The 54,450-nt window shown below is 63.4% G+C and carries 58 protein-coding genes and 4 pseudogenes (2 of these 62 only partly in view); 20 read left to right on the top strand and 42 right to left on the bottom strand.

Translation table 11 applies throughout. The features are described from left to right. A protein-coding gene (locus NKJ80_RS04655; protein ID WP_352497159.1) for a DMP19 family protein crosses the window boundary here: on the bottom strand, nt 1–7 show its start. The gene continues 662 nt to the left of window position 1, outside the view; 7 of the gene's 669 nt are visible here — the first part of the coding sequence; the start codon lies at nt 5–7; its stop codon lies off the left edge, out of view. 223 nt (nt 8–230) lie between these two features. On the opposite strand from NKJ80_RS04655, the gene NKJ80_RS04650 reads away from it, so the two are divergent. Continuing rightward, nucleotides 231–1,121 (top strand): SMP-30/gluconolactonase/LRE family protein, encoded by an 891-nt coding sequence (locus NKJ80_RS04650; protein ID WP_352497158.1) that lies wholly within the window; start codon nt 231–233, stop codon nt 1,119–1,121. Here the strand turns inward: NKJ80_RS04650 and NKJ80_RS04645 are convergent. The 4 genes from NKJ80_RS04645 to NKJ80_RS04630 all read right to left on the bottom strand — a co-directional run bounded on the left by NKJ80_RS04645 (nt 1,100) and on the right by NKJ80_RS04630 (nt 5,878). After that, on the bottom strand, nt 1,100–1,435 hold the full coding sequence (locus NKJ80_RS04645; RefSeq protein WP_352497157.1) for an antibiotic biosynthesis monooxygenase: 336 nt from the start codon (nt 1,433–1,435) through the stop codon (nt 1,100–1,102). The two genes, NKJ80_RS04650 and NKJ80_RS04645, sit on opposite strands and share 22 nt — an antisense overlap. 286 nt (nt 1,436–1,721) lie before the next feature. Further along, a complete protein-coding gene (locus tag NKJ80_RS04640; protein ID WP_352497156.1) occupies nt 1,722–3,602 on the bottom strand; it encodes an ABCB family ABC transporter ATP-binding protein/permease in 1,881 nt (626 codons plus the stop codon). A gap of 24 nt (nt 3,603–3,626) precedes the next feature. Further along, the gene (locus NKJ80_RS04635; protein WP_023826913.1) at nt 3,627–3,962 is read right to left on the bottom strand and encodes an ArsR/SmtB family transcription factor; all 336 of its coding nucleotides are present in this window, start codon (nt 3,960–3,962) and stop codon (nt 3,627–3,629) included. Nucleotides 3,963–4,192: 230 nt separating this feature from the next. Then, a complete protein-coding gene (locus NKJ80_RS04630) occupies nt 4,193–5,878 on the bottom strand; it encodes a LysM peptidoglycan-binding domain-containing protein (RefSeq protein WP_352497155.1) in 1,686 nt (561 codons plus the stop codon). Between the two features lie 125 nt (nt 5,879–6,003). Between NKJ80_RS04630 and NKJ80_RS04625 the strand changes: the two genes are divergently transcribed. The 4 genes from NKJ80_RS04625 (at nt 6,004) to NKJ80_RS04610 (ending at nt 9,453) form a co-directional block, all read left to right on the top strand. Then, a complete protein-coding gene (locus tag NKJ80_RS04625; RefSeq protein WP_023673582.1) occupies nt 6,004–6,615 on the top strand; it encodes an LOG family protein in 612 nt (203 codons plus the stop codon). Further along, the gene (locus NKJ80_RS04620) at nt 6,602–6,877 is read left to right on the top strand and encodes a hypothetical protein (RefSeq protein ID WP_023727585.1); all 276 of its coding nucleotides are present in this window, start codon (nt 6,602–6,604) and stop codon (nt 6,875–6,877) included. Before NKJ80_RS04625 ends, NKJ80_RS04620 begins: the two co-directional genes overlap by 14 nt. A gap of 120 nt (nt 6,878–6,997) precedes the next feature. Beyond that, the gene (locus tag NKJ80_RS04615; protein ID WP_352497154.1) at nt 6,998–8,302 is read left to right on the top strand and encodes a sulfotransferase family protein; all 1,305 of its coding nucleotides are present in this window, start codon (nt 6,998–7,000) and stop codon (nt 8,300–8,302) included. 158 nt (nt 8,303–8,460) lie between these two features. Further along, the gene (locus NKJ80_RS04610; protein ID WP_023684466.1) at nt 8,461–9,453 is read left to right on the top strand and encodes a transporter; all 993 of its coding nucleotides are present in this window, start codon (nt 8,461–8,463) and stop codon (nt 9,451–9,453) included. A 66-nt stretch (nt 9,454–9,519) separates the two neighbouring features. Here NKJ80_RS04610 and NKJ80_RS04605 read toward each other — a convergent pair whose 3' ends face one another. The 9 genes from NKJ80_RS04605 to cysS form a co-directional block, all read right to left on the bottom strand. Further along, nucleotides 9,520–10,206 (bottom strand): glutathione S-transferase family protein, encoded by a 687-nt coding sequence (locus NKJ80_RS04605; RefSeq protein ID WP_023673578.1) that lies wholly within the window; start codon nt 10,204–10,206, stop codon nt 9,520–9,522. A gap of 11 nt (nt 10,207–10,217) precedes the next feature. Next, nucleotides 10,218–11,174: an EamA family transporter RarD gene (gene rarD, locus NKJ80_RS04600; protein ID WP_460221953.1), complete on the bottom strand. Its 957-nt coding sequence runs from the start codon at nt 11,172–11,174 to the stop codon at nt 10,218–10,220. Between the two features lie 111 nt (nt 11,175–11,285). Beyond that, nucleotides 11,286–12,902, bottom strand: a complete 1,617-nt coding sequence (gene cimA, locus NKJ80_RS04595) for a citramalate synthase (protein WP_023684468.1) — start codon at nt 12,900–12,902, stop codon at nt 11,286–11,288. A 187-nt stretch (nt 12,903–13,089) separates the two neighbouring features. After that, the gene (gene pip / locus NKJ80_RS04590; protein WP_023684469.1) at nt 13,090–14,046 is read right to left on the bottom strand and encodes a prolyl aminopeptidase; all 957 of its coding nucleotides are present in this window, start codon (nt 14,044–14,046) and stop codon (nt 13,090–13,092) included. Between the two features lie 8 nt (nt 14,047–14,054). Continuing rightward, nucleotides 14,055–14,531 carry a GFA family protein gene (locus NKJ80_RS04585; protein WP_352497153.1) on the bottom strand — a complete coding sequence of 159 codons (477 nt, stop codon included), beginning with the start codon at nt 14,529–14,531 and terminating at the stop codon, nt 14,055–14,057. Beyond that, a complete protein-coding gene (locus NKJ80_RS04580; protein ID WP_023684471.1) occupies nt 14,528–15,019 on the bottom strand; it encodes a GFA family protein in 492 nt (163 codons plus the stop codon). The genes NKJ80_RS04585 and NKJ80_RS04580 overlap by 4 nt, the downstream gene beginning before the upstream one ends. 22 nt (nt 15,020–15,041) lie before the next feature. Then, nucleotides 15,042–15,428 (bottom strand): VOC family protein, encoded by a 387-nt coding sequence (locus tag NKJ80_RS04575; protein ID WP_023684472.1) that lies wholly within the window; start codon nt 15,426–15,428, stop codon nt 15,042–15,044. Continuing rightward, nucleotides 15,425–15,829 carry an endonuclease domain-containing protein gene (locus NKJ80_RS04570; protein ID WP_023684473.1) on the bottom strand — a complete coding sequence of 135 codons (405 nt, stop codon included), beginning with the start codon at nt 15,827–15,829 and terminating at the stop codon, nt 15,425–15,427. Before NKJ80_RS04570 ends, NKJ80_RS04575 begins: the two co-directional genes overlap by 4 nt. 283 nt (nt 15,830–16,112) lie before the next feature. After that, complete coding sequence (gene cysS / locus NKJ80_RS04565) at nt 16,113–17,546, bottom strand: cysteine--tRNA ligase (RefSeq protein WP_352497152.1); 1,434 nt, start codon at nt 17,544–17,546, stop codon at nt 16,113–16,115. A gap of 390 nt (nt 17,547–17,936) precedes the next feature. Between cysS and NKJ80_RS04560 the strand changes: the two genes are divergently transcribed. Beyond that, entirely contained in the window at nt 17,937–18,092 is a 156-nt protein-coding gene (locus NKJ80_RS04560) for a hypothetical protein (RefSeq protein WP_023673568.1), read from the top strand. A 138-nt stretch (nt 18,093–18,230) separates the two neighbouring features. Here NKJ80_RS04560 and NKJ80_RS04555 read toward each other — a convergent pair. After that, a pseudogene (locus tag NKJ80_RS04555) lies at nt 18,231–18,990 on the bottom strand (SOS response-associated peptidase). Nucleotides 18,991–19,115: 125 nt separating this feature from the next. On the opposite strand from NKJ80_RS04555, the gene NKJ80_RS04550 reads away from it, so the two are divergent. The 4 genes from NKJ80_RS04550 to NKJ80_RS04535 all read left to right on the top strand — a co-directional run bounded on the left by NKJ80_RS04550 (nt 19,116) and on the right by NKJ80_RS04535 (nt 21,465). Then, entirely contained in the window at nt 19,116–19,523 is a 408-nt protein-coding gene (locus NKJ80_RS04550; RefSeq protein WP_023753097.1) for an NUDIX hydrolase, read from the top strand. Nucleotides 19,524–19,591: 68 nt separating this feature from the next. Continuing rightward, nucleotides 19,592–19,969, top strand: coding sequence for a TIGR02301 family protein (locus NKJ80_RS04545; RefSeq protein WP_023705383.1), 378 nt, complete (start codon nt 19,592–19,594; stop codon nt 19,967–19,969). 328 nt (nt 19,970–20,297) lie between these two features. Beyond that, complete coding sequence (locus NKJ80_RS04540; RefSeq protein WP_023673564.1) at nt 20,298–20,555, top strand: hypothetical protein; 258 nt, start codon at nt 20,298–20,300, stop codon at nt 20,553–20,555. Nucleotides 20,556–20,661: 106 nt separating this feature from the next. Continuing rightward, nucleotides 20,662–21,465: a hypothetical protein gene (locus tag NKJ80_RS04535; RefSeq protein ID WP_023824157.1), complete on the top strand. Its 804-nt coding sequence runs from the start codon at nt 20,662–20,664 to the stop codon at nt 21,463–21,465. A 41-nt stretch (nt 21,466–21,506) separates the two neighbouring features. On the opposite strand, the gene NKJ80_RS04530 is transcribed toward NKJ80_RS04535, so the two are convergent. Together NKJ80_RS04530 and NKJ80_RS04525 are read right to left on the bottom strand one after the other, a co-directional pair. Continuing rightward, nucleotides 21,507–21,884, bottom strand: a complete 378-nt coding sequence (locus tag NKJ80_RS04530; protein WP_023816816.1) for a hypothetical protein — start codon at nt 21,882–21,884, stop codon at nt 21,507–21,509. Nucleotides 21,885–22,123: 239 nt separating this feature from the next. Next, entirely contained in the window at nt 22,124–23,455 is a 1,332-nt protein-coding gene (locus tag NKJ80_RS04525) for a dihydroorotase (protein WP_023816815.1), read from the bottom strand. Nucleotides 23,456–23,537: 82 nt separating this feature from the next. Between NKJ80_RS04525 and ygfZ the strand changes: the two genes are divergently transcribed. The 3 genes from ygfZ to NKJ80_RS04510 all read left to right on the top strand — a co-directional run bounded on the left by ygfZ (nt 23,538) and on the right by NKJ80_RS04510 (nt 27,236). Next, a complete protein-coding gene (ygfZ, locus tag NKJ80_RS04520; protein ID WP_023832482.1) occupies nt 23,538–24,398 on the top strand; it encodes a CAF17-like 4Fe-4S cluster assembly/insertion protein YgfZ in 861 nt (286 codons plus the stop codon). Further along, nucleotides 24,398–25,036, top strand: a complete 639-nt coding sequence (locus tag NKJ80_RS04515; protein ID WP_023670260.1) for an HD domain-containing protein — start codon at nt 24,398–24,400, stop codon at nt 25,034–25,036. Before ygfZ ends, NKJ80_RS04515 begins: the two co-directional genes overlap by 1 nt. Before the next feature lie 67 nt (nt 25,037–25,103). After that, a complete protein-coding gene (locus NKJ80_RS04510; RefSeq protein ID WP_023670259.1) occupies nt 25,104–27,236 on the top strand; it encodes a putative bifunctional diguanylate cyclase/phosphodiesterase in 2,133 nt (710 codons plus the stop codon). On the opposite strand, the gene NKJ80_RS04505 is transcribed toward NKJ80_RS04510, so the two are convergent. Further along, on the bottom strand, nt 27,205–28,053 hold the full coding sequence (locus NKJ80_RS04505; protein ID WP_352497151.1) for an AraC family transcriptional regulator: 849 nt from the start codon (nt 28,051–28,053) through the stop codon (nt 27,205–27,207). The genes NKJ80_RS04510 and NKJ80_RS04505 overlap by 32 nt on opposite strands. A gap of 87 nt (nt 28,054–28,140) precedes the next feature. On the opposite strand from NKJ80_RS04505, the gene NKJ80_RS04500 reads away from it, so the two are divergent. Beyond that, on the top strand, nt 28,141–29,307 hold the full coding sequence (locus NKJ80_RS04500; protein WP_352497150.1) for an amidohydrolase: 1,167 nt from the start codon (nt 28,141–28,143) through the stop codon (nt 29,305–29,307). A 12-nt stretch (nt 29,308–29,319) separates the two neighbouring features. On the opposite strand, the gene NKJ80_RS04495 is transcribed toward NKJ80_RS04500, so the two are convergent. After that, nucleotides 29,320–30,237 (bottom strand): fatty acid desaturase family protein, encoded by a 918-nt coding sequence (locus NKJ80_RS04495; RefSeq protein ID WP_352497149.1) that lies wholly within the window; start codon nt 30,235–30,237, stop codon nt 29,320–29,322. A gap of 87 nt (nt 30,238–30,324) precedes the next feature. Between NKJ80_RS04495 and NKJ80_RS04490 the strand changes: the two genes are divergently transcribed. Beyond that, entirely contained in the window at nt 30,325–31,224 is a 900-nt protein-coding gene (locus tag NKJ80_RS04490; protein WP_023731426.1) for a LysR substrate-binding domain-containing protein, read from the top strand. Nucleotides 31,225–31,237: 13 nt separating this feature from the next. Here the strand turns inward: NKJ80_RS04490 and NKJ80_RS04485 are convergent, their stop codons facing one another. The 8 genes from NKJ80_RS04485 to NKJ80_RS04450 form a co-directional block, all read right to left on the bottom strand. After that, entirely contained in the window at nt 31,238–31,510 is a 273-nt protein-coding gene (locus tag NKJ80_RS04485) for a DUF3303 domain-containing protein (protein ID WP_023670254.1), read from the bottom strand. Between the two features lie 38 nt (nt 31,511–31,548). After that, nucleotides 31,549–33,012 carry a RimK family ATP-grasp domain-containing protein gene (locus NKJ80_RS04480; RefSeq protein WP_023692866.1) on the bottom strand — a complete coding sequence of 488 codons (1,464 nt, stop codon included), beginning with the start codon at nt 33,010–33,012 and terminating at the stop codon, nt 31,549–31,551. Between the two features lie 5 nt (nt 33,013–33,017). Further along, on the bottom strand, nt 33,018–34,115 hold the full coding sequence (locus NKJ80_RS04475; protein WP_023820178.1) for a peptidase C39 family protein: 1,098 nt from the start codon (nt 34,113–34,115) through the stop codon (nt 33,018–33,020). Nucleotides 34,116–34,274: 159 nt separating this feature from the next. After that, the gene (locus NKJ80_RS04470; RefSeq protein WP_023709777.1) at nt 34,275–35,066 is read right to left on the bottom strand and encodes an anti-sigma factor family protein; all 792 of its coding nucleotides are present in this window, start codon (nt 35,064–35,066) and stop codon (nt 34,275–34,277) included. Next, on the bottom strand, nt 35,063–35,581 hold the full coding sequence (locus tag NKJ80_RS04465; RefSeq protein WP_023670250.1) for an RNA polymerase sigma factor: 519 nt from the start codon (nt 35,579–35,581) through the stop codon (nt 35,063–35,065). The genes NKJ80_RS04470 and NKJ80_RS04465 overlap by 4 nt, the downstream gene beginning before the upstream one ends. A gap of 162 nt (nt 35,582–35,743) precedes the next feature. Further along, on the bottom strand, nt 35,744–36,160 hold the full coding sequence (locus NKJ80_RS04460) for a type II toxin-antitoxin system VapC family toxin (protein ID WP_352497148.1): 417 nt from the start codon (nt 36,158–36,160) through the stop codon (nt 35,744–35,746). Further along, complete coding sequence (locus NKJ80_RS04455; protein ID WP_023687289.1) at nt 36,160–36,402, bottom strand: type II toxin-antitoxin system VapB family antitoxin; 243 nt, start codon at nt 36,400–36,402, stop codon at nt 36,160–36,162. Before NKJ80_RS04455 ends, NKJ80_RS04460 begins: the two co-directional genes overlap by 1 nt. Before the next feature lie 47 nt (nt 36,403–36,449). After that, on the bottom strand, nt 36,450–39,203 hold the full coding sequence (locus tag NKJ80_RS04450; RefSeq protein ID WP_352497147.1) for a DUF2339 domain-containing protein: 2,754 nt from the start codon (nt 39,201–39,203) through the stop codon (nt 36,450–36,452). 247 nt (nt 39,204–39,450) lie between these two features. Between NKJ80_RS04450 and NKJ80_RS04445 the strand changes: the two genes are divergently transcribed. After that, complete coding sequence (locus tag NKJ80_RS04445) at nt 39,451–39,915, top strand: NUDIX hydrolase (protein WP_023687287.1); 465 nt, start codon at nt 39,451–39,453, stop codon at nt 39,913–39,915. A 99-nt stretch (nt 39,916–40,014) separates the two neighbouring features. Here NKJ80_RS04445 and recO read toward each other — a convergent pair whose 3' ends face one another. The 11 genes from recO to rpoZ form a co-directional block, all read right to left on the bottom strand. Next, nucleotides 40,015–40,806 carry a DNA repair protein RecO gene (recO, locus tag NKJ80_RS04440; protein ID WP_023692858.1) on the bottom strand — a complete coding sequence of 264 codons (792 nt, stop codon included), beginning with the start codon at nt 40,804–40,806 and terminating at the stop codon, nt 40,015–40,017. Nucleotides 40,807–40,908: 102 nt separating this feature from the next. Further along, nucleotides 40,909–41,802 carry an aminoglycoside phosphotransferase family protein gene (locus NKJ80_RS04435; RefSeq protein ID WP_352497146.1) on the bottom strand — a complete coding sequence of 298 codons (894 nt, stop codon included), beginning with the start codon at nt 41,800–41,802 and terminating at the stop codon, nt 40,909–40,911. 44 nt (nt 41,803–41,846) lie between these two features. Continuing rightward, nucleotides 41,847–42,773: a GTPase Era gene (gene era / locus NKJ80_RS04430; RefSeq protein WP_352497145.1), complete on the bottom strand. Its 927-nt coding sequence runs from the start codon at nt 42,771–42,773 to the stop codon at nt 41,847–41,849. Continuing rightward, entirely contained in the window at nt 42,770–43,486 is a 717-nt protein-coding gene (rnc, locus tag NKJ80_RS04425) for a ribonuclease III (protein WP_023754775.1), read from the bottom strand. The genes era and rnc overlap by 4 nt, the downstream gene beginning before the upstream one ends. Further along, nucleotides 43,486–44,235 carry a signal peptidase I gene (gene lepB / locus NKJ80_RS04420; protein ID WP_023670241.1) on the bottom strand — a complete coding sequence of 250 codons (750 nt, stop codon included), beginning with the start codon at nt 44,233–44,235 and terminating at the stop codon, nt 43,486–43,488. The genes rnc and lepB overlap by 1 nt, the downstream gene beginning before the upstream one ends. 90 nt (nt 44,236–44,325) lie before the next feature. After that, nucleotides 44,326–44,739, bottom strand: a complete 414-nt coding sequence (gene acpS / locus NKJ80_RS04415) for a holo-ACP synthase (RefSeq protein WP_023670240.1) — start codon at nt 44,737–44,739, stop codon at nt 44,326–44,328. After that, nucleotides 44,736–45,320, bottom strand: coding sequence for a DUF2062 domain-containing protein (locus NKJ80_RS04410; RefSeq protein WP_023743765.1), 585 nt, complete (start codon nt 45,318–45,320; stop codon nt 44,736–44,738). Before NKJ80_RS04410 ends, acpS begins: the two co-directional genes overlap by 4 nt. 263 nt (nt 45,321–45,583) lie before the next feature. Continuing rightward, nucleotides 45,584–45,964: a VOC family protein gene (locus tag NKJ80_RS04405; RefSeq protein WP_023747464.1), complete on the bottom strand. Its 381-nt coding sequence runs from the start codon at nt 45,962–45,964 to the stop codon at nt 45,584–45,586. A gap of 11 nt (nt 45,965–45,975) precedes the next feature. Continuing rightward, nucleotides 45,976–46,554 carry an orotate phosphoribosyltransferase gene (pyrE, locus tag NKJ80_RS04400; RefSeq protein WP_352497144.1) on the bottom strand — a complete coding sequence of 193 codons (579 nt, stop codon included), beginning with the start codon at nt 46,552–46,554 and terminating at the stop codon, nt 45,976–45,978. Nucleotides 46,555–46,670: 116 nt separating this feature from the next. Beyond that, on the bottom strand, nt 46,671–48,902 hold the full coding sequence (locus tag NKJ80_RS04395; RefSeq protein ID WP_023670236.1) for a RelA/SpoT family protein: 2,232 nt from the start codon (nt 48,900–48,902) through the stop codon (nt 46,671–46,673). Nucleotides 48,903–49,029: 127 nt separating this feature from the next. Next, nucleotides 49,030–49,431, bottom strand: a complete 402-nt coding sequence (gene rpoZ, locus NKJ80_RS04390; protein WP_023670235.1) for a DNA-directed RNA polymerase subunit omega — start codon at nt 49,429–49,431, stop codon at nt 49,030–49,032. Between the two features lie 332 nt (nt 49,432–49,763). On the opposite strand from rpoZ, the gene NKJ80_RS04385 reads away from it, so the two are divergent. Both NKJ80_RS04385 and NKJ80_RS04380 read left to right on the top strand, forming a co-directional pair. Next, entirely contained in the window at nt 49,764–50,345 is a 582-nt protein-coding gene (locus tag NKJ80_RS04385; RefSeq protein ID WP_023670234.1) for a LabA-like NYN domain-containing protein, read from the top strand. Further along, nucleotides 50,342–51,007 (top strand): uracil-DNA glycosylase, encoded by a 666-nt coding sequence (locus tag NKJ80_RS04380; RefSeq protein ID WP_352497143.1) that lies wholly within the window; start codon nt 50,342–50,344, stop codon nt 51,005–51,007. The genes NKJ80_RS04385 and NKJ80_RS04380 overlap by 4 nt, the downstream gene beginning before the upstream one ends. Nucleotides 51,008–51,017: 10 nt before the next feature. On the opposite strand, the pseudogene NKJ80_RS04375 reads toward NKJ80_RS04380, so the two are convergent. Continuing rightward, nucleotides 51,018–51,481 (bottom strand): annotated as a pseudogene (locus NKJ80_RS04375) (zinc-binding dehydrogenase); the annotation flags it as partial. An 8-nt stretch (nt 51,482–51,489) separates the two neighbouring features. Here NKJ80_RS04375 and NKJ80_RS04370 point away from each other — a divergent pair. Next, nucleotides 51,490–51,645: pseudogene (locus NKJ80_RS04370) on the top strand (winged helix-turn-helix transcriptional regulator); the annotation flags it as partial. Nucleotides 51,646–51,682: 37 nt separating this feature from the next. Here the strand turns inward: NKJ80_RS04370 and NKJ80_RS04365 are convergent. Beyond that, nucleotides 51,683–52,161 (bottom strand): annotated as a pseudogene (locus NKJ80_RS04365) (Lrp/AsnC ligand binding domain-containing protein). Nucleotides 52,162–52,307: 146 nt separating this feature from the next. Between NKJ80_RS04365 and NKJ80_RS04360 the strand changes: the two are divergent. After that, the gene (locus NKJ80_RS04360; protein WP_245271472.1) at nt 52,308–53,207 is read left to right on the top strand and encodes a DMT family transporter; all 900 of its coding nucleotides are present in this window, start codon (nt 52,308–52,310) and stop codon (nt 53,205–53,207) included. A gap of 36 nt (nt 53,208–53,243) precedes the next feature. Here NKJ80_RS04360 and NKJ80_RS04355 read toward each other — a convergent pair whose 3' ends face one another. Then, entirely contained in the window at nt 53,244–53,984 is a 741-nt protein-coding gene (locus NKJ80_RS04355) for a glycoside hydrolase family 25 protein (protein WP_023716220.1), read from the bottom strand. A gap of 72 nt (nt 53,985–54,056) precedes the next feature. Next, nucleotides 54,057–54,450, bottom strand: partial view of an SsrA-binding protein SmpB gene (smpB, locus tag NKJ80_RS04350; RefSeq protein ID WP_023687280.1) — the 3' portion only. Its footprint extends 86 nt past the window's final position; 394 of the gene's 480 nt are visible here — the last part of the coding sequence; its start codon lies beyond the right edge, outside the window — the gene reads right to left on this strand; it ends in the stop codon at nt 54,057–54,059.

The raw sequence follows: 54,450 nt of genomic DNA, 5'->3' as shown, positions 1-54,450 counted from the left end.
CGAACATCGAAAATACTCTCTTGGTCGCAAAACTTGCGCGAACGGGTTATTTCCGACGCGACAATATCAGCTGCCCTCAAGGATTAAAGGCACTCTGATCCAGAGGCATCCGCACGATGGTTTGCCGAAATTGTCGACGGTGTCGGGGCGCCACAGATTCATACGTCCTTGGCAGGAAAGCGCTTCGCGACAATGCCGAATTGCGGCGAGTCGACAAACCAGGGTCAGAGATGCCATCCTCGAAATCAGTCGCCCTGAACGCCAAGGTCATTACAGAAGGCCTCGCTTTCGGAGAGTCTCCCCGCTGGCACGACGGACGCCTGTGGCTCTGCAACTGGGGAACCGGAGAGATCGTCGCGGTGGATGAGGACGGCGGGAACCAGGTGATGCTCACCGTGCCGGCCATCCTGCCCTATTCGATCGACTGGTTGCCGGATGGCCGATTGCTGATCGTCTCGGGTCGGGATGGCTTGTTGCTGCGGCAGGAGGCGGATGGAACGCTGGCCACCCACGCCGATCTTCGGTCGCTGTCAAACAGCCCGTGGAACGAGATCGTCGTCGACGGGCGCGGCAACATCTATGTCAATGGCGGCGGGTCGGCGCCTGCACCGGGCGAGCATTTCGGGCCCGGCACCATCGTGCTGATCACGCCGGACGGCTCGGTTCGACAAGTGGCCGAGAACATCGCTTTCGCCAACGGCATGGCGGTGACGCCGGACAACAGGACACTGATCGTGGCGGAGTCGCATGCCAACCGGCTGACCGCCTTCGATATCGCGGAGGATGGCGGGCTTTCCAACCGCCGGGTCTGGGCCGATCTCGATGGCTTTCCCGACGGCGTCTGCCTCGATGCCGAAGGAACTGCCTGGTATGCGGATGTTCCCAACAAACGCTGTGTGCGGGTGCGCGAAGGTGGCGAGGTGTTGCAGACAGTCGATGCCGATCGCGGCTGCTTTGCCTGCATGCTGGGCGGGCCGGATGGCACGACACTGTTCATCGTCGCCGCCGAATGGCGTGGTTTGGAGAACATGATCAGCGATGCCCGCACCGGCCAGGTGCTGAGCGTCGAGGCGCCAGCACCTGGCACGGGCTGGCCCTCCTACATCTCAGGCAGACGCTGATAGTTGGCGATATCGGCCTTCACACCCAGCCGGGCAATGGTCTCCTGCGGGTTGAAGCCCGCCCGCTCGTGGGCCGCCTTGACGATCGGCACGACATTGTCGACGGCCGCCTGGTTTTCCCATTCGACAATGGTGACCAGGTTGAACTCACCCGGACCCGAAAATTGCTCGAGCACGAAATCCTGGACGAAGCCTTGCTGCAGGCGCAGCAGTTCATGCGTTGCCCTGACCTTGCGAAGGATTTCTTCACGGGCCTCGGCAGGAACGACGAATTTGTCGACCCTGAACACGGCTGCCTCGGCAAATTTATCCATTTGAATCTGTCTCCGTTCTTGAACGACTTGGGTTCGGTGGCTCAGGAACGGGTTTGCGATCTCAACTTAGGTTGAGGTCAAGGGGAAATTTTCGGTGGTGATGATGGCGACGACGCTGCATATCTCCCCCCTTGAGGGGGAGATGGCCGGCAGGCCAGAGGGGATCGGTTCGACTGGATGCGCCCCCCTTGCGACCGATGAAGGTTAGCGCTCCACGCGCGGCGACCCCCTCTGTCGCCTTCGGCGCCGATCTCCCCCTCAAGGGGGGAGATCGGCGCTCCGCCGCCTAGCTCACCTCCGAAGTCCGCCTGCGCACAACCACACCCAGCTCATCGCTCTCGCGTGCAACTCGAAGCCTCTCTTCGGCTTCTGTCGCTTCGCGCTGGCGGTCCCACATCGACGCGTAGAGGCCATGCTTTTGCATCAGCTCGGCATGGGTGCCGCGTTCGGCGATCTCGCCTTCCTTGAGTACGATGATCTCGTCGGCCGTGATCACCGTCGATAGGCGATGGGCAATGACGATGGTGGTGCGGCCCTTGCTGACCAGGTCGAGGGCGGCCTGGATCTCCTGTTCGGTGTGGCTGTCCAGCGCCGAGGTCGCCTCGTCGAGCATCAGGATCGGCGGCGCCTTCAGGATGGTGCGGGCGATCGCCACGCGCTGCTTTTCGCCGCCCGACAGTTTTAGCCCGCGCTCGCCGACCATCGAGCGGTAGCCTTCGGGCAGTCGTTCGATGAACGGGCCGATCTGGGCAAGCTCGGCGGCTTTCTGCATGTCTTCCTCGCTGGCGCCGATGCGGCCGTAACGGATGTTATAGGCGATGGTGTCGTTGAACAGCACGGTGTCCTGCGGCACCATGCCGATGGCGCCGCGCAGGCTCGCCTGCGTCACATCACGGACATCTTGGCCGTCGATCAGCACCTGACCGCCCTGGACGTCGTAGAAGCGGAACAAGAGCCGCGAAATCGTCGACTTGCCGGCGCCGGACGGGCCCACGATGGCCACCGTCTTGCCGGCCGGAACCTCGAAGGAGACGCCCTTCAGAATCTTGCGGCTGGGGTCGTAGGCGAAGTGCACGTCGCGGAACTCGACCTTGCCGGCTGTAACAGTGAGCGGCTTGGCATCCGGCTTGTCGGTGATTTCCTGCGGCACATCGAGCAGGTCGAACATCTGCTCGATGTCGGTCAGCCCCTGGCGGATTTCGCGGTAGATGAAGCCGATGAAATTGAGCGGCACCGAAAGCTGCATCAGCATGGCGTTGATGAAGACGAAATCGCCGACCGTCTGCGTGCCGGCCTGCACCTCCAGGGCCGACATGCACATGACGATGACGGTGCCGAGACCGAAGATGATGCCCTGGCCGAAATTCAGCCAACCGAGCGAGGTCCATATCCTGGTCGCCGCCATTTCATAGCGCGCCATCGAACGGTCGAAGCGCTCAGCCTCCATACCCTCGTTGTTGAAGTATTTGACGGTCTCGTAGTTGAGCAGCGAGTCGATCGCCTTGGTATTGGCGTCGGTGTCGCTGTCATTCATGTCGCGGCGGATCGAGATGCGCCAGTCGCTGGCGCGCACCGTGAACCAGACGTAGAGCCACACCGTGGCCGCCACCACGACCACATATTTCCAGCCATAAGTGTAGGCGAAGATGCCGGTGGTCAGCGCGAATTCGAGGATAGTCGGCGCCGTGTTCAGCATGATGAAGCGCACGATCGTCTCGATGCCCTTGGTGCCGCGCTCGATGATGCGCGACAGGCCGCCGGTGCGGCGCTCGAGGTGAAAGCGCAGCGACAGCTGGTGCATGTGAACGAAGGTGCGGAACGCGAGCTGGCGCACCGCATATTGGCCAACGCGGGCAAACAGCGCGTCGCGCAGCTGGTTGAAGCCAAGCTGCACCAGCCGCACGACATTGTAGGCGACGACCAGCATCACTGGCGCCAGCAGGAAAGATGGCAGCGGCGGCGGCGATTTGGCGTCGCCGGCCAGGGCATCCGTCGCCCATTTGAAGAAATAGGGCCCGGCAACCAGCGTCAGCTTGGCAACGACCAGAAGCAGCGTCGCCCAGGTGACGCGTGCCCTGAGATCGGGGCGGTCGGCCGGCCACATATAGGGCCACAGATTGCGCAAGGTGCCGAAGGTCGAGCTATCGGAAACGGTTTTTTCTGCCACTTGTCTTGCCTTTGGGGTGAGAGGTCAGCGGCCGGAGCAGCAGGAGTTGACGAGTGCGGTCAGCGATGCGGAAACGTCGGCGAGCGCGGCGCGGTCGACTTCGTAGCGCGAGCGCTGACGGTCGGATTGGAAGCGGACCAGCCCGGCTTCGACCAGGATCTTCAGATGCTGGGACACGGTGGACTGCGCCAGATCGAGATGATCGACCACCTCGCGGCAGCAGCAGGAATTGCTGGCCGAGAGATGTCTAAGGATCTCGATGCGCGCCGGGTGCGAGAGTGCGGCGAAGCGAGCGGCAACGGCGCGGCTTTGGGGCGGTGCGCAGTTTGCGTGGTCTGGTTCAGTGAGCGAGTCTGCCATCGTTCATCGGCGATAGACGATGAACGGGTGCGTGGCAAGCGAACCCGATGGGTAGAGCGACCTAATCTCCCCCCTCGAGGGGGAGATGTCGCCGAAGGCGACAGAGGGGGTCGGTACGTCCTGACGCAACGTCGTTTGCAGCAAAGAGAAGGTCGGCGTTCTATGCGCGGCGACCCTCTCTGGCCTGCCGGCCATCTCCCCCTCAAGGGAGGAGATCAAGCGCTCGGCCGCTACTGCGTCTTCACCGGCGCCGTTGTCACCTGCTCGCCCATCGCCTTGAGGTCGGCGGCTTCGCCTTCCTTGGACTTTTCCGGAACCTTGAACACCTGCCCCGGCCAGATGCGGTCGGGATCGCTGATCTGGTCCTGGTTGGCGAGATAAATGGTCGAGAAGCGCACACCGTGACCGTAGACGCGCCGTGAGATCCGCCACAGCGTGTCGTGCCTGCGGATGATGACCGCGCCGTCTGCATGTTCGAGCTTTGGCGCCACCGTCTCGGGCACGTCGGGCGTTGCCGCCGCGACGACGGCTGGAGCCTCAGCGGCGGGCGCTGCCGGTGCCGCAGGTGCCCCGGCAACCGCCGGGGCAGCCGGAGCCGGCGCTTCAGCCGCCGGTGCGGCTGGTGCGGATGCGGCAGCAGCCGGTGCGGGCTTCGCAGGGGCAGCCGCGATAGTGGCTGGCGCCGCAGGCTTCGGAGCGGCCGGTGCTTCGGCAGCAGCCGGTGCGGCCGGCTCAGCAGGCTTTGCTTCGGCGGGCTTGGTCTCGGTGGGCTTGGCCTCCGCGGGCGCCACGGCGGCGATCGCTTCGCCGGGTTCGCGCTCGAACGGCACGGCGGCGCGGGCCACGACCTTCACGCCGTCGGCGTCGAGACCGTCGACATGGATGGTGTAGCTGCCGACCGGGATGTCGCGCGTCGCCTCGACCAGGAAATGACCGTCGGGCGAGGTCACCGCATCGCCAAGCAGGATATCATTGGCATAGGCGCGCACCTTGCGGCCGGCGTCAGCCAGACCGGCGACGAAGATCTTGTTGCCGTCGATCTCGACCGCCTCGACGACGATCTTGGGTGCAGCCACGCCTGCCGCCGGCGGCGCTGCAGGTACTGCTGGCGCTGCAGGGGCAGTTGCGGCTTCCACAGCCGGAGCAGCAGGTGCTGTTTCAGCGGCCACGGCAGGCGCAGCCGTAGCAGGCGCCTCAGCGGCTGGGGCAGCGGCCTGATCGCCGGCGGCCGGTGCCGCGGGCTTGGTCTCAGGCGCCGGGACGCTAAGCAGCTCGGCCGGCTTGCCGGGTTCCTCGACCATCGCCAGCACCTGGCCGGCGGCGTCCTTGGGAACCGAAACGACGGCGGTCTGCACGGAAGGGGTAACCACATCGCCGGCCGTCGCGCGCAACCCAATCGTATAGTCGCCGGGCTTCAGCGGATCGTCGAGAACGATGACGAAGGCGCCGTCCGGACCGGCGACAGTCGAGCCAAGTACCGAGGAGCCGTTGAGGATCTCGACCTTCGAATTGGGCGCAGCATTGCCGGCAACGACGATCGAGCCGTTGCTTTCGACGCGCACGACGTCGAAGCTCGGCGCAACCGGGCCGGCCGCGGCCGGCGCTGGGGTTGTTGGGGCAGCAGCGGGCGCGGCAGGTGCCGCCGGAGCCGCAGCTTCGGTCGCGGGAGCCGTTGCGTCGGCAGGCGCGGGTGCTGCGGGAGCCTTGGCATCGGTGGGCGCGGCGGGCGCCGGCGGCAGCCTTCCCTCGGTCCCCGGATCGGCCGGCTTTTCAGCCGGCGGCGTCAGCGATGCAATCGCCGCAGGCGGCGTGGGATTCAGATACGGGTCGAGTGCGCCCGATACATAGGCGGTTCCGACGACCGCGACGGTCCCACCGGCCGCGAACAGAAACGCCTTCAATGGATTAACAGCCATATTTCCCCTACCCCTTAGCCACCTGAAGCCGGTCTAGCGTGTTTTGCCGGCACCGACAAGAAAAAGCCCGGGCTTGTCAGCCCTTGGGGCTTGACCCCGCATTCAGACCCAATCACCAATCACGAATGAACACGATTCGATCCGTCTGCGTCTATTGCGGCTCGTCTCCGGGCCGCGATGAAATCTATGCCAAGGCCGGGCACCTGCTTGGCCGCTCGCTCGCCAAAGCCGGCCTGCGGCTGGTCTATGGCGGCGGCACCAAAGGCATTATGGGCGCAGTCGCCGAAGGCGCGCTCAAGGCCGGCGGCAAGGTAACGGGCATCATTCCGCGCTTCCTCATCAACAAGGAGGCGACCGAAACCGCGCTTGACCGGCTCGACGAGTTGCTGATCACCGACAACATGCACGAGCGCAAGCACAAGATGTTCGAGAAATCCGACGCCTTTGTGGCGCTGCCCGGCGGCATCGGCACGGTCGAGGAAATCGTCGAGATCATGACCTGGGGCCAGCTCGGCCATCACCGCAAGCCGATCGTCTTCGCCAACGTTCAAGGATTCTGGGATCCGATGCTGGCGCTGCTCGACCATATGGCCAGCGAAGGCTTCATCCACACCGCGCAACGGGTCAAGCCGCTGGTGGTCGAAGACCCCGAGGCCATCGTCGCCGCCATCATGGTGGCGGGGTCGTCGGTCGATGCGCCGACGGAAGGCGTGCAGTCTGTAATTGACAAGATGTGAGGACGAAGCCGGCCTTGGCGCAGGCGGCCAGGAATTGAGCCCGGTTGGTGTCGTCGGCCTGGCGCACCAACTGCGCCGCGTCGTGCTGGCGCTCAAGGCTGCCGGCTACGAAACACTGGGCAACACCTGGATCGGCGACAGCAACAAGGCCAGCCTGGCCCAGAAGCAGAAGTCCAATGCGAAGCCACTGATCGACTGCATCTGCTTGGCAAGGATCTGTAGCGTTGGGGCAGCTGACTTCGATCTGTCCAGCTTTTCTTGAGCTCCGTCTTGTGCGCAATGTAAGCACGTTGGCGACGATTTCCATTTGCAGCCCGCTTCGCAGTTGGTTAACGGAGAACATTGGGCGGGAACGGAAATTTGGAGAGCGAGACAAAGGGAGATGAATCCGCGCGAGCGATTGAAGGCCGCGAAGGGCGAGATCGCGTCGGAACCAAGGACGGCGATCCTGGTCCTCGGAATGCACCGCAGCGGCACCTCGGCGCTCGGCGCCCTCATCGCCGCGCATGGAGCCACGCCGCCGAAACATCTGCTGCCCGGGAGCCTCCACAATCCCAAGGGACATTGGGAAAGTACCCCACTCACCATCGCCGACGACCACCTGCTCACGGCGGCCGCCTCCTCCTGGCAAGATTGGCTGCCGCTAGATCGGCAGTGGCTGCAGTCGCCGGCAGCCGAGCGATTTCGGCCCATGATGACGGCGATCATTGCCAGCGAGTTCGGCGATGCCCCCCTGTTTTTCGTCAAGGATCCGCGGATCTGCCGGTTCCTCCCCTTCATAGCCTCGATCCTGGCCGATCTCAGGATTGACCCGATCGCATTTCTGCCTGTCCGCAACCCGCTCGAAGTCGCCTGTTCGCTGCAGGAACGGGATCAAATGGAACTGCCGACAGCGTTCATGCTGTGGCTCAGGCACGTGCTCGAAGCGGAGCATCATTCGCGACACATGCCGCGCTGTATCCTGCGCCACGAAGACCTGTTGAGCGACTGGCGACATCAGATGGACCGCGCGGCCAGGGAGACCGGAATCGTCTGGCCTGTCACGTCCGATCACGCCGACGCCGCAATCGCCGAGTTCCTGGACAAGGATCTGCATCATCAGCGGGCCTCGGTCGCTGATCTGCAAAACCATCCGGATGCCACGCCATTAGTCCGCAGTGCCTATGCCATTTTGCGCAGTATGGCGTCTGAAGGCGACAGCCAGGACTTGCGCGACCAGCTCGACAGGGTGCGGGCGACGTTCGATGAGAGCTGCGATGTGGTTGGCAAGGCCGTTGCCGCAGGGAACCTGGCCGCTAAACGGCTACACGGCGAACTGGGAAAGGGCATCGTCGCGCGTGACGCCCTCGCTGACGCCCAACAGGCCATCATCCGAGACCGAGACAGCTTCATGGCGGAGCGTGACGCGCTTGCTCACGCCCAGCAGGACCTCATCCAAGCCCGAGACAGCTTCATGGCGGAGCGTGATGCGCTTGCTCACGCCCAGCAGGACCTCATCCAAGCCCGAGACAGCTTCATGGCGGAGCGTGACGCGCTCGCCCTGGCCCAAGACGGCCTCGTAGCCGAGCGTAGCGCGCTGGCCAGGATCCGAGACGACCTGGTGGCGGAGCGCGATGCGGCGCTTGCGTCACGCAGCTGGCGATTGACCGGACCGTTGCGATGGGTGAGCTCCATTCGTCGGCGATAGCAGCAAACACTCTAAACGCTGCTCGACAAACTGTGATCGCCTGTCAAGAAACCGTCACACGGAACCCGCCTCACTCGTGTTACGAAGGACGGGTCGGCATCCGCGCGTCGGCATAGTCGAAATCTGAACCTGGTCGAAATTTCTTGGCGAGGCGAGCCGTGAACATTGCTCTCAACGCGGAAGGCCTGTCGCCTTACCTGCCCGACGAGCACGGGCTGTTCTTCATCTACCATTTCACCGCCGAGGGCCTGCGCACCAAGGACGCGGCCGAGGTTGCATGGACATGGCGCAGCTACCAGCTGTCCGACCTGCGCGCCCGTCATGAGATCGCCGCCGAGCAGGCTCTGCCCGGGCCGGTGCGCGAAGCTTTCCTCGGCGCCAGCCAGGGTTGCCACATCGATCTCGAGGATGCCTGGCTTTATGGCGACCTGCCGGATCTGCGCCACGACTATTCGGCGGAAGCGCGCGGGCTCGGCCATTTCCGTTTTGCGCTCAACGACAAGACGCTGATCGGCGCGCGCAAGCAGCCACTGGAATCGGTCGATCTCATCCGCAAGGCGGTGGAGAGCGGCTCGCGCAAATTCCGCTCCCCCGCCGACCTGGTCGAAGCGGTCATGGGCCAGTCGCTCGACGGCATGGCGGCCGAGCTCCACGGTCTTGGCGATACGCTGGACGGCATCGAGGACCGTATCGTGCGCGATGCCTGGCACGGCGAGCGGCAGTCGCTGGTCGAGGCGCGCCGTCAACTGGTGGTCATCCACCGGCAGATGGCGACGCTCACAAACCTTTTTCGCCATCTCGACCATTCGCATCGCAATGAGCTGCCCGATCGGATCAATGACATGGCGACAAGGCTCTCGCACCGGGCACACACGCTCTATCACGACGGCGAGCAGTTGCAGGCACGCGCAAGGTTGCTGCAGGACGAGTTGATGGCCAAGCTGACAATGCAGTCCAACCAGCTGCTCTATGTGCTGTCGGTGATGACGGCGGTGCTGTTGCCGATGACCATCATATCAGGCCTGTTCGGCATGAATGTCGGTGGTCTGCCCATGGTCAATACGCCGATGGGCTTCTGGGTGGTCTCGGCGGTTTCGATCGTGATCGCCGCGGCGACCTACATGTTCGTAAGGCGGCTCGGGCGGACGTAACGCCCCGATCCCTTTGTTTTCACGCAATTCCCAAGGGAACGCGACGCGCTTTTCCTGGAATGCCCATCACGCCGTAGCGCGAAGATCCTCGACGATGGTGCCGGCGGCAGCGACCTCCGCCTCATGGTCCGGCTCCCGCCAGGTCTCGGCGAGACCCGCCGCATACCATTCCTGCATGGCCGGCAGGCCAAGCAATTGCGGGGGATAGGCTGCAGCTGCCCCTTCGAAAGACAGCCCATAGGATAGCACACGGAACGCCACCGGAGCAAAGAAGGCGTCGACGGCGGTAAAATGGCCGCCGGCAAGGAACGGCCCGCCGAACAGGGCAAGGCCATCGTTCCAGAGATCGCCCAAACGGAACAGATCCTGCTTCAGCGCGTCCGACATCGGCAACGGTTTCACCCGCAAGCCGCAATTCATCGGGCATGCGCCGCGCAAGGCCGTGAAACCAGAATGCATTTCGGCGGCGGCCGAGCGCGCCCAGGCTCGCGCCTTGGCCTCGGCAGGCCACACACCATGGTGGCGCTCGGCGAGATACTCGGCAATAGCCAGCGAATCCCAGACAGCCCAGCCGTCATCCACCAGGCAAGGCACGCGCCCGCTGGGCGAGAACGCCCGGTAGAGATCGAAACTGGGCCCGGTCGGAAACGGCGTCAATTGCTCCTCGAACGGAATGTCGAGGGTGCGCATCAGCACCCATGGCCGCAGCGACCATGACGAATAGTTCTTGTTGGCGATATGCAGCACGTACATCGAAAGGCTCCCTACTTCGGGGCCAACGCCACCGGGCGGATTTCACGGCCACGAAACATCGACCAGGAATACATCGCCAATGCCGCCCAGATCAGCGCGAAGGCAATTGCTTGCGTGGTGCCGAACGGCTCGTCGAAAATCAGCACGGCGATCAGGAACACCATGGTCGGTGCGATGTACTGCATGATGCCGATGGTGGAGAGGCGCAGAAGCTTGGCGCCGAAGGCGAACAGAAGCAGCGGCACCGAGGTGACTGGGCCGCAGCCGATGAGCAAAGCCATATCGGTGCCGTTGCTGGAGATGAAATGGTCCTGGCCGTTGACGACCAGGAAGACGATGTAGGCAAGCGCCGGCACCGACAGCAAAAGCACTTCGAGCAGAAAGCCCTGGCTCGGGCCGATCGGCAGCGTCTTGCGGAAGAACCCATAGGCAGCGAAGGAAAACGCCAGCGCCAACGACACCCAAGGCAATTTGCCGGCATCGACGGTCAGAACGGCAACTGCGACCGCCGCCAGCAACACGGCCACGATCTGCAGCCGGTCGAGCTTCTCGCCGAGCAACAACGCGCCGACGACGATGCTAACTAATGGGTTGATGTAGTATCCGAGCGCGGTCTCGACGGTGCGGTCGACCGAGATCGCCCAGACATAGATGGCCCAGTTGACGGAGATCAGGGTCGCCGTCAGCGCCGCCATGGCGATGCTGCGCGGCGAGCGGATCGCCGCCTTGAAATCGGCTGTGCGGCCGGCCCAGACCAGCACTGCAGCAGCAATCGGCACCGACCAGACGATGCGGTGGGCGATCACCTCGATCAGCGGCAGATGCGCAACCGCCTTCATGTAGAAGGGCAACAGGCCCCATAGCAGATAAGCGCCGAGCGCGAGGAGAAAGCCGCTGCGGGCTTTGGAGTCGGCGTCGGGCTGGATCGTGTCGCTGGCCATGGCAAACGCTATGGCCCAGTGGGCCATCCAAAACCATCGCAAAATTATGATGGATCAATGGACTTCCGCTGATGGTTCAAGGGGCGCCGCCAGTTCCTCGCCCCACTTCGAGGGGCGAGGAACCCAAGTCCTGCAAGCTTACTCCGCCGCCACCAATCCCGCCATGTCGCGGTTCTTCATCAGCTTGTAGACGATCGAATCCATCAGCGCCTGGAAGGACGCATCGATGATGTTTTCCGACACGCCGACCGTCCACCAGCGTGCGCCGGTGCCGTCATGCGATTCGATCAGGACGCGGGTGATCGCCTCGGTGCCGCCATTGAGGATACGCACCTTGAAATCGGCGAGCTCCATGTCGGCGATCTCGCTCTGGAATTTGCCGAGGTCCTTGCGCAACGCGATGTCGAGCGCGTTGACCGGGCCGTGGCCTTCGGCCACCGACATCTTCTCCTCGCCCTCGACCATCACCTTGACGATGGCTTCGGAGACCGTCTTCAACTGGCCGTTGGCATCGAAGCGGCGCTCGACCATGCAGCGGAACGAAGTGACGTTGAAGAACTCCGGCAGGCCGTGCAGCATTTTGCGCGCCAACAGCTCGAAGGAGGCATCGGCGCCCTCATAGGCGTAGCCCTCGGCCTCGCGCTCCTTGACCACCGAGATCAGCGCATCGAGACGATGGTCGTCTCTGGGCACATCGATGCCGCGCCGCTTCAGCTCGGCGAGGAAATTGGCCTTGCCGCCCTGGTCCGAAACCATAACGCGGCGGCGGTTGCCTACTGCCTCGGGCGGCACATGTTCATAGGTCGCCGGCTCCTTGGCCAGTGCGGAGGCATGGATGCCGGCCTTGGTGGCGAAGGCCGAGGCGCCGACATAGGGCGCCTGCGCTTCCGGAGCACGGTTCAGCAATTCGTCGAAGGCGCGGGAAAGCCGGGATATCCCGGTCAGCGCCTCGGCCGAGATGCCGGTTTCAAACCGATCGGCGAAGGCCGGCTTCAGCGCCAGCGTCGGTACGATCGAGACCAGATTGGCGTTGCCGCAGCGCTCGCCGATGCCGTTCAGCGTGCCTTGGATCTGGCGCACGCCGGCCTCGACGGCGGCGAGCGAATTGGCCACCGCTTGGCCGGTGTCGTCATGGGCATGGATGCCGAGATGGCCGCCCGGAATACCTGAAACAATGACCTTGTCGACGATGGCGCGCACTTCCGAGGGCTGCGTGCCACCATTGGTGTCGCACAACACCACCCAGCGCGCGCCGGCATCATAGGCGGTCCTGGCGCAGGCCAGTGCGTAGTCCGGATTGGCCTTGAAGCCGTCGAAGAAATGCTCGCAATCGACCATCGCTTCCTTGCCGGCGGCAACAGCTGCTTCGACCGACGCGTTGATCGAGTCGAGGTTTTCCTCATTGGTGCAGCCGAGCGCGACGCGGACATGATAGTCCCAGCTCTTGGCGACGAAGCAGATGGCGTCGGACTTGGACTGCACGAGCGCTGCCAGGCCCGGGTCGTTGGATGCCGACACGCCTGCCCGCTTGGTCATGCCGAAGGCGACGAACTTTGCCTTCGCCGTGCGCTTCTGCTGGAAGAAGGCGGTGTCGGTCGGATTGGCGCCGGGATAGCCGCCTTCGACATAGTCCATGCCGAACTCATCGAGCAGCTTGGCAATCGCGATCTTGTCCTCGACGGAAAAGTCGATGCCCGGCGTCTGCTGGCCATCGCGGAGGGTTGTGTCGAAGAGATAGAGGCGTTGTTTGGTCATTGTTCTGTTGGCGCGCGAGCACCCCCCTCTGGCCTGCCGGCCATCTCCCCCTCAAGGGGGAAGATCGGCAGCTTTAGCGTCGGATCGTTTCCTGCAGCGATGAAGATTTGCGAAAGCGCCGATGACAGCCAATCTCCCCCCTTGAGGGGGAGATGTCCGGCAGGACAGAGGGGGGTGCCACGCGCTGTCATTTCCCCGCAAACCCATCCGTCGCGCGTATCAGCCGATCCAGAATCCCCGGCTCCGAATAGGAATGGCCGGCGCCTTCGATGAGGTGGAAATCCGCCTTCGGCCAGGCCTTGTGCAGGGCCCAGGCATAGCGCGCCGGGCACGGCATGTCGTAGCGGCCGTGGACGATTGTGCCGGGAATATCCGCGAGCTTATGGGCATCGCGCAGAAGCTGCCCCTCCTCCAGCCAGCCGGCGTGGACGAAATAGTGGTTCTCGATGCGGGCAAAGGCGATGGCGAAGTGGTCCTCGCCGAACTTGTCGCTGGTCTCCGGCTCCGGTAGCAGCGTGATCGTCTCACCTTCCCACAGGCTCCAGGCAAGGGCGGCTTCCAGCTGCGCCTTGCCATCGGCGCCGACCAACCGCCTGCGGTAAGCGGCCATCATGTCGCCGCGCTCGGCTTCAGGAATTGGCGCCAGGAAACGCTCCCATTTGTCGGGGAACATCTCGGAGACGCCGAACTGATAGTACCATTCGAGTTCGGCGCGGGTCAGCGTGTAGATGCCGCGCACGACAAGCTCGCTGACGCGATTAGGATGCGTCTCGGCATAGGCCAGCGCCAGCGTCGAGCCCCACGAGCCGCCGAACACCAGCCATTTTTCGAAGCCGCACATCTCACGCAGCCGCTCGATGTCGGCAACCAGGTGCCAGGTGGTGTTGGCCTCGAGCGAGGCGTTGGGTGTCGATTTCCCGCAGCCGCGCTGGTCGAACAGGATGACGTCGTAAAGCTTCGGGTCGAACAATTGCCGATGTTTTGGCGAGAAGCCGCCGCCGGGACCGCCATGCAGGAAAACGGCCGGCTTGGCGCCCCTGGTTCCGGAGCGCTCCCAGTAGATATGATGGCCGTCGCCGACATCGAGCATGCCGGACTCGAACGCCTCGATCTCTGGATAAAGAGTACGAAGTTCACTGTTCATTTCATTGCTCATATCTTCAGGCCGTGCGCGGGCCAGTCCGTGGTTTCGTGGTCGGGATGCTGGAAGGAGATGATCTGCTCCTGGCGGGAGTAGAAATCCGGATCCTGATGCACGGGCTGGTCAAAGATCGTTTCCACCCAAGGCAATCGGACCGCGTAGTTGACCTGGATCTGCGGCGCCAGATCGGAGCGGTCGTCGAAGGCGCCGATGGCGATCTCCAGTGCGCCAGGTTGGCGATAGGTCAGCGGTGTACCGCAGCGGGCACAGAAGCCGCGATCGATGTTGACCGACGACTGGAAATAGGTGGGCTCATCGCGCACCCATTCGACGCCATCCTTGGGCACTGTCACCAGGGCGCCGAAAAACGACCCGAACTGTTTCTGGCACATGCGGCAATGGCAGATGGACGCCCGGCCAAGCTTGCCCTTGATGCGGAAACGGACGGCGCCGCACTGGCAGCCGCCGGTTCGAACTTCATCGGTCATAACTTTTCCTCTGGCGGCCATTGTTCGGTGTCATGATCGGGATGCTGGTAGGAGACAAGCTCGGCAAGATAAGGCGCCGACGACATGTCGGCCATCGTGTCCTCGCCCGGCAATTGCGGAAGGGTGTCGACATAGGGAAGTTTTGCCTCCGTGCCCCACTGGATCAGCGGCACGATATCAGCCGGATTGTCGAAGGCGCCGATGGCGAGGCCGATGCCGTCGGGCGCGGTAAAGGTCAGCGGCGTGCCGCAATTGCCGCAAAAGCCACGATCGACGTGGCTGGACGAGGCGAAATATTTCGGTTCGCCGCGCGTCCAGTCGAGTTTGGCGCCACGCACCGAGACCAGGGGCGCGTAAAATGAGCCGAACGCCTTCTGGCACATGCGGCAATGGCAGATCGAGGCGTCACCTAGCGCACCCTCGACGCGAAAGCGCACCGCGCCGCACTGGCAGCCGCCGGTGTAGATCGGCCGGTTGTCGAGGCTCATGGCGTTTCACTCCGTTTCATAGTCATTCGGGCGCATGGCAGACGGCCTCGACATTGTTGCCGTCGGGATCCAAGACGAAGGCGCCGTAATAGTCCGGGTGATAATGCGGGCGCAGCCCCGGCCCGCCATTGTCCTTGCCGCCGGCGGCGAGCGCCGCGGCATGGAAGGCGTCGACCTCGGCGCGGCTGCGCGCGGTGAAGGCGACGTGCTGATGGGTCCTCGGCTTGTCATCGCTGGCCTGCAGCCAGAACACCGGCCGGTCGCGGCCATAACCGCCGACCTTGGCGCCGCCGGTATATTCCAGTGGCACCATGTAAATCAGCGAGGCGCCAAGCGGCGCCATCGCCTGGTCATAAAAGGCTTTCGACGCGCCGAAATCGGCGACATTGATGCCGAGATGGTCGATCATGAAACAAGCTCCTCCCTTGCTGGCGCCGGCACGTCGGCGCCGGCCAAGCCGGCCTCGATCACGATGTGCTGGCAGACATTGTCGATATCGCGGATGACGTCGTCGTTCCAGAAGCGCAGGATGGTCCAGCCACTGGCACTCAATTGAGCGCTGCGTGCCTTGTCGCGTTCTGCATCTTCTACGTCGGCATGCTGACTGCCATCAACCTCGACTACGAGGTGGTGGGCCGAACAGGCGAAGTCGACAATGTAGGGCCTAATCGGTACCTGTCGGCGAAAGCTCATCCCCATCAGCCGGTGAGCCCGCAACTCATTCCACAGTTTCAGCTCGGCATCGGTCATGACGCGACGCATGGACTTTGCATTCTTGCGCTGACGCGATGGAACGAGGTCGTGACCCATGCTCAGGCCACTCCGCGCTGGCGATTAGCGAAAACCGAGGCGAGGGCTGATCTCCCCCCTTGCGGGGGAGATGTCCGGCAGGACAGAGGGGGGTGCTGTCCCGCCAGCGTCTCAACCGGCAGCCATTGCGTTCTCAGAAAGTGGCCGAAATGAAAGTGGGCAAGAAGGAACGCTGGCGTTCCTTCGCACCCCCCTCTGTCCTGCCGGACATCTCCCCCGCAAGGGGGGAGATTGGCTGTCGCTGCCGCCTTCGCCAATCTTACAACGGTGTCTCGCGCCACCCTCACCGCTTTACCTCCCACGTCGTCACGCGTTCGCCCGTGACAGGATCCTTGCCGTCTTTCAGCTGCACGCCTTGCGTCAGCAACTCGTCGCGGATGCGGTCGGCCTCGGCCCAGTTTTTCGCTGCGATCAGTTCCAAGCGCTTGGCGATCGCCTTGGCGATCGCTGCCTCGTCGACCTTGGCCGCGCCGATATCGAAGCCGAGGAACAACAGCGATGCCTTCAGCGATGCGGCCGCTTCGTTGCCCTCCGCGGCCTCACCGGCAAGCTGCGTGAGTTGCTGGAAGGCGGCGTAGGTGGCGAGGTCGTCCGACAGTGCCGCCACAATCTCCGCCGGGACTTGCCCTGCCGACGGCGCCAGGTCAGCCGCGCGTTTCCATTTGCGCAGCGTGTTCTCGGCTTCCTCCAGCTTGCGCACGGAGAAATCGATCGGCTCGCGGTAATGCGTCATCAGCATCGCCAGACGCAGCACCTCGCCCGGCCATTTGCGGCCGCCGAAGGTCTCGGTCTCCAGCAGTTCGGCGATCGCGTAGAAATTGCCGACGCTCTTCGACATTTTCTGGCCCTCGACCTGCAGGAAGCCGTTGTGCATCCAGACATTGGCCATGACGTCGGTGCCGTGGGCGCAACGCGACTGGGCGATCTCGTTCTCATGGTGCGGGAAGATCAAATCGAGGCCGCCGCCATGAATGTCGAAGACATCGCCGAGATAGGCGGCCGACATGGCCGAGCATTCGATGTGCCAGCCCGGACGGCCCCTGCCCCACGGGCTGTCCCAGCCGGGCTCTTCCGGTGACGACAATTTCCACAGCACGAAATCGCCCGGGTTCTTCTTGTGAGCGTCGACGGCAATTCGCGCACCGGCCTGCTGTTCGTCGAGATTGCGCTTCGACAGCTCGCCATAATCCGGCATCGAGGCGGTGTCGAACAGCACTTCGCCGGCGGCGACATAGGCGTGGCCGCGTTCGATCAAACGTTCGATGAGGGTGATCATGTCAACCTTGCCGTCGGCGCGGCGCGCAACGAACTCGGTGGCGCGCGGCTCGACCGTAGGCGGCAAGCAACCGAGTGCGGCGACATCCTTGTGGTACTGGTCGGCGGTCTTTTCGGTGACGCGGCGGATCGCCTCGTTGAGCGTCAGGTTTCCCGACGCGATCTCGGCGCCGAAATCGCGCAGCGCGCGGGCGTTAATCTTGTCGTCGACATCTGTGATGTTGCGCACATACGTGACACCAGCCTCGCCGTAGAGGTGACGCAGCAAACGGAACAGCACGTCGAAGACGATCGCCGGACGCGCATTGCCGATATGGGCAAAGTCGTAGACGGTCGGACCGCAGACATACATGCGCACATTCGACGGGTCGATCGGGACGAACACGTCCTTCGTCCGCGTTAGCGTGTTGTAGAGGCTGAGACCCTTCGATGCGTCAGACATGCGTGCCCTTCCGGTCCGTTAAGTTCTGGATGGAGCCTACCTGTGCCAAGGCACAAATCGGGCTCCAGCCTGCTGGCCGGGGCGTTTGTCCACTCTGGGGAAAGATGAGGCGAAAACGTCCGGACCAGCGCGAAGCTAGCCAATAATGCAAATGCCACAAATGGCGAAAAACGTTTTCATCGGCGGCTTTATCGCCTTGGCCGGTGTTGCCGTCAAGTCGCAACTTCCGGCAAAAGCGTCGCTGGATCATAGGTCAGGAGCCGCTGAAACATTTTATTAAACATGTCGGCACAGTCATGAAACATTCGCCGGCTAGTCCACCATAGGTCACGATTCGGTCAGATTCGGCCGGCAAACGCAGACACGGAAATGTTACCAGGGAAGAGATCGATGTCACGAACCAAGCAGGAATCGAGCCGCGCCAAGCAACCGGCGCTCGCCAACCACTACCGTGCGATCGGCCCGGCCGCGATCGTCGCCGCCCTTCTCCATACCGCGAAGAATAAAAAGCCGGCGCCGAAAATCACTTCGCCCCGCGCTGCCTGAACAGGCATCGTGCCGGCCGCCGACAAGGCGTGCGCCGGAACGGAAGGCTGAGGCGCCCATAGCGCGCCTGAAAACAACAGCTCTTCCTATTGAGCAGGTTCTTCCCGAAGACCGGACCTGGCTTCTTGGGAGCGCGCTCTAAAACAGCGTCATCTGACTGTCGTCCGCGCCGGGCTTCTGGCGCCTGACCTTGCCGGGCTCGACGATGCCCATGTCCTGTATCTCCGGCCCGATGTTGGCGACCTTGTTGACGAGGTCGGAGACCGGAATTGCCTCGAAGAAATCGGGCAGCGCGGGCTTGAGCAGGTCGGCCACATCGCGCGGTTCGAGCGTGCGGCAGTCCAGCCAGCCGGGCAAAATCTTCAGGCGCGATCACCACCGGCATCCGGTCATGGATATGGGCGATGCCGGCATTGGCGTTGACGGTAAGAATAGCGCCGGTGTCCATTTCCGAACCGCCCGGCTCGGCATAGGTTTCGATCAGCCCGGCAAAGGCGATCAACCCGCCATGCCTCGGCCGTATCCAGTAGGGCTGGCCCTTCTTGCCGCTGCCGGATTGCTGCCACTCATAGAAGCCGGAGGCCGGCACCAAGGCACGGCGATGGCGCATGGCGGCTTTGAACGAGGCTTTTTCAATAGCGCCTTCCGAACGCGCGTTGATGAGCAGCGGAAATTTCCTGGTGTCCTTGACCCAGGTGGGGACCAGCCCCCAGCGCACCAGCATCGCCTGGCGATCCGGGAAATTCGAGCCCGGCATGCGCGGCGGCCCCGACAGCGCCATTAGCACCGGCTGCGTCGGCGCGATGTTGTAGCGGGCCGGAAAATCCTCCAGCTCCGCCAGGCCGAACAAGGCGGCGGTCTGGTCCGGCGTGGCCGTCAGGGCAAAGCGTCCGCACATGGGAAAGCTCGATGAATTGATCCGATCGCGAACGTGGCGATGGAACCGGCGCTGCGCAACCGCTAAAGCTGCTCGCTGCCAGCCGGTCCACAAGGGTTTGGCCTCACATAGGCGAAACGAGATCGATGAACGAGCAGCGCAAGACACTTCCCGCAGTCTCGGTCGCCGTCGTGCGCGGCAGGACGGTGCTGCTGGTCAAACGGGCGCGGCCGCCGTCGCAGGGGCTTTATGCCTTTCCCGGCGGCAAGGTCGAGCCCGGCGAGACGCTGCAAGAAGCAGCGTCGCGCGAATTGCTGGAGGAAACCGGGCTGCGGGCGCAGGACTATCGTCCGCTTCGCGACATCCACATCGACGGCAGCGGCGAGAATCACCCGGTCGACTATCTGCTGACCGTGTTCGGCGCCGTTTATGCCGGCGGCGAAGCGACGGCCAGCGACGATGCCGAGACCGCCGCCTTCTATAGTCTTGATGAAATGGCGACGCTGCCGCTCGCGGGTGACGTCATGGAGGTGGCTGAAGAGCTTTTGGCCTGAAGCAGGCCCATATCTGCCCGCTCCGAGAATCGCCTTGCAGGCGACAAAATGTTTCGTCAGATAGACTTATGACCCGCACCTCGCTGTTCCTTGCCGCATGCATCGCCGCCGCCACGGCTTTTGCCGTGCAGCCGGCGCTGGCCGCCGAGTCGCCGTTCGAGCCCGGGCTGATGCGACTGGCCGAGGTGCTGGGGTCGCTGCATTTCCTGCGCAATCTGTGCGGCGAAAAGGGCGACCAGTGGCGCACCGAGATGGAAAAGCTGATCGATTCGGAAAATCCCGATCCGGAGCGGCGTGCCCGCTTCATCGCCAGCTTCAACCGCGGTTACCGTTCCTTCGGCGGCACCTATACCCAATGCACGCCGTCAGCGACCGAAGCCATCAGCCGCTACATGAAGGAAGGCGAGACGCTGTCGCGCGACATCGCCTCGCGTTACGGCAACTGACGAGCGCCAGACGGCGTTTAGCCAACGCCTTTTCGAGCACCCGCCTTGTATCCACGGCACGTTGATGCAATCTTGGTGTTGCACTTGCGCAACAGTATTAACGAAACGTTAGCGCGCGAATGCGGAATTAACTCAAACTGAAGGTTTTCATCCCGCTCACCGGTCTAATCGGCTAAGTTTGAATCGGACCGAACGCAGGCGACGAAGTTTGTAAAGACGATCAAAAAAATGTCGTATTTACAGATACTTACTTAGCCTGCGTGAGATAGGGGCAGCCCAAGCCGGATCCGACCCGTCGGACCGCCGCTTGAAAAGGTGGACATCGCAAATGGAACATGGCGTCAACGACATCGACGCGCTTGTCAGGGAAGAAAAGCGCCTGACCGCGGTGGAAAGCCATAGCGAGGCCTGGGCGGAAGGTCTGTCGGCCGGCATAGAACCTGAAATCATCGCCGAGGCAGCGCTTGAAACCGCGTTCGGCGAGATGCTGCGAGCCAATGGCGAGACCTCGGCCCTTGCCCTGCTCGACCGCATGCGTGAAAAGGTGATCGCCGGCGCCTTCGAGCCGGAGCGGTTTCGGCACTAGGCGGCGCGCGTCTCAGAGGGTGCATCGCCAGCTTACCGGTTCTTTGACGACGGCGCGCCGTTTGGGCATCATGCCTGAAGAGCCTAGGCCCGAGGAGAGGCAAGCGGTGAATTTTTCGATGTCAGGCCGGCCTCGCGGCGTGGCCCTCAGCATCTGGCTTGCCGCTTCCTGCGCCGCGGGTCCGCTGGCGTTTGTCCTGACCAGCAACCCTGCCTACGCGTTGAGCGAGATCAAGCGCGAGGAGCTTCCAGTTCCTGCCGGGCCACCAGCCAATGGTGAGACGGCGCCGTCTGAAAATTCAGTGCCAATGCCCGATCTGCCCGGCACGGCGCCACCGGCCGCCAGCCAGCCGAAATCGCCCACGGAGCCCGGACAAAGCCAACCGGAAGCCCCCGCCAACGATGGCGGCGTGGCCAACCCGCGTGCCGATCCAGAAGCGCCGGTGCCCGAAGTCGTCTATGACCTTTCCAAATTGCCCGAGCCCGTCAGGCGCATGCGCGATCTGATGGTCGAGGCCTGCGTCAGCGGCGACATCGAGAAGCTGCGGCCGCTGATCGGCAAGGGCGACACCATGACCCAATTGTCGCTGGGCGAAATCGAGGGCGACCCGATCGCCTTCCTGAAAGGGCTATCGGGCGACAAGGAAGGTCAGGAAATCCTCGCCATCCTGGAAGAGGTGCTCAATGCCGGCTATGTCCATGTAGACGTCGGCACACCGCAGGAACTCTATGTCTGGCCGTATTTCTTCGCCCTGCCGCTGGACAAGCTCAACGCCAGGCAGCGGGTCGAACTGTTCAAGATCGTCACCGCCGGCGACTATGACGACATGAAGCAGTTCGGAGCCTACATCTTCTACCGCGTCGGCATTACGCCCACCGGGCAGTGGACGTTTTTCGTCGCCGGGGATTGAACGGCCGGCGAATAGCTGTCTCTCCTGCGCGGTTGAGGCGCTTATTTACAACTGTATTCCCAAGTGAAAATTTGAGGATGCTCAGCGTCGGGATCCTCGTCTTGTTCAGGATCCCTGCTTACGGCTATACTCCCCAGGGCGCTGACGCCATTTTGGCAACTACCCTTGATCAATCTCGCCACCATTCCAAAAACTTGCAGATGCCGATCTCGGAACGACATCTCCGCCAGCGGCCCATCATACTTTTCTCTGTTATGAATGACCTCTATGCGTCTCTTGTTCGAACCCAGGTCGATTATAGAGTAGTTGAATTCCGATCCGCTCAATTCAGACACACCCTGCTTCGGGGTATCCAGGGCATTTGCCGAAACTTCAGTCATACCCAGAATGATCAAGATAGCGGACATATATCTGAGCATAATTCCCCCCAATAAACGAGAATTAGAGTCTGTCTTGCCGGATGCTTTCCAGAGTAATTCCAGGAAAAGTGTGAAACGGCTTTCCGTCTGAATTGCGTCCAAACAAAGAGAGTGACGGATTTGGCAGAACAATGCACCGCTTTGGTTAGTAAATACGCCGCGGTATTGGCCTGTCCCGCCTGGCGGTCGAACGGGGATCCGTAGCCGAGGACACGTATGGTGGTTCGTTATCCGGCCGCCTAAGCCGGCAGCGCCTCGGAAAACTCCACCGGCCTGCCCTGTCCTGGCGTGACGATCTCGCCTTCCCACATCACGCGACGGCCGCGCACGATGGTGCCGATCGGCCAGCCGGTGACTTCCTTGCCGTCATAGGGCGTCCAGCCGGCCCTGGAGCCGGCTTGCGCATTGGTGATGGTCTCGCGCCGCTGGAGGTCGACAATGGTGAAATCGGCATCGTAGCCGGCGGCGATGCGGCCTTTCCTGGCCATGCCGAAGATGCGCTGCGGGCCGTGGCTGGAGAGGTCGACGAAGCGCTGCAGGGTCAGCAGGCCTGAATTGACATGGTCGAGCATGATCGGCACCAGCGTCTGCACCCCGGTCATGCCAGACGGCGAGGCCGGATAGGGCTTTGCCTTCTCGGCCGGCGTGTGCGGGGCGTGATCGGAGCCGAGCACGTCAATGATGCCTTGCGCAATGCCGTGCCAGACGCCGTCGCGATGGCGGGCCGCGCGAACCGGGGGATTCATCTGGATCAGCGTGCCCAGCCGCGCATAGTCGTCGGAGGCGAGTGTCAAATGGTGCGGCGTCGCCTCGCAGGTGGCGACATCCTTGTGCTGTTGGAGGAAGATGATTTCCTCGGCAGTGGAGATATGCAGCACATGGATGCGGGCGCGGGTGTTTCGCGCGATGCGCACCAGCCGCTCGGTACAGCGAAGCGCCGCGATCTCGTCGCGCCAGACGGGATGCGATGACGGGTCGCCCTCGACGCGCAGGCCCAGGCGCTCGCGCAGCCGGAACTCGTCCTCCGAGTGAAAGGCGGCACGGCGGCGGGTGTTGCGCAGGATCGATGCGACACCCTCGTCGTCCTCGACCAGCAGGTCGCCGGTGGACGAGCCCATGAACACCTTTATCCCGGCAGCACCCGGCAGCCGCTCGAGCTCACCGACATCATCGGCATTCTCGCGCGTGCCGCCAACCCAGAAGGCGAAGTCGCAATGCATCCGGCTGGTGGCGCGGCGCACCTTGTCGGCAAGCGCCGCCTCGCTGGTGGTCAGCGGATTGGTGTTGGGCATTTCGAAGACGGCGGTGACCCCGCCCAGCACAGCCGCGCGCGAGCCCGTCTCCAGATCTTCCTTGTGCTCCAGCCCCGGCTCGCGAAAATGCACCTGACTGTCGACGACGCCTGGCAGGACGTGCAGCCCGCGACAGTCGATCGCTTCGCCGGCCGAAGCTTGGCGAAGATCGCCCATTGCGACGATGCGACCACCCTTGACGCCGACATCGCGCGCGCCCTCGCCATCATGGTTGACCACCGTGCCGCCTGTCAGGATGAGGTCGTAGGTGGTGGCCATGGGCGTTCGGTCTCTTGCGGGGGGAGTATCGTCGGCTTACGTAAAGGCCGACCGTTTTGCAAGATCAGGTTCTTTGCCGCCCATGCCTTTTGCCCTGCTCAAAGACCGCGCTCTCATTTCTGTGTCAGGCCCGGATGCCGAGCATTTTTTGCAGAACATCCTCACCACCGACCTCGACACGCTGGGCGCCGGTGCGGCAAAACCCGGTGCGCTGCTTTCGCCGCAAGGCAAGATCCTGTTTGATTTCCTGATCTCGCGTAGCGGCGAGGACGGATTCCGGCTGGATTGCCGTGCCGACGTCGCAGACGACTTCCTGCGCCGGCTGATGCTTTACAAGCTGCGCGCCAAGGCCGAGATCGCGAAGCAGGATCAAGTGCTTGTGACGGTTGCGTGGGGCGATGATTCAAGCGCCTCACCTTCTGATTCAACGACACTTGCCGATGCCCGCTTCCGCGATGTGGTTGTGAGCCGTTCCTATGGCGGCGCATCCCTAGGTGGCGATCCGGCTGCATGGCAGACGCTCCGCATCGCCAACGGCATTGCCGAAAGCGGTCCCGATTATCAGCTCGGCGATGCCTTCCCTCACGACGTGCTGCTCGACGAGACCGGCGGCGTCGGCTTCAAGAAAGGCTGCTATGTCGGCCAGGAAGTGGTCTCGCGCATGCAGCATCGCGGCACCGCCAGGCGGCGCGTGCTGATCGTTTCGGCCGACCATGCCTTGCCCGCGCCGGGCTCGGAGCTGACGGTTGCGGGGCGGCCGGTCGGCACGCTCGGCTCGACCGCGGGCACGGCCGGCCTCACCATTGCCCGCATCGACCGGGTCAAGGCGGCGCTCGACGCTGGCCAGCCGGTACTGGCCGGTGATGTCACCGTCTCGCTCGCCATCCCGGCCTGGGCGCAGTTCAGCTTTCCCAGGGAAGCCATCGGCGCGGAGGATGCCTGATGGCTGCCGATCGCGTCGGAGCGCCACCGCGCGCGTGGCAGCGCATGCTGTCGGGACGGCGGCTCGACCTGCTCGACCCCTCGCCGCTCGACATCGAAATCTCCGACATCGCCCACGGGCTTGCCCGCGTCGCCCGCTGGAACGGCCAGACCCGCGGCGATCACGCCTTTTCGGTTGCCCAGCATTCGCTGCTGGTCGAGGCGCTGTTCAGCGAGTTGCAGCCGGACGCCTCGGCCAACGCTCAGTTGGCAGCACTGCTGCATGACGCGCCGGAATATGTCATCGGCGACATGATCTCGCCGTTCAAATCGGTAATGGGCGGCTCCTACAAGGAGTGTGAGCTGCGTCTCCAGCGCGCCATCCATCAGCGCTTTTCGCTGCCGCCCGAACTCGGCGTCGGCTTGCGCAAGGAGATCAAGCGCGCCGACCAGATCGCCGCCTATTACGAGGCGACGCTGCTTGCCGGTTTCTCGACCGCGGAAGCAACCGAGTTCTTCGGCCGGCCGCGCGGGTTCAATGCCGACCGCTTCGACTTTAAGCCGCACTCGGTGACCTCGGCGCAAGCTGCCTTCCTCAAACGCTACGCAACGCTTGAAAAGCAACGCCAGGCAACGGTTGCCGTGCATTCGGCGCAGTGAACATACGCTAAATTAACCAGCGGTAACCACAGTACCGGGTTTCGATCACGGTCAGCAGGCACGCCTCATGTCCGTTGCGCACGTCAAGGGTGGTTCGCCCGTCCGCAGACGGGGAGCCGGAGGCGTCGCCGCGCCACGGCAGATCGCCGACGAACTGCGCCACCAGAACGAGCGCTTTTCGGCGGCCGTCGAGAATATGTCGCACGGGCTGTGCATGTTCGACGCCGACGAGCGGATGATCATCTGCAACGGCAACTATATCAGCATCTTCTCCCTCGACGCGAAGATCGTGCGGCCCGGCATCGCGTTCCTGGACATTCTAAAGCACAGCGTCGACATCGGTGTCGCCTCACAGAGCGCCGAAGACCTGTATGCCATCCGCAAGCCCTATATCGAGCGCGCGCAAGCCTCGACCTACGAGGAAATACTGTCGGACGGACGTATCGTTTCCATCACGCACCGGCCGCTGGCCTCAGGCGGCTGGGTGTCGATCTATGAGGACATTACGGAGCAAAGGCGGGCCGAGCAGGAACTGAAGGAGCAGCACCGCCGCTTCGATGCGGCGCTCGCCAACATGTCGCAAGGCCTGTTGATGTACGACGCCGAAGGCACGCTGATCGTGCGCAACCAGCGCTTCCTCGACCTCTACAAGGTCACGCCTGACGACTTCCCGCTCGGCATGAGCCAGCGCGCCCTGCTCGAACAGATGGTGCGACTGCGCATCTATCCGTCGATGGACATTGACGGCGAGATCGCCAACACCAGAGCCAGCCTGCAGGCCGGTGAGGAGCGTTCGACAGACCGCAGCCTTGCCGATGGCCGAACGCTGCTGGTTGCGCGCCGGCCGCTTGCCGGTGGCGGCTGGGTGGCGACCTTCGAAGACATCACCGAGCGCCGGCGCGCCGAAGAGCGCATGAGCCACCTTGCCCATTACGACACGCTGACCGACCTGCCCAACCGCTCGATGTTTCGCGAACGGCTCGACCAGGCGATGGCCGGCGATACACCGTTGGCGATCTTCTCGCTCGACCTCGATCGCTTCAAGGCCGTTAACGACACCTGGGGACACCCGGCCGGTGACTGGCTGCTGAAATGCGTGGCGGAGCGGTTGCGGCACAGCCTGCGCAGCGACACCGATGTGGTCGCCCGCCTCGGTGGCGACGAGTTCGCCATCCTGCAGTTCAATCCCAAAGGCGCCACCGATGCGGAACAACTGGCAAAACGCATCGTCGCTGTCGTCAGCCAGCCGTTTCGCGACAAGGGCCGCGACATGCATGTCGGCATCAGCCTTGGCATCGCGCTGTATCCCGGTGACGGCAAGGACGCCGACACGCTTTTGAAGAACGCCGACATGGCGCTTTACAGCGGCAAGAGCGAAGGCCGCAACGTCTACCGCTTTTTCGAGCCCGGCATGGATGCCTTGGTGCGGGCGCGCCTGGCGCTCGAAACCGATCTCGAGACGGCACTGAAACGGCGGGAGTTCGTGCTGGAGTTCCAGCCGATCACCAACATCGCGTCGGGCAAGATCGTCGGCGCCGAAGCGTTGATGCGGTGGAATTCACCGACGCGCGGCCTGGTGGCGCCCGACGATTTCATCGCGGCCGCCGAAGACAGCGGGCTGATCGTTCCGCTGGGCGAATGGGCGCTGAAACAGGCCTGCAGCGTGGCCGCCGGCTGGCCGCCTGGAATGCGCATCGCCGTCAATGTCTCGGCAGTGCAGATCAGAAGCGCCGACTTTGCCCGCAGCGTGATTTCGGCGCTGGCCGTTTCCGGTGTGCCGGCCAGCCGGCTCGAACTGGAAATCACCGAGACCGTGCTGATGGATGAGAGCGAGACGGTGCTGAAGACGCTGAGGCAGCTGCGCGAACTCGGTATCCGCATCGCGCTCGACGATTTCGGCACCGGCTATTCGTCGCTCGGCTATCTCAGGCGTTTTCCCGTCGACAAGATCAAGATCGACCGCTCCTTCATCCACGATATCGACAACAAGGACACGGCGGCGATCGTGCGCACGATCATCGGGCTTGGTGCCGAACTTGGCATCACCGTCACCGCCGAAGGCGTCGAGACCGAAGCGCAGCTCGACATATTGCGCAAGGCTGGCTGCGTCGAGGCGCAGGGCTTTCTGATCGGCATGCCGTCAAAGGCCGCCGACATGGCTCGACTTCTCAAGACGAGGGCAGCGTCCCGGCGCGCCTGAACATCCCCGGCGTCATTCCATGCGCGGCGCGGAAGGTGCGCGAGAGATGGCTTTGGTCGGAGAAGCCGGCCGCAAAGGCGGCACCGGCGAGATCTGAACCTTGCCGGATCAGCAGATCGGCACGGCGCAGCCTGCGGTCACGGATGAAGGCAGCAGGGGTGAGACCCAGCACTTTCCTGAAATCGCGGATAACTTGAAAGCGCGTCACGCCTGCGGCTTCAGCGAGCCGCTGCAAATCGAGGTCCGAGTTCAGATCGTCTTCGATGACCTGTTCATAGACCCGGAGCCGGCTTTTCGATCCGAAGCTTTCGACCGCCTCGCGCCGCCGGCCGCCCCAATCGCCATGGCGCAGGATGAGCTTGCGCAAGGCGATCAGCATGGATGTTTCGGCGCTCGTGGCATCACCCGATGTCGAAGCCAAGTGCGCGACGCCTACTGCCTGGACGAGATCGGCATCATCGACGGTCGCTTGTGAAAACAGCGGCGCGCGATCCTGCCCGAGTTCGTCCGCGATCGCACCCACGAGCGAGGCCGAGGGATAGAAGGTGCGGTAAGCCCAGCCCTGGTCGGCGCCCGCCTCGCCGTCATGCCATATCTCCGGATTGACGAGCAGAACCGTGCCCGACGGCGCAAGGACAGTCTCGTTGCCGATGCGGACACGCTCGCACCCTTGCGTGATCAGGGCGACGACATAGGTGGGGTGCGTGTGCAGCTGGTAGCGATGCCGCGTGAAGCGCGCCTTGAGCATGCCAAGATCGCGAAAGCGCGGATGACGCCAGAACTGCGTCGTCTCCTGAGGCTGTTGAATTCCAGACACGGTCAATCCTGTTCAAGACGCTGCCGGCGCAAAACCTTTACGTGCTGGCACAAGGCCGAATTTACGACGGTCGGCAAGGAGAGCGCAATGCTGCACAACGACCCCATCGCCGCCCTCACCCCGCAGGTGGTGGAATGGCGGCATCACATCCACGCCAACCCCGAACTCGGTTTCCAAGAGTATGAGACCGCGCGCTTCGTCGCCGACAAGCTGCGCACCTTCGGGCTCGACGCGGTTCATGAAGGCATAGGCGGCACCGGCGTGGTTGGCGTCCTCAGAGGACGACCAGGCGTGCGCGCCATCGGGCTTCGGGCCGAACTCGATGCCTTGCCCGTGCTGGAGAAGACCGGACTGCCCCACGCGTCGAAAAAAGACGGCGTGATGCATGCCTGCGGCCACGACGGGCACATCGCGATGCTGCTCGGCGCCGCCAAGCTGCTCGCCGACAACAGAGCCTTCGACGGCACCGTCTGTTTCATCTTCCAGCCGGCGGAAGAAAATGAAGGCGGCAGCATGCGGATGATCGAGGACGGACTGTTCGAGCGCTTCCCCGTGGAAGCCGTCTACGCCGTCCACAACTGGCCGGGGCTGCCGCTCGGAAAGATCGCGGCCCGTGCCGGGTCGATGATGGCGGCCGTCGACACTTTCGAACTGACCTTCGAAGGGACCGGCGCACATGCCGCCATGCCGCAGCTTGGCGACGATCCCGTGCTTGCGGCCGGCGCCTTCGTTCAAGCCGTTCAGCGCATCGTCAGCCGTTCGGTCGACCCGCAGGGGGCGCTGGTCGTCTCGATCACGCAGATCCATGGCGGCAATGTCGGCAACATCGTGCCGGGCAAGGTCTGGCTGCAGGGAACCTGCCGCTTCTTCGAGCCCGCTTTGTCGGACCATTGCGAAAGGCTGATCGGCGATATCGCGCAAGGCATTGCGTCGGCGCATGCCCTCACCCCCAAGCTCGCCTACAAGAAAGGCTACCCGCCGCTGGTCAACACGTCAGCCGCGACGGCCCAAGCCGTCCAGGCGGCAACCGCGGTTGTCGGCCGCGAGCAAGTCGAGACCGCATTCAACCCGAGCCTCGGCTGCGAGGATTTTGCCTACATGGTCCGCGAAGCCGGCGGCTGCTATGCCTGGGTCGGCGCAGGAGCGGTCAGACCGGGCGAAGGGCTGCACGGCGATCGCTATGTCTTCAACGACGCCATCGTCCCCACCGTGCTCCGCTATTTCGTCACGCTCGTTGAGCAGACGCTACGCTGACGGCCGAGCGCCTCAGCGCAAGGTCTCGACGTATTTCTCGTGGAAGCTGACATAGCCGGGTTCGACGACTTTGAGATGGCGCTCGATCAGCTGGTGGAAGGCCGGCAGCTGATGGAAGGGCACGCCGGGATAGGCGTGGTGCTCGGCGTGATACGGCATGTTCCAGGCGACTTTGCGCACCAGCCAGTTGGTCAGCGTGGTGCGGGTGTTTTCCAGCATGTTGGCGACAAGCGGGCAGCGGCCATGCTCAGCCAGCAGATAGAGCCTGAGGAAAGGCTGGCCGAGCAGCGCCGGCACGATCCAGACATAGAGCAGTACACTTGCCTCGAACCACAGGGCTAGCGCGGCGACCACGACATAGAAAGCGATCATGGCGCGGGCTTCAGTGCGCACCTTGGGCAGGCCTTTCGGCGGCACGTAGCTGTCGTGGCAGCCGCCAATCGCGTTGGTGTAGAGTGTCTGCAAATGCCCCCACCACACCGGCAGGCCCGAGACGTGGACAATGTATTGCCGCATCGTCTCCGGTTTCGGGAAGGCGAGTTCCGGATCGTTCTCGGGATCCTGGGTGAAACGGTGATGGGCGAAGTGGAAATAGCGAAACCAGTCGGCGGGCAGCGCGATCGCCAGGCTGCAGACCCTTGCGGCGGCATCGTTGAGCCACTGCGTCTCGAACGCCGTCCTGTGCACCGTCTCATGCAGCAGCGTGAACAGGAAGACGATAAGAATGCCTTGCGGCAACATCAACAGCGGCCAGTACGACACCTTGGCCGCAATCAGCCCGCCGATAGCCACAATCGCGCCGAGATGGAAGGCGAGTTGGACCAGACCCGGCTCGTCCGACTTGCCGGTCAGGCGGCTGCGCTGCTCATTGGTCAGGAACGCGATGACGTCGCGATGGTCTCTGGGTTCATACTGGGCCGATACGGTCATGGCACCAAGCTACTCGAATAAGAAAGCTTTCGAAAGACGAGGATTTCTGCGACACAGATAAGCTGACCTTACCTATCGGATCACCCAATGACCGCGCTCCCTTCCCTGAGAGGACTTCAAGCCTTCGAGGCGGCGGCGCGCTCGGGGAGTTTCGCCGCAGCGGCGGATGAGCTCTCGATCTCGGCGGCTGCGGTCAGCCAGCTCATTCGCACCGTCGAGGAGCAGATGGGTCGAAAACTGTTCCATCGCGTCAACCGCCGCGTGGTGCTGACGGAAGCCGGCGTCGAGATGCTGCCCCGGCTGACCCTGGCTTTTCGGGAGATCGGCAGCATCGCGCGTGGCAGCGATGCCTTCCGCCCGCGGCTTGTCATATCGGTGCCGCCGTCCATGGCGATGGGCTGGCTTTCCGAACGTCTCGCCGGCTTTGTGGCCAGCCACGGCGCCGTCGACATATCCCTGCGCGGCGATGACGATCCGGTGCCGTTCGACCGCGAACTGATCGACATCCGGCTGTCCTTCGGCCCGCACTATCGTGAACACCCGACCGAAGACATTGTCAGGGACGCCGTCTACCCCGTCTGCGCGCCAGAACTCACCGCCAAAACCGACAGCCTCGCCGGCCTGCCACTGATTCACACCGACTGGGGACCGACCGGCGCGTCGTTTCCGTCTTGGCGCACCTGGTTCGAGGCGGCGGGCATAGAACCCGGCCGCGCAGTGCAGCGCGGCCTGTCGGCGAACTCGTCGCGGGCAGCGCTCGACCTTGCCATTTCAGGGCTGGGCGTGGCGCTGGCGCAAGGCATTTATTGCGCCGGGGCGCTGGAAGAGGGCCGTTTGGTCCGGGCTAATGCCCTATCGATCGCGCTGCGTCAGCCATATTGCCTGACGATCCCGGAACGCAGTGCAAGGCGCGACCTGGTGGCGGCGTTTCGCAATTGGCTGATTGAGGAATGCCGGCGGTCGGTGGGTTCGCCGGTGCTCGGCTGATGGACCGAACTGCTCAGAGATGGCCGGCCAGTGCGGCGACCATGTCCTTGTTCGTCGCCACGGGAATGATCTCGAACTCCACCAGGTCAGACCATTCGATGACCCAGCGCTGCAGCAGCGTGACGTCATCGGCCTCGACCAGCAGGAAGCAGCGGCTCATATCAGCCGCGATCCAGGAGTGGTGCACGACAAGCGCGTCCGGCTTCAATCTGCCGCGCTCGCCGAAACGGCGGTAGATCTCCTTGCGGTCGCAGCCGGTGAAATCCTCGATGACGATGAACTGCATTTTTCCCGCTCGGTTGAATTACCGCCCGGGACGGCAAACTAACGCCCGGGACGGTCCAGCCGCTCCAGGAACCATTGCGTCAGCCGCACCCAGACTTCGTCCTTTTCGCCGGAATCCTCCCAGCCATGGTCGAGGTTCGGATTGTCGTTGACCTCGATGACGAAGACGCCATCCTTGGTTTCCTTGAGATCGACGCCGTAAAGCCCGTCGCCGATGCAGCGCGCCGCCTTCACCGCGGTGTCGACGACATGCGGCGGCGTCTCTTTCAGCGTGAAGGTCTTGATGCCGCCCTGGTCGGGCTTGCCGCTGGCCTTGTGGTTGACGATCTGCCAGTGTTTTTTCGCCATCAGATAATGCACGGCAAACAGCGGCTGCCCGCCGAGCACGCCGACGCGCCAGTCATATTCGGTCGGGATGAATTTCTGCGCGATCAGGAGATCGGAATCCTCCAGCCACTCGGTGGCGAGCGTCTTCAGTTCTTCGAAGTTGCCGCATTTCTTGACGCCGCGCGAGAACGATGAATCCGGGATCTTCAGCACCAGCGGAAAGCCCAGCGTCTGCGCCGCCAGTTCGAGGTCCGAGGTGCCGGCTATCATCACCGTCGGCGGCACCGGCACCTTGTTGTAGGCCATCAGTTCGTTGAGATAGACCTTGTTGGTGCAGCGGATCATCGACAGCGGGTCGTCGATCACCGGCATGCCTTCCTGCTGGGCGCGGCGCGCGAAGCGGTAGGTGTGGTTTGAGATCGAGGTGGTCTCGCGGATGAACAGCGCGTCGTAATTGGCGAGCTTGGCCAGGTCCTTCCTGGTGATCGGCTCGATTTCGACGCCCATCTTTTCGGCGATCTTGGCCCAGTAACGCAGCGAGGAAATCTCCGACGGCGGCAGTTCCTCATGCGGATCGACCAGCGTGGCGAAGGTGTAGCGTGCCGGCGTGCGGCCCTTGGTGTCGCGCCACTCGCGGTTGGTGTACGTCTCGAGCGCCTGCACGAATAAGGCTTCTTCCTCCTCGGCCATCCTGGCCAGCGGCAGGAAGCCGATCTTGCGGATCGAAGCCCATTCGGCGCTGTCCTTGATGTGAACCTCAAGCGCCGGAGCGCGGAACCAGTCGAACAACAGCTTGGCGAAGCGGTCCCAGACCTTCGACGGTCCGATGCCGAAGAAGATGCAGATTTTTTGCGGGAAAACGCCTCCGAGATCCTTGCGGCACTTGTTGAGCGCCAGCTCCAGTTCCGGCAGCGCGTGCTCGTAGAGCTTGCGCTCGGACAGGTCGATCATCGTCTCGACCGTCGGGATGACCTTGTGGCCGCGCGAACCGGCGAGCAGAGAGGCATAATAGCCGCGGCTCTGGTAGGCGTAATTGTTCGACAGGTTGATGACCTTCGGCTGCTGGCCGCGAAACAGCGCCGGATGCGCAAGATAGTCACGGTTGGTGATGATCTTGTGCGGCGTCGCCGCCGGGTCGAGATCGTTCTGACGGCCGGTGAGGATGACCCAGGTCATTGTTATCAGCGTTTCCCAAGAGTGATGGCAGCACGCAGTCCGTCGCGGCCGAATTGCGCCATGTTCATGAAGATGCCGTGCGGCACGGGAATGTTGGCGGCATCGAGGATGGTCTCCTGTCTTTCGTCCTCGACCCAGGGATCGTGGATCAGGATGTGGTCGCCATCGTCGCCGATAGCCAGCACCCAATGCGGCACCTTCTTGCCGAACATCAGGAAGCCGCTGATCAGCACCAGCACCAGTTTTCCCTGAGCCAGGGCGCCGCGGATATCGTCGATGGTGAATGGACGGAAATTCACCGGGATGCCGTAAAGTTCCGCGCGGCGGCGAAAGTCCACCTGGGCAAGTTCCATCACCCGGCGCTTGTCGTCGCTGCGCACCGATTGCAAGAACAGCGCGCCATAGAAGGACACGAAGATTTCCGCCGCAAGCCCGCTTTCGTAGCCGGAAACCGCAAGGCCGAAGGGCTCGCAGCCGCCTGGGCCGGACATCATGAACACGGTCGTTGCCTCGCGCCATAGGCGGATTTCCATGACCGGATCGGGCACGAAGCCGGAATCGAAATTGGCCATCGCCATCATCAGGCAGCATGGACCGCAGGTGAACTCGCAGGTCTGCTGGTAGAATGGGACCTTGGTGGCGACCGGAATATCGCCGCGCAAGGTCTTTTCGTAGCGCAGCGCGGTGGCGCCATCCTCGTAATAGTGAGGCTCGCGACCGATCTTGCGGTAGCCGCTCTGCTCATAGATGCCAATGGCGCGAAGATTGTCCTCGCGCACTTCGAGACGCAACATCATGCGGTCGTGCTCGAAGGCAGCTTCTTCGGCCGCTGCAAGCAGCATGCGGCCAAAGCCGCGGCCGCTGAAAAACGGGCTGGTGGCAAGCGAATAGAGCCGGGCGACGCCGCTGCCCTTGCGAAACAGCACGATGGCGTAGCCGGCGACACGACCATCGCTTTCGGCGACCAGCATCTCGGCTGTCTCGCGTTCGATCAACAAGCGGAAGGAGCGCCGGGAAATGCGGTCACTGGAAAAGACCGCCTTCTCGATGGCGGCGAGGTCATCGACGTCGGACGCGCGGGCCTTGCGAATCTCGGCAGGCATGCGGGTTTGGAAAACCTCGATTGGGTGGAGGAAAAGACCGCAGTCAAAAACGTCGCAAACATCAGCCGAAACGCCGATATCCATCAAGCGCTATCGCACTTCGAATAGGGCCGAATTGTGACACTTTCTACCCCGGCGCATTCCCGAAACGGAATGCGCTTAACTGGCGATACCAGCCAGAAGCTGACCGTAGGCCCGCTTGGCGACCGCAGCCAGTTGCTCGCGCGGCAGCGAGCCGACGACGGCGCAGGCATAGCCCTTGTCCAGCCAGTAGACCGCCTCGGGGCCGTCGGCCTCGGCCATGTAGGTGCCCTTGGACTTGGCTGAGGAATCAGCGGTAACGAACAAGGAGATGCGCTGACCCTTGGCGTCCTCGTAAAGCAGCATCGCTGCCTTGCCCTGGCCGGCGGGCAGCAGCCGGCCGCCAACCAGCTGGAAGCCTTCCGCCACCAGATCCGGCGCCACCAGTTTCAGGCCGACGCGGTTGGACAGCCAGGTCTGCAGGTGATCCTTGTCGCTTGCCGGCACTTCCACCGCATGGCGCTGTTCGGCGGCATAGATGACATGGGCGGCGATCGCCTCTTCGGCCAGTTGGTCATCGGCGCCATCTTCCCTGCCGATGCCGTCGATGCCGGCAAAATAGCCGCCAAGACCGCCGATGACGAGCACTGCGGCCGCCGCGGGCGCAAGCCACCAGCGCGACTGCCGCGCCGCCGCTTTGGTCGCGCCTTCACCGCTAACGATCTGCTTGAACAGCACCGGCACGGGCTCGTCGAGCACACCGGCAAAGGCGGCGCGCAACGCGGTGCGGTCGGCGGTGTAGCGGGCGCTTTTGGCCTTCATTTCGGGATTGGCGTCGATCCAGGCGTCGTAGGCGGCGCGCTCGTCGCCCGGCAGCTCGCCGTCGAGAGCCATGTGGATATCGCGTTCGGAAAAATCGCGGCGGGTCATTTCTCGACGATCCTTATCGAGCGGCGGCGCGCCGTGTCATCGAGCAGGCTGCGCAGCTCCTCGCGTCCGCGCGCTATGCGCGACATCAGCGTGCCGGCGGGCACGCCGAGAATGTTGGCGGCTTCGGCATAGGAGAATCCTTCGATGGCGACCATGACGAGAGCGGCGCGACGGTCGGGGCTGATCGCCTGCAATGCGTCGATGATCTCGCGCGAGGCGGCGTTCTCCGCCTGCTCGGCGGGGACTGCCTGCGCCTCGTTTGCGTCAAGCGGCAGGATCGCCGCCTCACCGCGCCGGTTCACCTTGCGCATCTGATCGATGAACAAATGATGCATGATCGTAAACAGCCACCTCCGGGGGCTTTCTCCTGTCTGCCAGCTTTCAAGCCGCAAGAGCGCTCGTTCGAGGCAATCCTGGACGAGATCGTCGGCGGATTCGCGGTCGCGCAGAAGCGAGCGTGCGTAGCGGCGCAAGCGCGGTATTTCGCCAAGGATTGCTGCCTTCTTTTCGTCCATGACCGCTGGTTCTGAGGTCGCCCTTGTTTAACCCGATTGAACGCGCCTTCCCGGCGCGGCGCAAGCGGCCAGCGCGAAGCGGTCTGCCGCCCCGGTCACCCAAGCACTGAGATAACGAGGTGATCGGCTAAATTATTCCCCGCAATCAACAAGAGGGCCGAATTATCCTAAATCGGTCTGCGCGAAATCATGGCCTTTGTATAGCAGTGGAAGATCGCGGCTTTTCGCGCAGGCGTAAGCAAAACAGTCCCCGAGATTCAGATCCGCCTTGTGGCCAACGGCTTTGCCGTAACGGGCACTCGCGTCAATGGCCCGAGAGCTGATGTTGTCGTCAATGGCCAGACTCTCTCCCATGATCTCCACAATGAACTCATCGATCAGATCGCGGGCATGGAGAAGGGCTTCAGCGCTGGGTCTGCGCGGGCCGGCGCCAGCCCGTGCCAATGCCTGTGTTGCTTCGAAGTGAACCAACGGAGAAACCCAGACCCGCCCGGAAAAACCGGATAGCTGCTTCAGCAATTCCTCCCACCCAGGTTCCTGGTTGAGAATGGCGACGATCACCGACGCGTCGACAAACATCAGTCTTCCCACAGCTCGTCGGTGAACTTCTTCATATCGAAATCGGGATTGGGCAGGCCAAGCTTCCTGGCCCTGTCCTGAAGACTGGCGATCCGATCGCGCAGCGGCACCTTCGCCCGATTGCGCTCAAGTTCGTGCACGAGCGCGACCCGCACCGCCTCCGTTTTGCTCGGAGCGTTCGTCTCGCGTTGCAATCTGCTGGCCAGCGCATCCACTTCGTCGTCGCGGATATAGAGCGGCATCGAATATCCTCCGTTGGATATTCATATATTCCATCTCGTATATCACCTCAAGTTGCAGCGTTGGCCTCCCTCGCCGCCCGCGTCAGCAGCCGCTGGTAGAACAGGCCGATGCCGATCAGCACGGCGCCAAGACCGATGAAGGACAGCGCCCTGAGCACGCCTTCCAGTTCCGACATGTCGAACAGGAAGACTTTTACCACGGCAATCGCGATCAGCGCCGCCGAGGCAATGCGCAGCACCTGCGACTTCAGCCAGACGCCGGCGGTCAGCAGCACGACGCCGATGATCAGCCAGAGCGCCGAATAGGTGTAGGTCTCGAGCTGCCCGAGGCCGCTCCACAGGCCGATGAACTCGCCCTTGAACACGCGCCTGACCGACAGTGTGGCGTAGGCGAAGACAAGCAATGCCGCCACCACCGCCAGCATCTGCGCATACCATGGCGGCCGCTTGTCCCTGGCATAGAGCGCCAGCCCGCCGGCGGCTATGGCCGGCAACAGGTAAGCCAGGAACAAGAGGTTGAACACCGGGATCTGGCCGGTCGATTCGTCGGTGAACAGCGGATTGAGCACCAGGAAATGCTGGAGGACGATGAAGGCGACCGAGAGCACGCCGGCGGCCATCGAGCCGTAGCGCAGCACAGAGCTTGGCGAGCGCATGTCGATCGCCAACAGTATTGCGCCGGCGCCGATGGCGATCAGCGTATAGATCGCCTGTTCGGCGAGCGTCACCGGGCCGGTGTCGATGACGCCACCATGCATGGCGTGGCGCACCAGCATGGCAACGGTGAGCAGCGCGAAAAGGGCTGCACCCGCTTCCATGGCCAGGCGCGGCCGGTCATTTGTGGTGCGGGCGAGTTGCCAGGCGGCAAAGCCGAAGGCCAGCGCCGGCACGCCGTATCCCGGCAGCAGCCAGTTGAACACCGGCGTCGTCGTCAGGAACTCGGCGCCGACGATGGTCGGATCGAAGGCGACGCGGCCGAGCACGGCGGCGACCGCGCCGACCGAAATCCAGCCCAGCACGGGATAAGAACGCCAACGCGTCGCCAGCGCCGGCACGATGGCGGCAACGCCGGCAAGAATGGTCGTCCAGCCGGATCCGAAGGCCATGTGCAGCATCAGCAGGCCGGCCAGAGCCGAGCCGCAAAGCGCGAAGGAGACGGCAATGTCGCCCTTGAGCGGCGGCTGTTCGGCGCGCGCGATCCATTCGCCACCGGCAGCGAAGACAACAACCAGAAGGGCAGCTATCGCTGCGTAGACAAGGTCGCGGTCGAGATTGCCGTAGGCGAGCCACAGCGTCAGCAGAATAAGCAGCGGCGCAGCGACGCCCCATGCCGCCCAGCATGCCGCGCGGACCCGTGCTGAGGCGGCGAAGCGGCGTGCGGCCCAGAAGCCGGCGCCGATGAAAACCAGGCCGAGGGCAATGCCGATGCGCAGCGTCAACGGATTTCCGGCCGCCACCGGCATGCCGTCAAAGCCGATATTCCCCTGGGTTATGTCGGAGCCGATGGTGGTGGGCGGAATGATGCCGAGATGGATCATCACGCTCACCACGCCGGCGGCATGCAGCAGCGGCAGCGCGCGCGGCCGGTAGAGTGCGGTGGCGACAAGGGCGACGAGGACGAAGGCGCCCGGCAAGGCGCCACCGGCGGCGACCAGCGTCGTGTCGACGGACAGGCCTAGCGCTGAAAACGCAACGAAAACGCCTGGCACGATAGAGGGCCAGTCGAAGCCGGTCTTCGCCGTCTCCGCTTCGCTGTCACGTGTGCCCAGCCAGACAAAGGCAAGCACCGCCAGCGTCACCGCGTCGATGAACAGGATGACGGCAAGGTCGGCGACTAGCGTGCTCATCATGTAGACGATGGTCCAGGCGCCGGTGCCGAAGAAGGCCGCCGCAATCAGGAATTTCCAGTCGCGAATGCGGGCGATCACGGCTGTAGCGGCAAGCACGATCGCCAGGTAGACGAACAGCGCCCATGGGTTGGGCGCCTGCGAGGACACAAGCGCCGGCGTCGCCATCGAGCCGACGAGACCGATGCCGGCCAGGGCCTGGCCGTGGACGAGGGCGGCGACAATGGTCGCCACGCCGATGGCGCCGAGCACGGTGAAGGCGAAGGCCGGCCCGACGAAACCGTAAATGGCATGCGCGGCATAGACCGTACCGAACAGGATGAAGGCGCCGGCAGCCGTCAGGATCGCCGGAATATAGGCGCCTGCAGCCCCTTGCACCGGCACCTTGAAGCCGGTGCGGCGGATGAACTCGCCGCCGCCGATCAGCACCAGGCCGAGCAGCGCCGCCAGGGACAGCCGCACTTCAGGGCCGAAAATGCCGGCCTCGATGGTGTAGCGGATCAGGAACAGGCCGCCCAGGGCCAGCGCGACGCCGCCGACCCAGACCGCCCAACGGGTGCCGAGCGCCGTTTCGACCTCTGACTGGCGGGCTGCCTTCGCCGTGGCGGCAGGCGCGGATCCGGTGAATGCCGCCTTGGCCGCGGCCGACAGTTCTGGCACGGCCTCGCTGGTGGCCGCATCGGCTTCGGCGGCCGGTGCCTGGGCATGTGCCGCGTCGGCTGTTGTTGGCGAAGCTATGTCGGCAACTGGTGCGGTGGCCTGAGCGGCATCCGCCGGTGCGCTTGCAACCTGCTCGACCGGTTTGGCAACGGGCGGTGTCGCATGCACGCCGGACAGAACCAGGCTGCGCAGCGCTCCGAGCTCGCGCTCGATCAGACTGACGCGGCCCTGCTGGCGCAAGACGAGGACAAAAAGCACGATAACGACGACGGCGCCAATCAGGCTTTCAAACATCGCGGTTCCCCCAAACCAGGCCAGTTTTCACTGACAATTGCGGCGGCCACACGGCCACCCCAGACGGCTATTCAAGTCACGCCACCGCAATGGTGGCCGAAAAGAAGTTATCGAGCATGTTTCGTCGGCAAATTCCAGCGGCCTACGGTCTTTATCCTCACCCATCATCTGAGATAGCCAGGAATGGCATGCCGCCGCCACTTGCCCAGGAGCCATGCTATCCTCGGATGAACTGTGGGGAAATCGAATGCCGAAACGAAGTGCAGGGCTGCTGATCCACCGGACAAGGGCCGGCATTCTCGAATTTCTGCTCGTCCATCCCGGCGGCCCATTCTGGGCAAGGAAGGATGAAGGCGCTTGGTCGATCCCCAAGGGCCTCGTCGAGGACAATGAAGATGAGTTGGCCGCCGCCCGGCGCGAGGCTGGGGAAGAACTCGGAGTCAGCATCGAGGGTGATTTCGAGCCTGTCGGCAGCTATCGGCAAGCCGGCGGCAAGATCGTCATCGCCTGGAGTGTCGAAGCCGATTTCGATCCCGATGCCGTTAAAAGCAACATGTTCACGATGGAATGGCCGCCCAGGTCAGGCGTGACGAGGGAATTTCCCGAAATCGACAGGGCCGGCTGGTTTTCCTTCGCGGAGGCCAGCCTCAAGATCCTCGGCGGTCAGCGCGCCATCCTCGATGATTTCATGGAGCATCGCAAGGCCGGCTGAGGCTCTTGCCCTACGAGTACCCCACCCTAACCCTCCCCACAAGGGGGAGGGAATGCTGCCGCATGCAGCTTTTGCTGTGAACCTGGACGGTTGCGGAGGTCAGCACCCACCGAGTCTCCCTCCCCTTTCTGGCGCAGCGTCTGCCGTAGTGGCGGCATTGCCGCCCGAATGATGCTTGCGCAAGGCGGCGAGGAAGCCGGCACGGGCATCGGGCTGTTCAATGCCGCGCGGCTCGTAGACATGGCGGGTGAAAAAGAAACCGGTCAGATGGAAGGCGTCCTCGAGTGCCGCGTGGTCCGCCCGCAAGCCGGAGCCGCGCTGCAGGAAGGCCGGCAGCGCCAGCATCTTGTCGCGCCACGGCGCACCGGCGGCTCGCGACACCGCACGGCCGGATTTCGGCGAGACATAGGCCAGATCCTGCCTGGCGCCGGTCGCCGCGCACTGGCTGAGATCGAGGCCGAAGCCGAGTTCGTCGAGGATGAGCAGTTCGAAGCGCGCCACCAGTTCGCCGGCGGCATCCGAATCGTCCAGATGGGCGATCATCACGGCAAGCGTCTCATACAGGCCGCCATGGGCGTCGCGCTCGGGCAGGAGTCTGAGATGCGCGGCCATGGTCTGCAGGCCGTAGACGGCGACTGCGCTGTCCATCAACCGGGCGGCATTCATCTCGATCGCCTCGGCCTGGAAGGTGCCGAGATGCTCGTCGAGGCGTGCCCGCCACAAAAGGTCGACGCGGTTGCCGGGCTGCAGCACCGGCTGCTGCTTGCGCGAGCGCCCGCCGCGCACCAGGCCGAGATGGCGGCCATGCGCACGCGTCATTACCTCGAGAATGGCGCTGGTTTCGCCATGCTTGCGGGTGCCGAGTATGATTCCCTCGTCGCGCCATTCCATGGCAGGAGCTTGTCACCGGTTGCATGGCGAAATCAAGATTTTGGCGCACCGCGTGCGATCTGTGCTGACATTGGATCTCCGCACATCGTCGAAAGGCTCCGATCACGCGAATTTCCGGTGATCGGCCAGGACGTCGTCGATGACGCGGCGCGATCGCTCGGCTTCGGCCTGGTTGGCGTCGTGTCCGGCAACGGTGATCAGCGCCTTCCACAGCGTCCAGCCGCGGCCGCGCGCCCAGGTCGCTTCATCGACGTCGATGGCGGCACGGAACGCCTCCCGGCTCTCGCCCTGGAAGAACGTCCAGGCGATCGCCAGGTCGCAAGAGGGATCGCCGATCCCGGAGGTGCCGAAGTCGATGACGGCGCTCAAACGGCCGTTTTGGACCAGAAGGTTGCCCCAAGCGACGTCTCCGTGGAACCAGACGGGCGACCCTTGCCAGGTGGCGGCAAGGGCCGCATACCAGACAGCGGTGGCCGCCTGGGTGTCGATCTGCCCCTGCAGCGCCTGGAGTGCTTCCCTTGTCTGGTTGTCATACACGCTCAGCGATCCGCCGCGGAAGAAATTGTGCTGGCCCGCGGGCGGCCCGCCCGCCGGATCGATCCGCCGGAGCGCAATGAGGAACTTGGCCAGATCGACCGCGAACTGTCGGCGATCGGCGATTTCGGCGGTCTTGGCTGTTTCGCCGTCGATCCAGCGGTAGACGGACCATTGCCAGGGGTAGTCCTCCCCAGGCTCGCCCATCGCCAGTGGAACCGGGATCGGCAGCGGCAGAAGCGGCGCCAGCCTGGGCAGCCAGCGGTGCTCTTTTTCGACCTGCAAGGCATATGGTGCGGCACTCGGCAGCCGCACAGTCATATCATTGCCGAGGTGGAAGGTTCGGTTGTCCCAGCCGCCAAACGCCACCGGCCTCACCGGCAGATGCCGCCATTGCGGAAATTGCGCGGCGATCAACCGGCGCACGAGATCGGTATGGATGGTCGGTTTTGGATCAGGCATGTCATCGTCTCAAACTGCCGGGCGGCATTTCCAGACGATGAAGCTCAATGGGGAAACTCAAGCCCCATCTCGCGGTAGCGCTCGGGGTCGTCGCCCCAGTTTTCACGCACCTTGACGAACAAGAACAGGTGCACTTTCTGCTCGAGAATGCCGGCTATTTCCATGCGCGCCGACTGGCCGATGGCGCGGATGGTCTCGCCCTTGTGGCCGAGCACGATCTTCTTCTGGCTGTCGCGCTCGACATAGATGGTCTGGTCGATGCGCACCGAGCCGTCCGGTTTCTCTTCCCATTTCTCGGTCTCGATATGCGAGGAATAGGGCAACTCCTGATGCAGCCGCAGATACAGCTTCTCGCGGGTGATCTCGGCGGCCAGTTGGCGCATCGGCAGGTCCGAGATCTGGTCTTCCGGATAGTACCAGGGGCCGACCGGCAGCGCTTGCGCGAGATAGTCGAGCAAATCCTTGCAGCCGGAGCCGGTCAGCGCCGAGACCATGAAGGTGCGCTTGAACGGCACCTTTTCGTTTGCTGCCGCGGCCAGGGCCAGCAGCGCCTCGTGCTTGACCCGGTCGACCTTGTTGAGGATCAGCACCATCGGCTGGCGGACGTCCTTCAGCCGCTCGAGGATGGCGTCGGCGTCGCCCCTGATGCCGCGCTCGGCATCGATCAGCAGCAGCACGATATCGGCGTCCTTGGCGCCACCCCAGGCGGTGGTCACCATCGCGGTGTCGAGCCGGCGCTTCGGCTTGAAGATGCCGGGCGTGTCGACAAAGACGATCTGCGCGTTGTCATGCGTGGCGATGCCGCGCACGATGGCGCGGGTGGTCTGCACCTTGTGAGTGACGATCGACACCTTGGCGCCGACCAATTGGTTGACCAGCGTCGACTTGCCGGCATTGGGCGCCCCGATCAGGGCAACGAAACCGGAATGCGTGGCCTCCGCGGCCGGAGGGAGATCTTCGCTGGCGGTCATGCCGCACTCCCGTGGTTGGCCCAGATGCCCTCGCGCATAAGAAACGCCGATGCCGCCGCTTCTTCGGCTGCGCGACGAGAGCCGCCCGTGCCGCTTGCCGGCGCAAAACCGCCGACCTTCACGGACACCGTGAAAACCGGTTGATGTTCAGGTCCCTCGCGTCTCTCGATCGCGTATTCGGGCCTGACATCACTGGTCTTGGCGATCCATTCCTGCAGGTCGGATTTCGGATTGGGCGGCTTGGCCACCACCTTTTGCGAGCGCGGCTCCCAGTAACGCAGGACGAATTGCCTTGCGGCATCGAGGCCGCCGTCGATATAGACCGCCGCGATCAGCGCCTCGACCGCATCCGCCAGATAGTTTCCGCCCGAGCCGCGCGAGCGCGCCTTCAAGGCAGCGTCGGCCCGAACCAGATCTTCGAGCTGCATTTCAATGCCGATCTCGGAGCATGTCCGTGCATCGACCAGGGCATTGAAGCGCGGGGCGATTTCACCTTCCGGCGCCTCAGGAAACTTTTCGAAAAGCAGGTCGGCAACGATCAGGCCGAGCACGCGGTCGCCAAGGAATTCGAGGCGCTGGTTGTTGCTGCTTGCCTTGACCGCACTGGAATGGGTCAGCGCGGTCTCGAGCAAACGGACATCCCGGAAGGAATGGCCGGTTTTGGCTGTCACCAAATCGGCCAGAGTTTCACCCGTCGGGCGCTTCAAAGCCATCAATTCACGAAATGGAACAGGCGCGACAGGCGCACCAGCGACGGCCATTTCCAGATCTCGAGCGGGCTCGCCTTCCCGGCGATCGAGAAGAAGACGATGTTGGCGCGGCCGACAAGGTTCTCCGCCGGCACGTAGCCGACGCTGAGGCGGCTGTCGGAGGAGTTGTCGCGGTTGTCGCCCATCATGAAATAGTTGCCGGGGGGCACGACGAACTCGCGGGTGTTGTCGGTGATCGAATTCGGTGTCAGGTCGAGCGTGTCGTAGCTGACGCCGTTGGGCAGGGTCTCGCGATAGACGTCGACCGGCTCAGGCACTTCCGTGATATCAGGATTTTGGATCTGGCCGGTTTTCACACGAGGCACGCCCTGGCCGTTGATGAACAATTGGCCGTCCTTCATCTGGATCTTGTCGCCGGGCAGGCCGACGACGCGCTTGATGTAGTCGAGCGACGGATCCGGCGGGAACTTGAAGACCACCACGTCGCCGCGCTTCGGATCGGAACCCCAGATGCGGCCGGAAAAGATGTCGGGGCCGAATGGCAGCGAATAGCGCGAGAAGCCGTAGGACCATTTGGTGACGAACAGATAGTCGCCTTCGAGCAAGGTCGGCCGCATAGAGCCGGACGGAATCGAGAAGGGCTGGAACAGCAAGGTGCGGATGACCATGGCCAGCAGCAAAGCCTGGATGATGACGCTGACGATTTCGCCAAGCCCGCCGGATTTCTTCTCGGATTTTTCAGCCACGCTCATGTCGTCCTCGATTGTGCGTTGGATGGTATAGAGTCTCGGCGCGCGCTGGGCAACGTCAAGTCGGCGTTAGATAGCGGTCGTCTGATGCAATCAATGTGGCGCTTGTTCGGCGGGCAACGCCTCGATGATCACAAAGGCTTGAGCAAGCGGGAAATCATCGGTGATTGTGAGGTGGATCGCCGCTCTGTGCCCCTGTGGCAGGATTTTGGCCAGCCGTGCCGCCGCTCCCCCGGTCAGCGCCATGGTCGGCGCGCCGCTGGGCAGGTTGGCGACCCCCATGTCGCGCCAGAACACGCCCTGCGCCAGGCCGGTGCCAAGCGCCTTGGCGCAGGCCTCCTTGGCGGCGAAGCGCTTGGCATAGGAGGCGGCGCGGCCCTTGCGGCCTTCCGAGCGGACCTGTTCGACCTCGGTGTAGATGCGCTGGATGAAGCGCTGACCATGCCGTTCCAGCGACTTTTCGATGCGTCTGATGTCGATCAGGTCGCTGCCGATGCCGATGATCATTCCGCCGGAACTTCCCGTCCGCGGTGCCCGGCCTTATGCGCCCGCTCTGCCATGCGCTTCCTGCGCTGCTCGCGAAAGGCTGTCATCCCCCAGCGGGTGATGCCGTAGAAGATCAGCCCGAAGATCAGGCCGAGCGGCACAGCGCCGATCAGCATCGGCTCCAGCACCGGATGCCACAGTTTTGCAAACGACAGCGTGTGCATCATCTCACCAAGATGCGCAGGCGGTCCGTTCTTGGGCAGGCGCTCATGCAGGATCAGCTTGCCGACTTCCCAGGACGCTCCCCACAGCAGCGGGAAAGTCAGCGGATTGCCGAAGAATACCGCGCCGAAGGCGGCGGCCACCAGATTGCCGGCGACCACCCAGCAGAGCACGGCGGCGACGGCGAAATGGAAGCCGAGCGGAAAGAAGGAGGCGAAAACGCCGGCCGCGACGCCGGCCGCGACTGCATGCGGTGTCGCCTTCAGCCGCAGGATGCGCTTGGAGAAATATTGCAACGAGCGCGAAAACGAGCGGCGCGGCCACAGATAGGTACGCACCCGCTCCAGAATGCCATCAGGCTTTCGGCGTCGAAAAAGCACTCTGTTCCAGTTCCCGGTTCATCACGCCCAAATTGCAACCACCCTGGCCGGGCGCGGTCGCTCCATCTTGCGCTTCGAGGGCGCAGAAAGGCAACAACGACTTTGATATAGCGACTGCCTTGCGGCGGAACAATGAAACGCCGCCGCGATGGTCTGCCGCAGGCGGGTAACAAGAGCGCCATTGGGGCGAAACTGAGGACAATATCGATGAAAGCTCCCCGACGACGGCAAGGCCCGCGCGAGACGACGCCGAGGCGGATAGACTATTCCCGATATTCGCTGACTTCGACCAAATTGCTGTCCGGATCGCGGAAATAAACCGAGATCATCTTACCGCGGGCGCCGGTGCGCTCGACCGGACCGACTTCGATGGCAACGCCATTGGCTTCCAGACGGGCGCAAATCTCGGCAAGCGGCCTTGCGGCGACCAGGCAGAAATCGCCGGACCCAGGCATCGGCACCTTGGCCTTGGGCTCAAAGGTGCGGCCCACCTGATGCAGATTGATCTTCTGCGATCCGAACAGCAACGCCGTCGGCCGGTTCGGCTCGTCGAGGCGCTTGAGGCCAAGCACCCGCTGGTAGAAGGCGCAGCTGTCCTCCACAGAGCGGACCGTCAGCACGAAATGATCGATGCCGGCGATCATTGTGATGTCCCCTAGATGTTGCGGCTTCCTGGCTTAACGGCGGGAATGGCGGCAAGTTCCGGCGGCAGGCGGTCGGCGGGATAGGCCGGCACCTCATATTCGGCAAGCGCGATCAGCGGCACGCCGACATTGGTCTTGCCGGCCGAGCGGTCGATGATGCAGGCCGCCGCCACGACCTCTGCGCCAATCGCGCGCAGGCAGTCGATGGTTTCGCGGATCGAAAGACCAGTGGTGACGATGTCCTCGACGATTACGACGCGCGATCCCGGCGCGATCTCAAAGCGGCGCAGCCTGAACTCGCCGCCTTCGCGCTCCACCCAGATTGCTGGCACACCGAGATGGCGCGACGTCTCATAGGCCGGGATCAGGCCGCCGATCGCCGGGCCGACGACGTAGTCGACCTTGCCCGGCACCGCCTTGCGGATCTTTTCGGCCAGCGCCTTGCAAAGCCGCTCGGTCTTGTCGGCATGCATGAAGACGCGCGCCTTCTGCAGGAAGACCGGGCTGCGCAGACCCGACGTCAGGATGAAATGTCCCTCCAGAACAGCGCCTGCCTCGCGGAAAATGCCCAGAACTTCGTCGGTATTCATAACTCGCCCCATGTCCATGGTGAATGGTGAATGGTGAATGGTGAATTGGTGAATGGTGAATGGTAGTGAGAACGCCTTCTTTCACTATTCACTATTCACTATTCACTATTCACTATTCACCCATTCACACGCCGCGCATCGCTGACGCTCGAATTATCCTTGAGCTGCGACAGCAGCCGGTTGAGGTGCTTCAGATCCCAGACTTCGAGATCGATCAGCATTTCGGTGAAGTCGGGCGCGGTGCGCACCATCGACAGCGTATGAATGTTGGCGTCGTTGGAGGCAACGACCTGGGCGATGTCGGCGAGCGAGCCCGGCGCGTTGATGGCGGTGACCGAGACGCGCGCCGGAAAGCGCTCCTTGGTCTGCTCGTCAATGTCCCAGCGCACGTCGATCCAGCGCTCCGGCTGGTCGTCGAAGGCCTGCAGCGCCGGCGACTGGATGGGATAGATGGTGATGCCGGTGCCCGGCTGGACAATGCCGACGATGCGGTCGCCTGGCACGGCCCCTTCCGGCGCGAAACGCACCGGCAGGTCGCCGCGCACGCCGCGGATCGGCACCGCGCCATCGCGCGGCTGGTCCTTGTCCTTGCGCGCGGCTCGGGTGCCGGGCATCTGGAACAGCATGCCGGCGGCGTTGCGGATCTTCGACCAGCCCTCCTCGCGCTGCTTGGGGGCGCTGACGGTGACGCGCTCGTCCTTGTAGTCTGGGAAGACGGCCTTCATGACGTCGGTCGAGGCAAGTTCGCCGCGCCCGACCGAGGCCAGCACATCCTCGATGTCCTTGCGCGCCAGCCGGTGCAGCACCGGCTTCAGGCTTTCCTTGGTGAAGGTCTTGCCGGCGCGTTCGAAGGCGCGCTCGAGAATGCGGGCACCAAGACCTGAATATTGCTTGCGAATGGCGTTCTTGGTGGCGCGGCGGATGGCTGAGCGCGCCTTGCCGGTGACCACCACCGACTCCCACGCCGCCGGCGGCACTTGCGCCTTGGAGCGGATGATCTCGACCTCGTCGCCGTTCTTCAGTTCCGTCATTAGCGGCATGATGCGGCCGTTGACCTTGGCACCGACGCAGGTGTCGCCGACATCGGTGTGCACGGCATAGGCGAAGTCGATGGGCGTGGCGCCGCGCGGCAGCGCAATCAGCATGCCTTTCGGCGTGAAGCAGAATACCTGGTCCTGGAACAGCTCCAGCTTGGTATTTTCGAGGAAGTCTTCCGGGTTGTCGCCTTCTGCCAGTTGCTCGATGGTGCGCCGCAGCCAGGCATAGGCGTTGGTCTCCTTCGAGATCGCATGGGCGGCGCCGTTCGTCTTGCCGCCGGTGTCCTTGTAGATCGAATGGGCGGCGACGCCATATTCGGCGATCTTGTTCATCTCGCGGGTGCGGATCTGCAGTTCGACGCGCTGGCGCGACGGGCCGACAATGGTGGTGTGGATCGAACGGTAGTCGTTCTGCTTGGGCGTAGAAATGTAATCCTTGAAGCGGCCAGGCACCATCGACCATGTGGTGTGGATGGCGCCGAGCGCGCGGTAACAGTCTTCGACGCTGTCGACGACGACGCGGAAGCCGAAAATGTCCGAGAGCTGCTCGAAGGACAGCGCCTTGGCCTCCATCTTGCGGAACACCGACCACGGCTTCTTCTGCCGGCTCTTCACCCCGGCATTGATGGCATGCTTCTCGAACAGCGCCGACAGCGCCTTTTCGATGTCGGTCAGCACACCCTTGTTGCGCTCGAATATCTCGGCAAGCCGCGCGGTGACGGCGCGGTAGGCTTCCGGATTGATGAAGCGGAAGGCGATCTCTTCCAGTTCCTCGCGCATGCCTTGCATGCCCATGCGCCCGGCCAGCGGCGCGTAGATGTCCATCGTCTCCTCGGCGATGCGCAGGCGCTTGGCCTCGGGCATGTGGTCGAGGGTGCGCATGTTGTGCAAACGGTCGGCGAGCTTGACCAGCAGAACGCGGACATCCTCCGAGATGGCCAGCAACAGCTTGCGCAGGTTTTCCGCCTGCTCGGCCTTCTTGGAGACGAGATCGAGCTTCTTCAGCTTGGTCAGGCCTTCGACCAGCTTGCCCATTTCGGGGCCGAACAGATCGTCGATCTCGGCCCGCGTCGCGGTGGTGTCCTCGATCGTGTCATGCAGCAAGGCGACGGCGATCGTCGCCTCGTCCATGTGCATTTCGGTGAGGATGGCGGCGACTTCGAGCGGATGCGAGAAATAGGGATCGCCGGAAGCGCGCTTCTGGTGGCCATGCTTCTGCATGGCGTAGACATAGGCCTTGTTGAGCAGCGCCTCGTTGACGTCAGGCTTGTAGCGCGCGACGCGCTCGACAAGCTCATACTGACGCATCATGGGCGGGTTCTCACGGTGCTGAAATGATTGATGCGCCGCACTGATGTACGGCGCATCTCATAGATAGCCACGAAACTCACGGGACGGAAGTGCCGGAACCATATTCCCGGCAGGTCCAGGGCAGCGATTAGTAGTCGTCGCTCTTTTCCGGGGGAACCAGGCCCTCGATGCCGGCCAAAAGGTCTTCCTCGGTCATGCGATCGAAGGTGACGTTTTCTTCCGCGTCGTCGGCGTCGGTAGCTGCAACTGCGTTGCCGGTCTGGTCGGCGATCGCCTCGCCGTCGGCCTCGGGCTCGTCAACCTCGACATGCTTCTGCAGCGAGTGGATCAGATCTTCCTTGAGGTCGTCGGGCGACAGCGTCTCGTCGGCGATCTCGCGCAGCGCCACGACCGGGTTCTTGTCGTTGTCGCGCGGCACGGTGATCGGCGCGCCCTGGCTGATCTGGCGGGCGCGATGGCCGGCAAGCAGCACGAGCTCGAAGCGGTTGTCGACCTTGTCGATGCAGTCTTCAACGGTTACGCGGGCCATTGATTGCCCCTTTCATGCCTGGATTTGATGGAAAACAGGCGCGGTCCATAACCCGAACGCCGCCAAAATACAAGCATTATGGCTCTGTGGCCCCATGGGCTGGCGAATGCCAGCTTCTGGCGCCGCTGAATGCCTTGCCGGCGAAGCCCGCCTACCGGGCGACGACACGGCTCCGATCACAATTGCTTGCAGTGCGCCCCGGCACCCTTGGATTGCCGTAAAACTGGCGCTATCTCGGTTGACGAAAGGTCAGCCGGTTTATTTACGAGCCGAGCGATATAAACGACCCATTTCGATTAGTCCGCCACCTATTTCGAAAAAGGAATATTGCCATGTTCGACCCCCGTGAAAAAATCGCTCTTTTCATAGACGGCGCCAATCTCTACGCCACCTCGCGCGCACTCGGCTTCGACATAGACTACCGCAAACTGCTGTCCAGCTTCCAGAAGCGCGGCTATTTGCTGCGGGCCTATTACTACACCGCTCTGGTCGAGGATCAGGAATACTCTTCGATCCGTCCCCTGATCGACTGGCTCGACTATAATGGCTTCAAGGTGGTGACCAAGCCGGCCAAGGAGTTCACCGACTCGACCGGCCGCCGCAAGATCAAGGGCAATATGGACATCGAACTGACCGTCGATGCGCTCGAACTTGCCGATGTCGTCGACCACTATGTCATCTTCTCCGGCGACGGCGATTTCCGCACACTGGTCGAAGCGCTGCAGCGGCGCGGCCGCAAGGTCTCGATCGTCTCCACCATGGCCTCGCAACCACCGATGATCTCGGACGATCTGCGCCGCCAGGCCGACCATTTCATCGATTTGACCTCGCTGAAGAACGAGGTCGGCCGCGATCCCTCCGAACGGCCGGTGCGCAGGCCCGAGCCGGCCGAAGTCGAAGAGGAAGACTATTGACGGCGGCGGCCTTGGAGGCCGCTCCCGAACCCGACCGCGACTGCCCCCTCTGCCCACGCCTGCATGATTTCATCGCAGACTGGCGGCAGCGCGAGCCGTCGTGGTTCAACGCGCCGGTGCCGACCTTCCTGCCGCCTGATGGCGAGGACGCCGTCGAGCTGCTGATCGTCGGGCTGGCGCCCGGCCTGCGCGGCGCCAACCGCACCGGGCGGCCGTTTACCGGCGACTATGCCGGCGACCTGCTCTACTCCACGATGATCGCTCACGGTTTTGCCCGCGGCGAGTTCAAGGCGCGGCCGGATGATGGGTTGCAGCTGGTCGGCACCGCGATCACCAATGCGGTGCGCTGCGTGCCGCCTGAAAACAAGCCGGTCGGCGCCGAGATCGCCACTTGCCGCAGCTTTCTGGTGCCGACGATTGCACGCTTTCCCAAACTGCGCGCCGTGCTGGCGCTGGGCTCCATCGCCCACCAGTCGACCGTCAGGGCGCTGGGCCAGCGCGTCGCCGCCTATCCGTTCAAGCACGGCGGTCAGTTGCCGGCCGGCGGCGTCACGCTGTTTTCCAGCTATCACTGCTCGCGCTACAACACCAACACTGGGGTGCTGACCGAAGCGATGTTCGTCAAGGTATTCAGCGAGATCGCGTCGTTCCTGCGGAACTAGACGCTGCCTCTCAAAATCCCTCGAGCACGATCTTGCCCTTGGCCTTGCCGGTCTCGATCAGCGCATGGGCGCGCTTCAGATTGGCGGCATTGATTGGGCCGAACGTCTCGCCCAGCGTGGTGCGGATGGTGCCGGCGTCGACAAGGCGCGCCAGTTCGTTGAGATGTTCGCCCTGCGCGGCCATATCGGGCGTTTCATACAGCGAGCGGGTGAACATCGGCTCCCAGTGGACCGAAACGCTCTTGCGACCCAGTCGCGGGTTTCGGGCCGCGATGCGGTGGCGATCATCGTCAGATCGGTCAGCTGGCGCGCGAGCTGGACCGCGATCGACCCGACGCCGCCGGCGCCGCCGACGATCAGGAGGGTGTTCGCGGCGCCGATGACTAGCTTCTTCACATCGAGGCGGTCGAACAGCGCCTCAAAGGCGGTGATCGCCGTCGTCGGCAGTGCTGCCGCCTGCGCATAGCCGAGCGAGCCAGACTGGGCTCATCGCCCGCAAGGTCTATGCGCAGATGCCGCCGAAGGTCGAGTACAGCCCGACGCCTCGTGGCCGAAGCCTGGAGCCCGTGATCACCGTGCTGAAGGTCTGGGGCGATGCGTATGTGACGCTGGCGCCGGAGGTTTCCCAGGCCGCTTGAAGCGGAGGCGTGGCAACCGCTTGCGTTGGTCCGGCCCTCACACCGGCAGCAGCGCGTCCGGCTTCACGTCCGATATCGACGCATAGGTGTGCGTTTCCCTGACACCCGGCAGCGGCAGGATCACGCGCTTCAAAAAATCCTGATAGGCGGCCATTTCCGAAATGCGCGCTTTCACCAGATAGTCGAAGCCGCCCACGACCATATGGCACTCCAGCACTTCGGAGGCCTTTGCTACCGCTTCGGCGAAACGGTCGAACACATGCGGCGCCGCCTGGTCGAGCCTGACTTCGATGAAGACGAGCGTGCCGCGGCCGATCTTTTGCGGATTGAGCACGGCCCGGACCGCGGTGATGAAACCTCACGGAAAAGGCGCTTCACGCGCTGGCTGGTGCCGGTCGGCGACAGGCCGACACGGGCGGCGAGATCGAGTGTGGTGCGACGCCCATCCTCCTGCAACAACCGCAGCAGGCTGCGGTCGATGGCATCAAGTTGGTCGGATTCATGATTCACGTTCATGGCTCCTCTATTGTGTGAGATTCACGCCCAGCTCGCGAAAGCAGCCTATTTTGTCGCACCATTCTCAACAATAGGCTGCGCTTTCAACGAGAGCCGTCTGGAGGAAGAATCCTCCGCTGGCAGAATCGAGCGGGACAAGAATGCGCGTGACAGAGGACCGAAACACAAAGCCGGCAATTCTTGCGGGCCTCGCCATGATCGGCATTTACGCCGTGCAGTTCGTCGCAGCCCGCTTTAGCCTGCGGGAGCATCTTACGGCGACGGATGTCGCGACCTTGCGCTTTGTCGGTGCCGGACTGGTCATGCTGCCGGTTGTCTGGCGCGGCGGCCTGTCAGCCAGCAAAGCGTTGGGCTGGCGGCGTGCCTTGACGCTGGCGGCACTGGCCGGACTGCCCTACCCTATCATCATCAACTGGGGCCTCACCTACGCACCCGCCGCGCATGGCGCGGCACTTTGCCCAGCCTCGATTGTGTTCTTCTCGTTCGTGCTGTCGCACCTCGCCACGACGGACAAGGCCTCGCGCCAGCAAACCATCGGCGTCGCCGCCATCATCGCCGGGCTGATCCTGTTCATTGCGCCAGCGCACACCGGTGGCGGTATGAAGGATGTCTTCTCCGGTGATCTGCTGTTCATCGCATCGGGCGCGATGTTTGCCGCTTATGCCGTTCTTGTGCGGCGCTGGCGCGTCGATCCGATTGCGGCGACCGTAACCGTGGTGCTGCTGTCATGCGTGCCGCTGCCGTTGCTCTATTTCTTTGCCCCAAGCGGCCTCCGCGCGGCATCAGTGGCCGAGATTGCCAGCCAGATCGTCATTCAAGGGTTTTTGGCGGGTGCGGCCGCCATGTTCCTGTACACCTATATCGTCCGGCAGCTGGGGTCGCAGGCGGCATCGCTGTTCATGCCATGCGTGCCGATCGCAACCGTGCTGATCGCGATGACGGTGCTCGGCGAGACGCCGACCGGCGCCCAGTTCGCCGCCGTACTGATCATGGCCGCGGGGATGGCTTTTTCGGCTCTTTCCAGGCCTGTTCCCAAGCCTGCGTAAGACTGCGGATGCCAAACTCAAGGCCAGCTGATTCGTTCAAGGCGATGGAGGCTTTTGCGAAGAGAGCGATGCGGGTGCAGCAAATAGCTCGGCCAGCGTTTGCTGCCCACCCTGCAGGACGTTGAGATCGACATCGCCCTCGATCCCGTCGACGCGGCCCATATTGTGGTACTGCCAGTAGATCCAGTCGTTGCGACCTGGCTCCAGGAGCAACGAGCGACGCCAGAGCGGGCGAACGTCGATTTTCCCGGCATAGGCGTCCTCGGCCTCGTCGGTCAGGTAGATGATCGCCGGCTTGCCGAACGCAGCTTCAACCGGTCCGAGGAAGGCCTGGAGTTCCGCGCTCAGCTGCTCCGGCGACGGGCGTTGCGGGCAGTTGCCGCCGAATTCGATGTCGACGACCGGTGGCAGCAGCGGCTGGTCGTGCGGCACCACCGCGATGAAATTTTTCGCCTGGTCGGCGCCCGGCCGGCAGAAGGTGAAGAAGTGATAGGCGCCGACCGCAAGCCCGGCCGCGCGCGCCTCGCGCAGGTTTTTGGCGAAGGCATCGTCGACATGGTCGCCGCCCTCGGTCGCCTTGATGACCGCGAAGGCGACATCGTCGGCGGCAACGCGCCGCCAGTCGATCTCACCCTGATGATGGGAAACGTCGATACCCCTGACCGGATAGCTGTCACGATCCGGCGAGAACGTCCGGAAATAGAAGATGCCACCTGCGGCGACGATGCCGGCGAAGACCAGACTGGCCGCACCCCAGAGAATGATCCGGTTCTTCAAGCCTTTCCCCATCGTATGTCGCTGGAAACTTGAAAGCCGATGTGGCTTTTCTGGGGCTGTGGCTCGAGGTTCTTAGCCCCGTTCCTTCATGAGCCGGCCCTTTTCGCGCGACCAGTCGCGCTGCTTTTCGCTCTCGCGCTTGTCGTGCAGTTTCTTGCCGCGGCCGACGGCGAGCAGCAGCTTGGCACGGCCCTGGTCGTTGAAGTAGATTTTCAGCGGCACCAGCGTCATGCCTTCGCGGTCGATGCTCTGCGCCAGTTTTGCCATCTCGCGCTTGTTGAGCAGCAGCTTGCGACGCCGCCTGGGCTCGTGGTTGAAGCGGTTGGCCTGCAGGTATTCCGGCAGATAGGAATTGATCAGCCAGATCTCGCCACCCTCGACCGAGGCGTAGCTGTCCTGGATGTTGGCCTGGCCCTGGCGCAGCGACTTGACCTCGGTGCCGGTCAGCACCAGGCCGGCCTCGACG

This window comes from Mesorhizobium sp. M0030 (genome assembly GCF_040323695.1).
Lineage (GTDB): Bacteria > Pseudomonadota > Alphaproteobacteria > Rhizobiales > Rhizobiaceae > Mesorhizobium.
Note: the sequence above shows the minus strand (reverse complement) of the source record. Positions and strands in the feature narration are given on the sequence as shown.

What these genes read in the sequence shown, in the direction of transcription:
- NKJ80_RS04650 (WP_352497158.1), top strand. Translation starts at nt 231, where the DNA reads ATGCCATCCTCGAAATCAGTCGCCCTGAACGCCAAGGTCATTACAGAA.
- NKJ80_RS04645 (WP_352497157.1), bottom strand. Translation starts at nt 1,435, where the DNA reads ATGGATAAATTTGCCGAGGCAGCCGTGTTCAGGGTCGACAAATTCGTC.
- NKJ80_RS04635 (WP_023826913.1), bottom strand. Translation starts at nt 3,962, where the DNA reads ATGGCAGACTCGCTCACTGAACCAGACCACGCAAACTGCGCACCGCCC.
- NKJ80_RS04630 (WP_352497155.1), bottom strand. Translation starts at nt 5,878, where the DNA reads ATGGCTGTTAATCCATTGAAGGCGTTTCTGTTCGCGGCCGGTGGGACC.
- NKJ80_RS04625 (WP_023673582.1), top strand. Translation starts at nt 6,004, where the DNA reads ATGAACACGATTCGATCCGTCTGCGTCTATTGCGGCTCGTCTCCGGGC.
- NKJ80_RS04615 (WP_352497154.1), top strand. Translation starts at nt 6,998, where the DNA reads ATGAATCCGCGCGAGCGATTGAAGGCCGCGAAGGGCGAGATCGCGTCG.
- NKJ80_RS04605 (WP_023673578.1), bottom strand. Translation starts at nt 10,206, where the DNA reads ATGTACGTGCTGCATATCGCCAACAAGAACTATTCGTCATGGTCGCTG.
- rarD (WP_460221953.1), bottom strand. Translation starts at nt 11,174, where the DNA reads ATGGCCCACTGGGCCATAGCGTTTGCCATGGCCAGCGACACGATCCAG.
- cimA (WP_023684468.1), bottom strand. Translation starts at nt 12,902, where the DNA reads ATGACCAAACAACGCCTCTATCTCTTCGACACAACCCTCCGCGATGGC.
- pip (WP_023684469.1), bottom strand. Translation starts at nt 14,046, where the DNA reads ATGAACAGTGAACTTCGTACTCTTTATCCAGAGATCGAGGCGTTCGAG.
- NKJ80_RS04585 (WP_352497153.1), bottom strand. Translation starts at nt 14,531, where the DNA reads ATGACCGATGAAGTTCGAACCGGCGGCTGCCAGTGCGGCGCCGTCCGT.
- NKJ80_RS04580 (WP_023684471.1), bottom strand. Translation starts at nt 15,019, where the DNA reads ATGAGCCTCGACAACCGGCCGATCTACACCGGCGGCTGCCAGTGCGGC.
- NKJ80_RS04575 (WP_023684472.1), bottom strand. Translation starts at nt 15,428, where the DNA reads ATGATCGACCATCTCGGCATCAATGTCGCCGATTTCGGCGCGTCGAAA.
- NKJ80_RS04570 (WP_023684473.1), bottom strand. Translation starts at nt 15,829, where the DNA reads ATGGGTCACGACCTCGTTCCATCGCGTCAGCGCAAGAATGCAAAGTCC.
- cysS (WP_352497152.1), bottom strand. Translation starts at nt 17,546, where the DNA reads ATGTCTGACGCATCGAAGGGTCTCAGCCTCTACAACACGCTAACGCGG.
- NKJ80_RS04560 (WP_023673568.1), top strand. Translation starts at nt 17,937, where the DNA reads ATGTCACGAACCAAGCAGGAATCGAGCCGCGCCAAGCAACCGGCGCTC.
- NKJ80_RS04550 (WP_023753097.1), top strand. Translation starts at nt 19,116, where the DNA reads ATGAACGAGCAGCGCAAGACACTTCCCGCAGTCTCGGTCGCCGTCGTG.
- NKJ80_RS04545 (WP_023705383.1), top strand. Translation starts at nt 19,592, where the DNA reads ATGACCCGCACCTCGCTGTTCCTTGCCGCATGCATCGCCGCCGCCACG.
- NKJ80_RS04540 (WP_023673564.1), top strand. Translation starts at nt 20,298, where the DNA reads ATGGAACATGGCGTCAACGACATCGACGCGCTTGTCAGGGAAGAAAAG.
- NKJ80_RS04530 (WP_023816816.1), bottom strand. Translation starts at nt 21,884, where the DNA reads ATGCTCAGATATATGTCCGCTATCTTGATCATTCTGGGTATGACTGAA.
- NKJ80_RS04525 (WP_023816815.1), bottom strand. Translation starts at nt 23,455, where the DNA reads ATGGCCACCACCTACGACCTCATCCTGACAGGCGGCACGGTGGTCAAC.
- ygfZ (WP_023832482.1), top strand. Translation starts at nt 23,538, where the DNA reads ATGCCTTTTGCCCTGCTCAAAGACCGCGCTCTCATTTCTGTGTCAGGC.
- NKJ80_RS04515 (WP_023670260.1), top strand. Translation starts at nt 24,398, where the DNA reads ATGGCTGCCGATCGCGTCGGAGCGCCACCGCGCGCGTGGCAGCGCATG.
- NKJ80_RS04510 (WP_023670259.1), top strand. Translation starts at nt 25,104, where the DNA reads ATGTCCGTTGCGCACGTCAAGGGTGGTTCGCCCGTCCGCAGACGGGGA.
- NKJ80_RS04500 (WP_352497150.1), top strand. Translation starts at nt 28,141, where the DNA reads ATGCTGCACAACGACCCCATCGCCGCCCTCACCCCGCAGGTGGTGGAA.
- NKJ80_RS04495 (WP_352497149.1), bottom strand. Translation starts at nt 30,237, where the DNA reads ATGACCGTATCGGCCCAGTATGAACCCAGAGACCATCGCGACGTCATC.
- NKJ80_RS04490 (WP_023731426.1), top strand. Translation starts at nt 30,325, where the DNA reads ATGACCGCGCTCCCTTCCCTGAGAGGACTTCAAGCCTTCGAGGCGGCG.
- NKJ80_RS04485 (WP_023670254.1), bottom strand. Translation starts at nt 31,510, where the DNA reads ATGCAGTTCATCGTCATCGAGGATTTCACCGGCTGCGACCGCAAGGAG.
- NKJ80_RS04480 (WP_023692866.1), bottom strand. Translation starts at nt 33,012, where the DNA reads ATGACCTGGGTCATCCTCACCGGCCGTCAGAACGATCTCGACCCGGCG.
- NKJ80_RS04475 (WP_023820178.1), bottom strand. Translation starts at nt 34,115, where the DNA reads ATGCCTGCCGAGATTCGCAAGGCCCGCGCGTCCGACGTCGATGACCTC.
- NKJ80_RS04470 (WP_023709777.1), bottom strand. Translation starts at nt 35,066, where the DNA reads ATGACCCGCCGCGATTTTTCCGAACGCGATATCCACATGGCTCTCGAC.
- NKJ80_RS04465 (WP_023670250.1), bottom strand. Translation starts at nt 35,581, where the DNA reads ATGGACGAAAAGAAGGCAGCAATCCTTGGCGAAATACCGCGCTTGCGC.
- NKJ80_RS04460 (WP_352497148.1), bottom strand. Translation starts at nt 36,160, where the DNA reads ATGTTTGTCGACGCGTCGGTGATCGTCGCCATTCTCAACCAGGAACCT.
- NKJ80_RS04455 (WP_023687289.1), bottom strand. Translation starts at nt 36,402, where the DNA reads ATGCCGCTCTATATCCGCGACGACGAAGTGGATGCGCTGGCCAGCAGA.
- NKJ80_RS04450 (WP_352497147.1), bottom strand. Translation starts at nt 39,203, where the DNA reads ATGTTTGAAAGCCTGATTGGCGCCGTCGTCGTTATCGTGCTTTTTGTC.
- NKJ80_RS04445 (WP_023687287.1), top strand. Translation starts at nt 39,451, where the DNA reads ATGCCGAAACGAAGTGCAGGGCTGCTGATCCACCGGACAAGGGCCGGC.
- recO (WP_023692858.1), bottom strand. Translation starts at nt 40,806, where the DNA reads ATGGAATGGCGCGACGAGGGAATCATACTCGGCACCCGCAAGCATGGC.
- NKJ80_RS04435 (WP_352497146.1), bottom strand. Translation starts at nt 41,802, where the DNA reads ATGCCTGATCCAAAACCGACCATCCATACCGATCTCGTGCGCCGGTTG.
- era (WP_352497145.1), bottom strand. Translation starts at nt 42,773, where the DNA reads ATGACCGCCAGCGAAGATCTCCCTCCGGCCGCGGAGGCCACGCATTCC.
- rnc (WP_023754775.1), bottom strand. Translation starts at nt 43,486, where the DNA reads ATGGCTTTGAAGCGCCCGACGGGTGAAACTCTGGCCGATTTGGTGACA.
- lepB (WP_023670241.1), bottom strand. Translation starts at nt 44,235, where the DNA reads ATGAGCGTGGCTGAAAAATCCGAGAAGAAATCCGGCGGGCTTGGCGAA.
- acpS (WP_023670240.1), bottom strand. Translation starts at nt 44,739, where the DNA reads ATGATCATCGGCATCGGCAGCGACCTGATCGACATCAGACGCATCGAA.
- NKJ80_RS04405 (WP_023747464.1), bottom strand. Translation starts at nt 45,964, where the DNA reads ATGATCGCCGGCATCGATCATTTCGTGCTGACGGTCCGCTCTGTGGAG.
- pyrE (WP_352497144.1), bottom strand. Translation starts at nt 46,554, where the DNA reads ATGAATACCGACGAAGTTCTGGGCATTTTCCGCGAGGCAGGCGCTGTT.
- NKJ80_RS04395 (WP_023670236.1), bottom strand. Translation starts at nt 48,902, where the DNA reads ATGATGCGTCAGTATGAGCTTGTCGAGCGCGTCGCGCGCTACAAGCCT.
- rpoZ (WP_023670235.1), bottom strand. Translation starts at nt 49,431, where the DNA reads ATGGCCCGCGTAACCGTTGAAGACTGCATCGACAAGGTCGACAACCGC.
- NKJ80_RS04385 (WP_023670234.1), top strand. Translation starts at nt 49,764, where the DNA reads ATGTTCGACCCCCGTGAAAAAATCGCTCTTTTCATAGACGGCGCCAAT.